The following is a 56,661-nucleotide window of genomic DNA, read 5'->3' as shown; positions in this document are numbered from 1 at the left end:
CTGGCCGGATGCCACGCCTTTGGGCTGGGGGATGGCCCGTGCCCGGAAGGCTTCGCGCAGCATTTCATCCAGATCCACGAGGTCGGCGTCCTCGAAGCCCTCCCACGGCGGAAGCGGCACGTCGTCGCCGTCGGCCGGCAGTTCATCGTTGATGACGCCCCCTTCGCCAAGGGGGCCGCTGTCCACGTAGATGGCGCGTTCCACGCGGTTCGGACGGGCATCCAGGGCGCCGTGGATGATGGCCCCGCCGCCGGAGTGCCCCACGAGGACAACCTTGCCCTCCAGGGCATCTAGGGTGGCCACCACCGCGTTGATATGGTCGTGCAAACCTATCCCGGCGCGGCTCGCATCGACGGATTCCATGCCGGGAAGCGTGAGCGGATGCGTCCGGTGGCCCGCGGCGTCCAGGGCAGGCGTCACCTCCTCCCAGGATGAGGCGTCCAACCAGAAACCGGGTACGAGGATGATGTCCATGACGGAACCCTACTACCCGGGCAGGACGCAAGTCCCGCAGCCGCCCCTTCCGGGGCGGGACTTGCACGGGGACTTCCCGGAGGGGAGGCATCCGCAGTAAAGTCCCCGAATAGCCACTGCACCGGACATTCACCTCTACGTGAGAGAGAGCTTCACATGAACCGGCCAGAATACCGCCGCAGCGCGCGCGGCGTCGTTAAAGCCCCGGCAAACGTCGAGGGCGGGGCGGCATGAGCAACGCCGCCGCCGCCGGCTCGCCCGGAGCCGCACCAGCGAAGCGCGAAACCTTCTCCTCGCGCAAGCTCTTCATCCTCTCCGCCATCGGCTCCGCGGTGGGACTTGGTAACATCTGGCGATTTCCCTACATCGCCTATGACAACGGCGGCGGGGCCTTCCTTATCCCCTACCTCGTGGCATTGCTGACGGCGGGCATCCCGCTGCTGTTCCTCGACTACGCCGTGGGCCATAAGTTCCGTGGCTCCGCTCCGCTGGCCTACCGCAGGCTCCACCGCGTTGCCGAGCCGCTTGGGTGGTGGCAGGTTCTGATCTGCTTTGTTATCGCGACCTATTACGCGGTGATCATCGCGTGGTCCCTGATGTACACCATTTTTTCCTTCACGGAAGCATGGGGCGACGACGCCGAGGGCTACTTTTTCGGGAGCTTTCTCAAGGTAGCCGAGGCACCGGGCATCGGTTTCAACTATGTGCCGTCGGTTTTCTTCCCGCTGCTGCTGATCTGGATCGCAGTCATCATCATCATGGTGGCCGGAATCCGTAAGGGCATCTCGCGCGCAAACTCGATCCTGCTCCCGCTGCTGGTGGTGATGTTTGTCCTTCTGGTGGTCCAATCGTTGTTCCTCCCGGGTGCCGCAGAAGGGTTGAACGCGTTCTTCACCCCCGATTGGTCCGCCCTGGCCGATCCGTCCGTCTGGGCTGCGGCCTACGGCCACATCTTCTTCTCACTTTCCGTGGGCTACGGCATCATGGTCACCTACTCCTCCTACCTGAAGCGCAGGACAGACCTCACCGGTTCCGGCATGGTGGTTGCCTTCGCGAATTCGGGCTTCGAGATCCTGGCTGGCATCGGCGTGTTCGCCGCCCTGGGGTTTATGGCACAGGCCGCCGGCGCAGGGGTCAACGACGTGGTGACCCAGGGCATCGGCCTCGCATTCGTTGCGTTCCCCACCATCGTTTCGCAGGCGCCGTTCGGAGCCCTCATGGGGGTGCTGTTCTTTGGATCCCTGGTGTTCGCCGGAGTCACATCGCTGATCTCAGTGCTGGAGGTTATCGTCGCCGCTGTGCAGGACAAGCTCGGCTGGGGGCGCATCAAGGCTTCCCTGGTGGTCAGCGTGCTGGTTGGGGCAGTGTCGCTGGCACTGTTCCCCACAGCAACGGGCCTGTACCTCCTGGACACCTCTGATGCGTTCGTCAACAGCTTCGGCATCACGCTCGGCGCGCTGGTGACCGTGGTGGTGCTGGCCTGGTTCCTGCGCAAGCTGCCGCTCTTGTCAGCCCACCTTAACGGCATATCAACCATCAAGATGCGCCGGACATGGATGGTACTGGTGGCTGGCGTGGTGCCGCTTGCGTTGATCTACATGGTGTCCAACGAATTCATCAGCAAGATCTCCACCACCTATGAGGGCTATCCCGAGTGGTTTGTGGGCTTGTTCGGCTGGGGCATGGCCGGTGGGCTGGTGGTCCTGGCCCTGGTCTTGACCTTCATTCCCTGGAGCCGCACATCCAAAGCTCACCTTGACCCGGAGTACCAATCCATAATGGACGAGGAAGAGGCGGAGACGGCACGATGACTCCGATAGCGATCACTATGATGATCATCGCCATCCTCACGGTCTGGGGCGGCTTGGCGCTGGCGTTGCTCAACCTGCAGCGGCACCCGGAGGACGAGGGCGCGCTACCCGAAGAGCACGCCCCGGAACTATAACCGCCGGGTTTCCGGGCGACCGGGAGTTTGGGACAAAACATTGGTGCAGGCCCGCATTCAGGAGGACAATTCAAAGCGCTGAACAAACGCAGTGACCTCCAGGGATCGGGTCAGGAGCATGGCTGAAGCAAGCGCCAATGAAAACGTGGTCAACCGGCTGATCGCATGCATCAATGACCGCCGGATCGAGGTCATGGACGAGTTGTTCCATGACGACGCGGTGATGCACTGGCCGCAGTCCGGGGAGGTCGTGCGCGGGGCCGCCAACCGCAGGGGAATTTACAACGCCTTCCCGCAACTGCCCACCATCACTCCCCGCCGGTTGCTGAGTGCCGGGAACCTGGTGGTCGCCGAGGCCAAGCTGGATTACGGCGGACCACAGTACGAAACGGTGTTCATCTTCGAATTCCGGGACGGCAGGATCGCCCAGGAAACGGCTTACTGGAGCGAGGCCTTCCCGGCTCCGGAATGGCGCGCCAAGTGGGTTGAAAAAGCCTAGGTCCTTCTCCCGTCAGCGCCGCTTGCGGCCCGCCCGGTCCTTCCGCTCAGCTGTCTCACGCTCGGCCCACCGCTGGGACTTCCCCGCCGTCACCACCTTCTGGTGCCACTCCCTTTGGTAGGCGCGCTGCGCCGCGGCGTCGCTTCGGCGGGCCAGGGCGGCCAGTTCGCGCTGCAGCTTCAGGTAGTTGTGCCAGCGGCGTTCCTCCAGCCCGCCGTCGGCAATGGCCTCCTGCACGGCGCAGCCGGGCTCGCTCTGGTGGGCACAGTCCGCAAACCTGCACTGACCGGCCAGCGCCTCAACGTCACCGAACATCTCGGCGATGCCGTCCTCTGCGTCGAACAATCCGAAGCCCCGCACGCCGGGCGTGTCCATCAGGACCGTCCCGTTCGGCAGGGGCACGAGTTCCCGCGATGTGGTGGTGTGCTTCCCCTTGAAGTCGCCGGTCCGAACCTCCCCGGTGTGCTGGACTTCGCGGCCCACCATGGCGTTGATCAGCGTGGACTTCCCGGCGCCGGACGGGCCAAGGAGGACAATGGTGCCGCCCGCCGGAATGTGTGCCAGCATCTCGTCGATGCCGTCGCCGTTCTCCGCCGATGTGGTCACCACGTCCACGCCTGCCGCCTGCAGTATGACTTTGCCGACGACGTCGTCCGCCACCTCTGCGAGGTCCGCCTTGGTGATGATCACCAGGGGAGTGGCGCCGGAGTCCCACGCCGCGACGAGCGTGCGTTCCAGGCGGTTGTGCGTGAGCGGCCGGTCCACAGGCACCACCACGCCCACCATGTCCATGTTCGCGGCCAGGACCTGCGCGGCGGAGGAGTCCTCGAATGCGCGTTTGCGGCGGAGTTCCGAGCGGCGCGGGAGGACGCCCAGGATCTGGCGGTCACCGGCCCGGTTGGGGCCGATCCAGACCCAGTCGCCGGTGACTGCCGTTTTCCCTGTCAGCGGGTAGGGCAGGTGCAGCAGGTCTGGACCGGCCACCACCAGTAAAAGGTTGCGGTCCACCCGGACCACCCTGCCCGGTTCGGTTGCGTCAGGGAGGGGATGGTTTTGAAAGTGGCGGGCGACGGCGGGGGTGTAGCCGTAGAGGAGCGGGCCGCTGCTTGATGCGTTGGTGCTTGAGATGTTGGTGCTGTCCAGGGCGCTGCCTGAAGTTGTGTTCACTGTGATACCTCGGGGGAATGCCCTTGCGCACCGGCCGTTTTCGGCCTTGTGTTCGGCGCTCCGCGGAGAGGTCAGGCGGGGCCGGTGCGGTACAGGGGAAGGGTCTGGATGATGGTTGCGGAGCGCTGTGGGCGCACGGCTGTAACAGTCATCAGAAACACCTCCCTTCCTGCACAGGGACCGGTATCAGGTCCCTCCGTTTCGGAGCCCTATGGCTTCCGGCTGGCCGGCACCGCCGTTTAGGGGTGCCAATCCGGTCCTACTGTAGCTGCGGGCGGCAGTTTGCACCAGAGTCTGTACGAACTCAGTAGGACAAACGGGAACCACGGCCGACGTTCACCACGGCGCACCACCCCGAGGCAGGTGCAGGCCCCTCCTAGCGCTGCAGTTCCAGCGCCCGCTTCTCACGCGCGGAAATTTTCGAAACGTAGCCGCAGTTCGTACACGTGATCTGGTAGGACCGCGATGTTGTGAACACCGGGATGAAGAAGAGCGTGAACTTGGTGGCCCGCTCCTCAAGGTGGTGGTGGACAAACGAGCGGCAGTACTGGCAGGTGGCCGCCTTGCCGGGGAGGGCCTTAAGCACTGTCTTGAAACCAAAAAGAAGGAGCATGGGTTTTGCCTTTCGGGGTGGTCCTGCGGGCTGTCTCGCAACCTTAGGCCCTGCACCGGCCGAAGCGGATGTCCTGACAGGCTCCCGCCCCGGTGCAATACTTGGGGTCGGCATGACTTCGGCATCGAGGGGACTACGGTTACATGGTTCTGGATACCGCGACCCTGAGAATCGCGTTTGGCCTGATGGCCCTGGTTCTTGTCCTCCTTTTCTACTTTTCCGCCTACCGGACCACGCGCTCGCCGTACAGCGGCTGGTGGTGCCTGGCGTTGGTATTCTTCCTCTCCGGGTCCGCGTGTTTCCTGCTGGACCGTACCCCGCATCAGGTATGGGCAAACCCGCTTGGCAACGTGCTGCTCGTCCACGGCGGCATCGCGGTGTGGGCAGGTGCGCGTTCGCTGCGGACGGTCCCGCCCCCAAAGTGGGCCTTCACCGGCATTCCGCTGGCCACCCTGGTTGCCTCGGTCCTCGACAACCCGGCAACCAATACCTGGTCCGGGGGGCCGGTGTTCCTGGGATCCATGAGCCTGACCATCGGCCTGGCATCCCGCGAGCTGTGGCGCCTGGAACCAGGATATTCACGCGTGCGGATCCCGATGGCCATGGCCGCCGGCGGTCTAGCGGTCTTCTACCTGCTGCGCTGGGCTGCCTTCCTGGTGGAGGGCCAGAGCGGCCCCACCTTCGTCACCATCTTCGGCTCCGCCGTTACGACGTTGGTGACAATGGTGCTGCTGGTGGTGGTTTCGTTCAGCATGGCCGCCCTCAGCAGCGAACAGCAGACAAGGGCCCTGCGGGTTGTGGCTTCCCGCGACGACCTCACAGGGCTCCTCAACCGGAAGGCCTTCCTGGACCTGGCGGCCGAGCAGCTGGCAGACCGGGCCATCACCCGCGGCTCCGGCACGCTCATCCTTGCCGACCTGGACCACTTCAAGTCCGTCAACGACACCTACGGCCACGCCGCCGGTGACCTCGCCCTGCAGTCCTTCGCTGAGGCCTGCACCGACACGGTCCGGTCCACCGACCTGGTGGGACGGTACGGCGGGGAGGAGTTTGTCCTCCTGCTGCCCGGCACCAGTGCGGAGCGGGCGGAAATGATCGCCGAGGAAATCAGCAAGCGCCTGGCGGCGGCACCCACCGCGGAGGAGATGGAGATGCCGACGGTCAGTTACGGAATTTCCACGTACGACGCCGGCACAACCGACGTGGACGAGCTCATCGCCGCCGCTGACGGCGCTTTGTACGCGGCAAAGTCACTGGGCCGGAACCGCGTTGCCCGCAGCGACCGAATGCTCTAGCACGGTCAGCGGAACCGGCGCAGGCCTGGACGCTGTGCTCCGCACTGGAACACAAACGCCTGCGCGGGCCGATTCCAGCAGTGATTCCATAACATCCAGAACGTGGAAGGCCAGCTCGCCACCGGCGCGCGGCTCGCTTCCGGCCGGCGTACCTGCCAGGTCGGCGATGCCGACGCCGCGTCCCGCGTCGACGTAGCCGGCCGACATGGGAAGCACTTCCCATCCGGCAGCGCCAAGGGCGTAAAGCTCGACATCGCCGTCGAACCTGTTGGGATCCGGCACCACCAGTGAGCCGAGCTCGCCGTGAACCTCCAGGTTGGGGCTCTTGGTGCGGACGGCGTCGAAGCTCATCACCAGGGTGGAAATGGCACCCTCCGTGTGCGTCAGCGTCCCGGTCACGTGCGAATCCACGTCCACGGGGATCATCTCACCTGCCCGCGGTCCGGAGCCGATGGTGCGCCCGGTCCGGGTATGGCTGGCGGCGCCCGTCACGGAAACCACCGGCCCCAGCAGGGTCACCAGAGCGCTGATGTAATACGGGCCCATGTCCAGCAAGGGACCGCCGCCGGGTTGGTAGTAGAAGTCGGGGTTGGGGTGCCAGAGTTCGTGGCCGGGAGTGGCCATGACGGCGGTGGCTGACACCGGTTTGCCAATCAGTCCGTCATCGATCGCCTTGCGCGCTGTTTGGATTCCGGTGCCCAGGACAGTGTCCGGGGCGCAGCCCACCACAACGCCCGCTTTCCGCGCAGCGTCCAGCACCTGGTGCGCCTGCTGCCTGGTGGCCGCCAGCGGCTTCTCGCCGTACACATTCTTGCCCGCTGCTATGGCTGCGAGGGCAACCTCGGCGTGGGCTGCGGGAATGGTCAGGTTCAGGACAAGGTTGACGGCGGGGTCCCCCAAGAGTTCGTCCACGCTTAGGTGCCGCACGCCGTCGTGAGCCGCGGCTACTGCCTGCGCGCGGGCCGGGTCGAGGTCCGCTACCGCAATAAGCCGGATGGTGCTGAGCCGCTCGAAGCTGGCCAGGTACTGGCCGCTGATGGCACCACACCCTATGACTCCTACGTTCAAAGTACTGGTTCCGTCTAGCGGCTGGCCCACAACAGACCCCTTTCGATGATGGTGCGGACATTGCTGTCCCGCAGGATTTCCAGGCTGTGTCCGGGGGTGCAGACGAAGATTCTGCCCCCGCCCCACTGCCGGGTCCAGATGGCGGGCGAGGCGACTTCCCGGTGCCAGGGATCCCACGGCCGGGCCTTCTGCGTGGTGGCGGCGAGGACGTCGACGTAGCTGTCGGTCAGCACCCAGTACTGCTCGGTGACGAGGTGGAAGTCCTCCAGGCCGGTGGTGATGGGGTGGTCGGCCGCGGCGGGGAGCAGGTTGACGGTGTACGGGACGTAGTTGTCCGCCGGACCGCCCGCCCGCTCGTCCGGATGTTTGCCGGGGTGGCAGGCGAACTGGCCGCCAATCAGGTGCAGGTAATCGGAAGTATTCCTGTACGAGTCCGCAATCCCGCCGTGCCAGCCCGCCAGCCCGGTGCCGTTCTCAACGGCGGTGCGGAGGCCTTGGAACTCATCCTTTTCGATGGTGGACATCGTCACGCACTGGACGATGAGGTCCACCGTGGTCATATATTCCGCATCTGCATATATCTTTGGTGACCCCTCAACCCGGACGCCGTAGCCGTTGTCCTTCAGGAAGGGGATAAAAAGCTCTGTGGCTTCGATGGGCTGGTGGCCCTCCCAGCCGCCCCGGACCACGAGGGCAGTCTTCGCGCCGGTCATGCGGCATTCTTTAGGCGTGCACCTGCGGTGGGGTTGGGCATAAGGTTCCTCTGCTTCGTTGCTCGAAATATTTCGAAAAGGTGTAGCGGCTGTCTAGAATGTAATTGCCGAACTTCGGCGCCGTCAAGGATTTCATCAGCGACCGCGCTTACCGGGTAGCCTTCGAAACTTTTCGAATAGGAACGGAGTCCTCGTGCTCGAAGATCAAAGCAAGGTAACACTCGCTGTTTTGGCGCGGGAGGCTGGAGTTTCACCTGCAACGATTTCCAAGGTCATCAACGGCCGCCCGGATGTGTCCGCGCAAACCAGAAGCAAGGTCCTCGCCGTTCTCGACCGCACAGGCTACAGATCGCGCCAGCAGCAGCGCCGGGAGCTTGCCGGAACCCCGACAGTAGACGTGGTAGTGGGCGCACTCGATTCCGCGTACACTGCCGAGGTCCTCAACGGCCTGCTGGACTGCGCTGCTGACTCCGGCGTCGAGGTCTTGCTCAGTGCCACGGGCGCCAGGAGGGGCTCGTCGCTGACCCCCGAGCAGCGTGCCCAGCGGATCGTGGACCACGGCCGGTACGGAATGGTGGTGGTCACCTCCGCCTTTCGTGATGCACCCCTGGATGCTTTTCACCGCCGCGGCATTCCGGTGGTGGTGATCGATCCGCTCGACAAGCCATCGGATCAGGTGGTGAGCATCGGGTCCACCGACTGGGCAGGAGCGAAGGAGGCCACAACTCATCTGCTGGAGCTGGGCCACCGGCGTATCGCGTTCCTTGGCGGGCCGGACGCTGTGGAGTGCAACCAGGCAAGGTTGCACGGCTACCTTGCTGCGCTGAGGGCGCATGATGTTCCGGCGCAGGACAAATATGTCCTGTCCGGAATGTTTCGGTCCGACGACGGCGCCCGCCGGCTGGGGGAGCTTCTGCAGTTGGACCCGCGTCCTACGGCAATATTCGCCTCCAGCGATGCCATCGCCCTGGGAGTGATGGCAGAAGCGCTCCGGCAGCAAATCCGGATACCGGAAGACCTCAGCGTGGTGGGCTTCGACGGCATCCGCCAGGCCGAGGAGTCCGTCCCTGCCCTGACAACAGTTGCGCAGCCCCTGCGCGAGATCGGCCGTGCGGCGCTCCGAACTATCCTGCGGCAGGCGAAGGGTGAAGTTCCCGATTCCAGCCGGGTGGAACTCGCCACCCGGCTGGTGGTGCGGGAATCAACGGCACCGCCGGGCGCAGGTGCGTAAAGCCCTTAGTTGCCGGCGTTGAGCTTTCCGGCCAGCCGTTCGCGCATCTGCACGCTGGCCGAGTTCAGGCCGAGCAGTTGCACCTCCCGGCCGTGGCGGCGGTACTTCTCGGTCACGGCGTCCAGCACGGCGATGGTGGAGGCGTCCCACAGGTGCGAGGCGTGCAGGTCCACCACCACCCGGCTGATCTCCGGCTCCGCGTCCAGGGCGTACTCGAACTGCATGTAGAGATCATTGGACGAGGCGAAGAACAACTCACCGTCCACTGTGTAGGTGGCAACGTTTTCGCCGTTGACCTCGAGCACCGTCCGCTCAACCGTGACAAAGTGGGCCACCCGCCGGGCGAACATGGCCATGGCGGCCAGCACCCCGACGCCCACGCCGATGGCCAGGTTGTGCGTCGCCACCACCACACCCACCGTGATCAGCATGACTGCGGTTTCGGACTTTGGCATCCTCCGAAGAGTCCGCGGAGCGATGGAGTGCCATTCGAACGTGATGGCGGAGACGAAGATCATCACGGCCACAAGCGCGGCCATGGGGATGAGGCCCACCACGTCGCCGAGGACCACCACGAGCACCAGCAGGAAGACTCCGGCCAGGAAGGTAGACACGCGGCTGCGCGCCCCGGAGCCCTTGACGTTGATCATCGTCTGGCCGATCACTGCGCAGCCGCCCATACCGCCGAGGAAACCTGTGACGATGTTTGCAACACCCTGCCCCCACGATTCCCGCGTCTTGTTGGAGCGCGTGTCCGTGATGTCGTCCACCAGTTTTGCCGTCATCAGGGATTCGAGCAGTCCCACCAGCGCCATGGACAGCGAAAACGGCGCCAGGACCTGAAAAGTCTCCCAGGTCAGCGGGACGTTCGGAAGGAAGAAGCCGGGCAGGCTTTCCGGCAGCTGGCCCTTGTCGTTGACGGTGGGCACGTCCAGCCCTGCCAGCACGGCGACGACGGTGAGCACCACAATCGCAACCAGAGGCGAGGGCACCACCGTCGTAATCCTTGGCAGGCCCACCACGATCACCAGGCCCGCGGCGACGAGGGGGTAGACCAGCCAGGGGACGCCGATCAGCTCCGGGAGCTGGGCCATAAAGACCAGGATGGCCAGGGCGTTGACGAAGCCCACCATGACGGACCGGGGGATAAAACGCATCAGCCGGGTGACGCCGGCCGCAGCGAGGAGGATCTGGAAGACGCCGGCCAGGATGACGGCCGCAATCAGGTGGTCCAGTCCGTGGCTGCGCATCAGGGGAGCGATCACCAGCGCCACGGCTCCGGTGGCCGCTGAGATCATGGCGGGCCGGCCGCCAACGAAGGAGATGGTCACCGCCATGGTGAAGGAGGCGAACAGGCCAATCCGCGGATCCACGCCCGCAATGACCGAGAAGGCTATGGCCTCGGGAATGAGGGCCAGCGCTACCACCAGCCCGGCCAGGGCTTCCGTCTTCAGCCGCCGCGGCGAGCGCAGGGTGGCGCGCACGGACTGCAGTTGCCGGGGGGACGGTGCCTTGTTCTCGGCGGTGGAAACAACCATGGTCCGGCTCCAATCGGGGCATCGGAAGCGCGGCACCAGAGGAAAGGCGCGCCTTCGCAAGGATGTGGGTGGTCAGGAAGGAAGGCGCTTCCTTGCGCCGGAGTGAAAGAGTCGATCCGGGCACAGGCGGCTCGCCGCGGGCCGGACTCTCCAACTTTACGCGGACCCTCGGAGGAACCTGCATCCGGGCCTGTTGCCAAACTGTGGCTTGCGACGGGTCGTCATCCAGGAGCAGCGGGAAGCCCGGCTGGTAAAATGGCCGGGTTGCAGGGCGGCCTTTTTGCTGGTGCAACCAGCGCCGTAACGAAGTAGGGGACCAACAAACATGACGGCAGGCGGTGCACCCATCGGGACGTCGGAAAGCCAGTCTGGCCAACCGGCCACTGCCACGGCCGAGCCCGTCAAACGCCGCGCCTACGTGGCAACCGTCGAGGGTCTCCTCGGTTCCCTTATGATGTTCGTTGGCTCCATCGGCACCGGCTGGATCGCCAACGGCTCGCCCATGATCCGCCAGCCCGTGGTCATCGCCCTCCGCACCGAAGGCTGGGGAGTAACGGTTTCCACAGTGCTGCTGACGGTGGGTGCCATGGTGCTGATGCGATCGTGGCTGCGGCTGGGGCAGCGGCTGGCTGACTGGGGCAAATCCTCCCTTCGGTCCGTTGTCATCGCCATTTCTGCATGGTCTTTGCCGCTGCTTTTCTGCGTGCCGGTCTTTTCCCGCGACGTTTATGCCTACACCGGCCAGGGCAGGCTGGTGATGGAGGGCCAAGACCCGTATGAGGTGGGCATCTCCACGCTCAACAACTGGTTCGCGCTCGGGGCGGACCCTGCCTGGGCTGAGAACAGGACCCCGTACGGCCCGTACTTCCTATGGCTGGCGCGCGCCGTGGTCGGGCTTACTGGGGCCCAGCCCGACGTCTCGGTGCTGCTCTTCAGGCTCCTGGCCGGCGCCGGCGTCCTGCTCTGCGTCATCTACGTGCCAAAACTGGCGGAACTGCACGGCATCAACGGGGCCCGTGCGCTCTGGATCTCCGTGGCCAACCCCCTGTTCCTGATCAGCTTCATCGCCAGCGCCCACAACGACGCACTCATGGTGGGGCTCGCCGTCGCCGGCGTTTACTTCGCGGCAACGCGCCGCTACGTGCTGGGCATTCTCTTGGTCACCGCGTCCATTGGGATCAAGCCAATCACCGTGCTCCTGCTTCCGTTCATCGGCCTCATGTGGGCGGGCGCCTCGGCCACTTGGCCGCGCAAGTTCCTGATGTGGGGCGCGACGGCGGGAATCAGCCTCGCCACGCTGGCCCTCAGTGGCATCCCTTACAACCTGGGGCTGGGCTGGACCTGGGCCATCATGGACCCCACCCCGGGCTACACGGGCTATTCACCGTCGGGCTTCCTGGGCCAACAGGTGGAGTTCCTTGGCAACGTGCTGGGGCTGCCCGGCGGGACATTCGCCGATGTGCTGAGGACCGGCATGAAATATGCCGCCATCGGACTGGTCCTGCTGCTGATGTTCCGCGGTGACTACTCGAGGGTGGTGCGCCGGATGGCCCTTGCGTTCACCGCCGTCGTGATGCTCTCACCCATCATCCAGCCCTGGTACATCCTCTGGTTCGTGCCGTTCCTGGCCGTTACCGGGATCCGCGATGACTGGCAGATCAAGTCGTTTTACGTGGGCGTGACGTTCTTTGTGGTGTTCGGGGCGCAGGACCAACTCTCAGTGTGGTCCTTTGTGGAACTGCCCATCGACGCATCGTCGCTGGCGTTCGTGACGGCGCTGGCATTCACGTTCTACCTTTTATTCCTCGACGTGCATACACGGAAGCTGCTCTTCGAAGGCAGGCCCGTGGACCTGGCAAAGCGGGGCTGGAACTGGGTCCTTGCCAAGCGTGAAGCCCGTCGCATCCGGGCCGAAGAGCCCGGCCAGCAGCAGCTGGGAAGCCGCTGAGCCAGCCGCGGACTAGGCGCCGGCAGGCACCGCAGCAGGGGATTTGCGGCCCAGCTCGGCAGTCCGCTTCACCGACCACCAGAGCAGCACCACCAGGAGCACGTTACGGGTGGTGAGGATCGCCGCCATTACCGGATGGGCATGAATCAGCGGCGTGTAGAACAGGGGATAGATCACGAACGTGGTCATGGCGATCCCCATCAGCAGCGCGGCCGGGACCTTCCACCTGTTCCAGTCGTGCGTGAGTCCGGCGATAATCACCGGGGCGAGCCAGATGATGAACTGCGGGGAGCCCACCTTGTTGAACACGATGAACGCGGTGGTCATCATCAGGGCGCCTTCAAGGAAGAGCTCCTCGCGTTCGGCGCCGCGGTGCAGTGCGCGGACCAGCAGGACGGCCGCTCCTACCGCTGCCAGGATCAGCAGCGGCTGCATCAGGAATGCCGCCACACTGGCACCCGGACCGTAGACCTCGGTGGAGTTGATGGCCGTGTTGTCCGCCATCTTGGAGCCCGCGATGTTGAAGACGCTCAGCCATACCCACGGCGTGGAGAAGGTGGCTTCGAGCTGCATACCGCGCTCGCCCTGGTTGGTGAGGAAGTCCATGATGTGCGGCAGCCCGCCGGAAAGCCACGTTCCCAGGGCCACCACCGCCGTCACCGCAACGCCGGAGAGGACCACCTGAATGCGTTTCCGGCTGGCAATCACGATGGGCGCCAGCACGGCGGCCGGCCACACCTTGATCCAGGTGGCGATGCTCAGCAGGACACCCGCCACCACGGGCCGACGCGCCGCGTACAGCAGTGCGATCAGCACGACGGGGGCGGTGATGCCCTCCACCCGCGCGAAGCTGAGGTAGCCCATAAAGAGCGTGAAAATCAGCCACCACCAGGCCGGGGCGATGCCGCTGACCTTCCGTGGACCGCGGGTGAGGAAGGCAAGCCCGACGGCGTTGAGGGCTGTGATGATCAGGAACCAGACCAGCAGGTACAGGCCTGGCCCGGCGATGTTGGCGAGGAAGATCGGGATCTGGGCCAGCACGGGGTACACCCAGGGGCTGATTTTCCCGTCGAGGTCCGCCGGGTTGTAACCGTCCTGGGCCCACTGGCGGTACTGCTCTGTGTCGCTGAAGGTGTCGCCGTGCAGGAAGAAGGACGCCATCCAGCCCAGGAAGTAGAGATGCACGACGGCGAAACCCCACCACACGCTGGAAGGGCGGGCGAACCAGTCCACCACCTTCGCCGGAAGGACTTTGGTGCGGACGCTGACCAGCCGGTCGAAGAACGTCGTGGAAATCTTAGGACTCCTTCAGCGCGGGAGTGGCGGCAGGCACCTTTTTGCCCAGCGAGTAGAGGCGCCGGACGCTCCATAGGAAGAGGACCACCAGGAGGACGTTGCGGATGGTCAGCACCAGCGCCATCCAGGGGTTGTTGTGGCTGAGGGCGTCGTAGAACAGGGGGTAAATGAAGAACGTGGCCACGGCGATGACGATCAGCATGGTGGCCGGGACGCGCCATTCGCGCCAGCTGTGGGCCAGTCCGACGGCGACGGCCGGGGCCAGCCACACCATGAACTGCGGGGAGCCCACCTTGTTAAACACCACGAACGCGGTGGCGAGGGTGAGGGCGCCGGCCAGGAGCAGTTCGGTGCGGTCAACGCCGCCGCTGCGCTGGTTGCCATTGTGCAGGGCCCAGAACGTCAGGCCTGCGACCAGCAGTGCGGCCAGGATCAGGAGGGGCTGCATCAGCACGGACATCAGCGCCGTGCCGGGGCCGTCCACCTGCATGGAGTTGATGTCCGTGTTCATGTACATCCTGGAATCACCGATGTTCAGTACGGACAGCCAGAGCCACGGCGTGGTGAACGTCGCTTCGAGCTGCATGCCGCGGTCGCCCTGCTGGGTGAGGAAGTTCAGGAGCTTCGGGACACTGCCCACCGCAGCGGCCAGCGCAACCACAACGGCCGACGTCGCAATTCCGGCAAGCACCACCAGGATCCGGTTCTTCACGACGGCGAACAGGGCCAGCATGATGGCGGCCGGCCAAACCTTGACCCAGGTGCCGATGGCCAGCAGGATCGAGGCGATGAACGGGCGGCCAACGCCGTAGGCGAGGGCTACGAGAACGAGTGGGGCGGTGAGGCCGTCCACCCGCGCGAATCCGAGCCACCCCATGAGGAAGGTGAAGACGAGCCACCACCAGCCGGCGGGAATGGCCTGGTGATTGCGGCCGCGGTCGGTGAGCTTCAGCAGGGCCCACGCGTTGAGGAGGGTGGTCATCAGGACCCAGAGGAAGAAGAACGGCCCCGGCCCGGCGGCACCTGCGATGGCCATCGGGATCAGCGCGAGGATGGGGTACACCCAGGGGCTGGGGCCGCCGGTAAGGTTGGCGTCGTTGAACCCGGCCATAGCCCAGTCGCGGTAGATGAAGGTGTCGCTGAACGCCTCACCGCGGAGTGAGAGCGAAGCGGCGAAGACTAGGAAGACCAGGTGCACCACGACGAACCCGCCCAGCAGTCCACGCCCGGTGTTCAGCCGGGTTCGGGCTGTCGCGGGAAGGATGACGTTGCGGATCCGGGTGAGATTGCCGAAGATAGCGTCCGTGGAAATGGCGGGATCCTTGTCGGGTCGTGGCACACGCGTGTTGTTGCGCTGGTGGCTTGGGTTTGCCGCATGGCTGTTGCTTAGGTGCGTATGAGGCGTCGGGAAGACGGCCTCCACCCCCATCAACTCTAATTGACGGTGCCTTGGCCCCCGCAATTGCCGCGCATCGCAACAGCGTCCCCGCTTCTGACCTGCGGTTATCCTTTACTTGATTTTTCAAGTTGTTTGCGGTCCCCTCCTGCGGGACCATGGACGGCGAGGTACTAAGCTGCCTTACTTCGTCTGCGGCCTTGGGAGCGCAGGTGTTTAACCCGTCCCACCCTTCGATCCATTAAGGTTTGCCCCATGAACTTCCCACTGACCCTCACCGTCGCTGACCGCGAGAGCATGGACAGCCAGCTCGAGGCCGCTGTCACGGCCGCGAAGGCGCACGCGTTCGCCGAGAAGCGCCACGGCATCCTGGTCACCCGTCACGGCATGGATAAGTTCACGGTTGCGCTCAGCGACGCCGTTCCCTTCGGCCTGACGCGCGAACACCAGGCCTGGTAACCGAAAAGCGCCCGTCCCACCGGACGGGCGCTTTCGTTACAGCGGTGAGGCAGGTCAGGTTAGCGGTACCATCCCACCGAGCGATCGTAACTGGATACGAGGGCTCCGGTTCCTGGAGCGCCGTCCCCACCGGCCGGAAAATAGATTGCCCCAAACTCGGCGCCCTGGGCTTCGATCCGTTCCCGCGCCCAGATCTTAGCCTCCTCGATGTCCTTCTCCGGGATGCTTTCCCGTGTACTGTGGCCTGCGCTGAGATGGATGTCCAGTTGGTATTCCCCCGCCTGGGAAGTGCCGCCGTGGTGGGCCGGGTCTTGTTCATCCCGCCTGCTGACCATCACCTCGGCTGAGGCATGGAGGATAGACGGCCCCCTGACGACGCTGCCATGTTGCTGCTGTTCCATCCGCAGGCCTGAAACCACGCTCTCCACCGTGTCCTCATCGCTGACCACGTAGGCAGCTTCGTTGACGTCAGATTCCGACCCCCCGACGCTTTTCAGGTTCTGCATAAATTGCTCGGAGCTTGACTGTGTGGAGTTCATGCACCCTCCCTGAGGGCTATTCGCGGCAAGTGCCGACCCCACTCACCCTAGACCCATACGGACCATTCAAACCGGTGCTGGCGGGAAATGATTAAAGGGCGAGGACTTGCAGTAAGGCAGCACCGCCGGCCGGAGCAGCTTTGGCACCGCTCCCGCCCGGAATTTAGTGGCAGTGGGCCTACAGCAGGGTGGTGCCGATGTCCTGCCCGATCTGCTTCAACAGCGCCGCCGAGAGCTCGGGGTCCTTGGACGAGTCCCGGTCCGTGTACTCGGCCAGCGTGTAGACCCGTGTCAGCGCCATCTCGGACCAGCGCTCCCTGGGAAGCAACGAGCGGCCGGCGACGGCGATCATCGGCCGTGATCCGGAGCGACGGGCGACGGCGGCGGGCAGCTTCCCCGCAAGTGTCTGTTCGTCGATGCTTCCCTCGCCCGTAATAACGATGACGCAGCTGTCCTTGCGGGTGTTGAAATCCAGCAGGTCCAGGAAGTATTCCGCACCTGAAACCTGCCGCGCCCCGAGCAGGAAGCAAGCGTAGCCAATGCCGCCGGCGCTGCCGGCGCCTTCGTGTTCTGCCAGCGCCGCAGCGTCGACAAACCCAGATTCGGACAACTTGGAGACGAAGTACCCCAGTCCATCGTCGAGGGCGGCAACCTCATCAGCGTTCGCGCCCTTCTGCGGTCCGAACGAACACTGCCGGGGTGCCGTGCGGGCCGCGCAGGGGGTTGTGAACGTCGCTTGCCACGATGAGCTCGGTGTCACCCAGTTCCGGAAACGCTGTCCGCTCGATGGTGTGGATGTGTGCCAGGGCGCGGCCGCTGCCGGACAGCTTGAGTTTGCGGGTGTCCACGCCTGCTCCTTCTGCCGTTTGGACCTGACCGGCTAAGAACGGCAGACGGAAGAGGAGGCTGACTCACTCCTTCCATTTCCAATGTATCCCCCGGGGTGGGGCTTGCGGCAAGGCCCGGGGCCGGCCGCATAATCGCAGAGGCTCAACCGGGAGAACTGGAGCAAGAGTGATGACTGATCATGCGGTGGTAATCGTGGGCGGCGGCCCTACTGGGCTGATGCTGGCAGGAGAGTTGGCACTCGCCGGAATGGACGTTGCCATTGTGGAGCGCCGCCCCAGCCAGGACCTTGCGGGTGCACGGGCCGGCGGCCTTCATGCGCGGACCATTGAAGTCCTGGATCAGCGCGGCATCGCGGGCCGGTTCCTTGCGGAGGGGCAGGTGGCCCAGGTGGCGGGGTTCTCGGGGACCCGTCTTGATATCAGTGACTTTCCCACCCGTCATCCCTACGGGCTGGGGCTGTGGCAGAACCACATTGAACGCATCCTGGCAGGCTGGGTCGAGGAGCTGGCCGTGACCTTCTACCGCGGGCGGGAGGTGACGGCGCTCGCCCAGGACGGTGCCGGCGTCGACATCCAGCTCGCTCGCGGCGGGCAGCTGCGGGCGGAGTATGTTGTGGGGTGCGACGGCGGCCGGAGCCTCGTCCGCAAAGCGGCGGGCATCGACTTCCCCGGTTGGGATCCCACCACCAGCGCGCTGATTGCCGAAGTGGAGATGACCGGTCAACCGGAGTTCGGCGTCCACCAGAATGCGTTTGGCATCCACTCCTTCGGCCGCCGGGAGTACGAAATCCGGGACGGCCAGGTGGTTTACGCGGACAGTGGCCCGGTGGGGGTCATGGTGACTGAGGAGCACGTCGGGACCGGCAGCGAACCCACCCTCCTCGACCTGAGTGATGCGCTCATCGCCGTATGCGGGACTGACTACGGCGCCCACAGCCCCATCTGGATTTCCAGGTTCACGGACATGACGCGGCAGGCCGCTATCTACCGTTCCGCCCGCGTGCTGCTGGCCGGCGACGCCGCCCACGTCCACGCACCCGACGGCGGGCAGGGGCTGAACACGGGGGTGCAGGACGCGGTGAACCTGGGGTGGAAGCTGGGGCAGGTGGTGAACGGAACGTCGCCGGAAAGGCTTCTTGATAGCTACCACGCGGAGCGCCACCCCGTGGCCGCCCGGGTGCTGCGCAACACGATGGCGCAGTCGGCGCTCCGCCGGCCCGACCCGCGAATCAAGGCCGCGGGCGAGGTGGTTGCCGAGCTCCTCGGCATGGAAGAACCGCGCAAGCGGTTCGCCGCGATGCAGTCCGGCCTGGACATCCGATACGACCTTGGCGAGGGTCACCCACTGCTCGGACGCCGGATGCCCGACGTCGACCTTGTCACCACGGGCGGAACGGAACCGGTCTATTCGTTGCTGCACGAGGGGCACCCGGTCCTGCTGAACCTCGGGACGCCCGGTACCTTCGACTCCGTCCCCCGGGTGGAGCGGGTTCGGCTGGTGGAAGCGAGATACGACGGGTCGTGGGAGCTGCCGGTACTTGGCGAGGTCACCGCTCCCGTTGCGGTCCTGATCCGCCCGGACGGGCATGTGGCTTGGGTGGGTGACGGAACGGATTCTGGCCTCAGGGAAGCACTGGCCAAGTGGTTTGGATCCCCGGACGGAGTAGGGCAGGGGGGAAGCAGCAACCCCGAGGGCTAGGAAAGGCGCTCGCCGGTCACACGGGCGAGGAGGTCCAGGAGCTCGTTCTGGAACCGCTCGTCGTGAACGGCATGATGCGCCTTGTGCCGCTGCTGGTGGAACCAGTAGCCACCGCTTGTGAGCGCCTGCGGGTCATTGCTGGTGGCAAGCCACTCCTGGGTGAGGTGGCCGAGGCGGAGGTCATCCGGGGCGCCCGGGCCGCCCATTTTGGTGGGCACCCAGCCGGGATCGACGGCGTTGCTGAGGGCATCGGGCCACAAACGGGCGACGGCGGCTGCCAGGGCGCTGACGTGGAGTTTGCTGTCCGAGTAGGTCACCTGTGCGGTGCCCCCGTCCAAGCCGTCGAGGCGGGCGTGGCCGCCGCGGTGCATGCCGCTGCTGAGGTAGATCAACCGGCGCGGGCGGTGAATCAGTGCGGTCAGAAGGAACGGTGCCACCACGTTGACCTGAAAGATGTGCGGGCCATGGAGCACGCCTGCGTTATGGACCACCGCGTCCACAGGACCAACCCGGTTTACCTTGTCAGCCAGATCGCGGGTCTGACCGGCGTCGGACAGGTCACCCACCACGCCTTCCGCGCCGTGATCCAGCAGATCCTGCACGGCAGTCAGGCGGGCGTCACTGCGCGCGTGCACAACCACCTGGTGGCCGTCACCTAGGAGGGACTGCGCGATGGAACGTCCCAAACCGTCGGTGGAACCGGTGATGAAGATGCGTGCCACTAATCCTCCGAAGCTATTCGGGCTGTCAGTCCAAATGCGCACGCTGGACGTCAGGAGGCGTTGAGCCCTGAAGAACCCAACGGTTGCCATCGGGGTCCGCGAAGTAGGCAAACTTCACGCCGCCCATGTCCTGGACGTCGCTGATATCGGCGCCGCGGCCCACCAGCTCGTCCTGGGTAGCGTCGATGTCCGGCACCACGAGCTGCAGTCCCTCGAGGCTGCCGGGCGTCATGCTCGTCATTCCCGTACCGATGACAATTGAAGTTGCCGAACCCGGCGGCGTCAGCTGTACCACCCTCATGCCCGGGATGTGCTCCACGTCGTGGTCAAGCACGAATCCGAGCTTCTCTGTGTAAAAGGACTTCGCCCGGTCCACATCGGACACGGGTACCTGCACAACCTCGAGGCGCATCTCCATTCGCCCACAGTACACTTCGACGTCCCTGGCGAGGCTGGAAAGGCGGGGTTTCAGGTGCGGCAGTTCAAGGGTGAAAACCGCCAGCGGGACCCACTCAGCGGCTATATAGGCCCCTTCCTCGAGGAGCGCCGCGCCGAGGCCTTGCTTGCGGGCTGCCGGAGGAACAGCGAGCAGCCGCAACTCCGCTTCACCCTCCCGGGCCTGTCGGGCGTCAGGGGCACTGAGCGGGAAGATGCTGGCCGTCCCAAGGAGCCCGCCGTCGGTCCCCGCGGCAACCAGCACGCCCTGTTCGTCGCGGCCCTGGGAGTCCAGAAGCGGTGTTTCCCACGGTTGCGCTGTGTGTTGATGCAGGTCGAATTCTTACGCATCGGCCGGGGCCGACCACGCTTGCATCCCGCTGATCTCAGCGGAAGGCCAACGCCAGGCCGAGCATGGCCAGGGCAAGGATGGGAAACAGCCAGTTAGTCACTTGAACCATTGCCCTCGCGCCAGCTCCGGTGCTTTCCGTTGGCCCGGAGAGCGGACTGGTGATGTCGTCGTCGTCCTCGGAGTGGAATGACCTGACAGTGTTCCTGAGTGAAAGAACAACCATGACGAGCGCGCCGCCGATGAGCCAGGGCAACGGGTCAAGCGCGAGCCATGCTTCGGCCCGGTTTGTGGGGGTTGCAAAGGCTGAGAAGAGGCCTGACAGCATGCAGATCGCCGTGATCCCTACACAGACCCAGATTCGCCGGATAACGGCGTCGAGGTAGAACGGCAGGAAGGCTATCAGGACGACTGGGGTGGCGAGGAGGATCAGCTGTGCAGGTGAAACCAGCAGCAGTTCCTGCCGCGTCCAGGACACCACGGCCTGATTGAAGAGCAGGAACGCCAGGAGCCCGAGCAGGGCCGGCCAGAGTGCTTTTCGAACCCACTCGTGTTTCGGCGCGGACGGGAGTTCAAGGGCGGCAGCGTAGTCCCGGGCTGACCCGAACGCTTCCTCAGCCTGTTGGCCGGTATCGTTGAGGAGCTCCTTGGCGCTTGCAATGGTGTCGCCGATGGCACTCCCGTGCACTTGGCGGAGGCGAAGCTCCATAACGAGCTGGTCGAACCATTGCTTATCGCTGGTCTGCTGCATCATGCGGAGATCTCCTTCGTGAGGCGCTAGGGGTTGAGGTAATCGGTGCTGATGGTGGCGAAACGGCGCCAGTCGGCGCTCAGGCGGGTGAGTTCGGCGCGCCCCTGATCGGTCAGAGCGAAGTATTTGCGGCCGGGACCACCGGCGCCGGCCCGCCATTCCGTGGTTACGAGGCCGGCGGTCTCATAGCGGGTGAGGAGCGGGTAAAGCGTTCCGCCCTTGATGGTGCCGAACCCATGGCGCTCGAGTTCGCTGATGATCGCGTATCCGTACGAGGGGCCGGCCGACAAAGCGCGGAGGGCAAGAAAGCCCAGCGTGGCGCGGAGCCAATCACTCGGCCAGTCCTCGCTTCCTGTGGTCTGCGGACCAGAGTTCGATACATCCACGACTAGATTGTCTCCCTAAGTAGTTAGCCTGTAAAGGCGCGCCACTTTCAGGGGCCGTGGGGACACAGCTCAGCGCCCGCCAGCTCAGGCCTTCCCTGTCCGTATGAGGGGTCGTCGTCGCTTCCTGCTCAGATGACCCCGCCTCCGGGGCAGGGCATCACATCAAACGCCCGGCCATCACGGTGAGCCCGCAGGTGGCGCCCGTCATCTTCCACCACTTCCCAGCCCGCCGCTGGCAGCGCGGCACGATAGTGCTCCAACACATCGACGTCGCCTGAGAGCACAAACCCGCGGGTACAGCCGCCGACACCACTCATGCCGCCACCGCTGAAATTGCCGATGTGACTAATGGAATCGAATGCCTGCTGGGACTCACGATCTGCGCTGGCCATGGGCTCATCCGTGCCTTCGGTCACGCATTGCGGAGTCGAATTGAACTGCACCTGAAGCCGCTGCCCCGGGGCCGAGGGGGTGACAGCGAACATCCCGATAAGCATGAGGACCGGGATGGCCACCGCCGTCAGCCGCATCCACCGTCGTGTCGAGATCATGAAGCCGATGATGGCAACCACCGCGACCAGACCGAGCCCCAAGCCGGAGGGTCCGGCCGTGAGCCCCCAAGTGAGCCCCTCGAACGCGGTTCCGCTCACATCGCCGTAAATTCTCATGAATTCGTAGTGGACCATCACAGCCAGCAGCGCCAGTCCTGCCCCAATGGCGAGCAGCACCGTGGCAGAGACGGCTCGGCCGGTCACGGGCATGGCTCATAATATTTGGCTGGCCTTAGGCCGCGCGGATCCGGGTCGGGCACTCAGCGCCGGGTCTCGTACCTGGTCAGGACCACACCGTCGGGAAACGTCCTGGTCTCCACCAGGTTCAGGTTCACCCAGTTGTCCAGGGCCGTGAAGAACGGCGTGCCACCGCCCACCAGGACCGGATGGGTGACGATCACGTATTCGTCGATCAGCCCGGCCCGCATGGGCGCAGCGGCGAGTGTGGCACCGCCGATGTCCATGGAGCCGCCGTCGTCGGCCTTGAGCCGGGTGATCTCGGTGACCGCGTCGCCGGTGACCAGTCGGGTGTTCCAGTCGACCGTGCCGGTCGTCGAGGAGAACACCACTTTCGGCATGTCCCGCCAGCGGCGGGCGAACTCGATCTGCGCCGGTGTGGCGCCAGGCTGCTGGTCGGCGGTCGGCCAGTGGGAGCTCATCGTCTCCCAGAGTTTGCGCCCATACAGCGCCAGGCCCGTCGCCCCCACCCGGTCGGACCACCATTGGAACAACTCGTCGCTCGGTATGCTCCAGCCGAGGTCACCACCAGGCGCGGCGATGTAGCCGTCCACGCTCAGGTTCATGGCAAATGTCAGGGTGCGCATGGCGTCAGTCTCCCTTGAGCCGGCATTCGTTGTACAGGCCCCTCTCGTCGTTCAGCGCGAGTCAGCGACAGAGTAACCAGGCCGAATACGACGCGCGATTCGCCGACGGTCGCGAGGAAAACGGCGTCGACTTGAACACCATTCTCCAGGGAGCCCGCTTCCCCGCCGACTACTGGTCCACGCTAAAAGGGGCAAACGATGCGTGCCCAAAGAAGGCACCGGAACGTGAGTGGACTACCCCTACGGCCGACCGCTCTAGCCGTCTAAAGTACCCGCGGGAAGCCTGTGACCCAGCCTGGCACGCGACCTCCCAGGCTGCCGGCTCGGTTCCACTGGACAACGCGCTGGCAGAGGATCACCCTTGGGTTAACCGCACCGACTGCGCATCGCGCTGACTTCGGGCGGTCGCGTGCCGCCGGTGTCGGGCACCCATGAGATGTCGAATCCGTCGGGTTCGCTTGAACATGGCTCCGTGACGACTGAAGGACCGACGAGATGACGAACAGCAACGCTTATGACAATCGCAGGCGACCATCGCGGACTTCGAGGAACGGTACGCGCCGACGGTGGGCGCTCTGCTTGATCCCGGCACTGACCGCCGCACTCGTTTTACCGGGAGTGTCGAGCGCCGGCGCCTCGAACGCTCGGAACGCGGCGCCGGCGAACACGGACGTCCTCATCGAGTGGAGCACCATCGCCCAGGACCACGTCATTCCACTGCGTCCCACGGCCCACGGCCAGCTCCGCGGCATGGCGATGGTTCAAGGCGCGGTGTACGACGCAGTGAACGCCATCGACCGCGGGTACCAGCCGTATCTGCTCGACGGCGACTCGGTCGGCATCGGGCCGGAGGCATCGCTTGATGCGGCGATCTCGACCGCCGCACACCACGTGCTCGTCACTCTGGTCCCGTCGGACAAAGTAGCTGGCCTCGACGCTGCGTACGAAGCAACGCTCGCGGGCGTCACCGACGGCCCGAACAAGGACGAAGGCATCGCCTCCGGTGAGGCCGCCGCGGCGGCGATGATCCTCGCGCGCACTGATGACGGGTTCATGGCCCCGTTCGAGTTCGACATCGGACCCAATCCTGGCGATTGGCGGCCCGTCGCGCCCGGTGCGCTCGATCCGGACGCCTGGGTGGCCAATCTCCAACCGTTCATCATCGAGAGTCCCGACCAATTCCGCTCGGAGGGTCCCAACCCGCTGAGGAGTGCCGAGTACACAGCGGAATTCAACGAGGTCAAGGAGATCGGTGCGCTCGTGAGTACCACTCGAACCCAAGACCAGACCACTGCTGCCATCTTCTGGCAAGCCGCGCCGGTGGCACTCTGGAACGGCGTGTTCCGCAGCCTCGCCGTGGCGCACGGACTCAGCCTGGCCAACGCGGCTCGGCTCTTCGCGATGACCAACCTCGCCGCCGCTGATGGCGCGGTCGCGTGCTGGAACGACAAGTACCACTGGAACTTCTGGCGTCCGATGGCGGCGATCCGCGAAGCCGACACCGACGACAATCCGGAGACGGAAGCCGACCCGACATGGAAACCGCTCTTCGACCCATCGACAGCGACCGTCCCGCCGCTCGGCACACCGCCGTTCCCGGACCACCCGGCCGGTCACGGCTGCGTCAGCGGCGCCACTCTCTATGCGGCGCAGGAGTTCTTCGGCACGGACGAGGTCGCCTTCGACGTGAACTCCGGTCGCTTCCCGGGCGATCCACGGCACTTCGACGGATTCTCAGCGGCGATACAGGAGATCGTTGATGCCCGCGTCTGGGGCGGCATCCACTTCCGCACCGCCACCGTACAGGGCGCAGAGATCGGCAACAAGGTGGCGTTGTGGCTCAGCGGTCACTACTTCCAGCCCGCGCCATGTCAGTCGACGGCTCCTGCGACTGACCCGACACCTCTACGTTGATCAAGGGCCTGACCAAAACCGCTGGTCAAGCACCCTTTTCGTTACTCCGTGCTTCGGGCTGTGACCCCATATTGCCTAGGGCGCCAGTGCGTTTCACCACCGATTGAACAGCACGCTTACGGGTGGTTGGTTTGAAGCACTGGTCTCGAAAGGAAAGAACATGACGGAACATTTTGATCTCACCCCGCAGCGCCTGCGCCACGTCCTGGGCCACTTTGCCTCCGGGCTGACGGTCATCACCGCCGTCACCGACAACGGTCCCGCCGGCTTCACCTGCCAATCCTTTTCTTCCCTTTCCCTGGACCCGGCGCTGGTCACGTTCAGCCCGGCCCGCAGCTCCAGCACGTGGCCGCTGCTGCGCCAGGCCGGCCGGTTCACGGTGAACATCCTTCCCGGCGAGCACCAGCACCTGGCAGGCCAGTTCGCCCGTTCCGGCACGGACAAGTTCGCCGGCGTCGACTACTCCGCTTCACCACTGGGCAACCCCGTTTTGGACCAGGCGCTCGCCTGGGTGGACTGCGAGCTGCATGAAGAATACGACGGCGGCGACCACACCATCGTGGTGGGTGCTGTCCGGGCCCTGGGGGCGCGGGACGGCGCCGAGCCGCTGATCTTCTTCAAGGGCAGCTATTTCGAAGGGGTAGAGTCCCGCATCAGTCGGCTGGAGAGCGTCGCATGACACCGGCCAAGTCCGGCACGCGCAGGCGAATCCTGCGCGGACCCAGGCTGAGGGCGTTCGCATGCGCCCGGCAGGAGGCTGACGGCGTGATCGGCACACTCACCCGCAGAATCCAGGCGACCTGTGGGGACGAGCTTTCCCTGCTCCGCCGCCAGATGTACTCGCTCGCGTGGCAGGACATCCGGGAGGGCGGGGTAGAGGGCGCCGCCACCGCCATGGCCCGCAAACCTTCCTGCGTCAACCACTGGGTCAGCGTTGACGTGGTCTGTTTCGCCCAGCCTGCTTCAATCGGGGAGATGCCGTTCATGATTTCAGTGGCCATGCACGGGCACCCGGACCGCCGGTCCGGGGAGGTGTACTGGGAGGAGGCGGATGCCTGGGCGCAGGCCGTCGCCGGCCACGAATGGTTCAGGGTTGAACCGCGCGGCGGTCTGGAAACCCTAAACGGTAGGGTTTTCCACTACGCGCTGACCGAGAAGGCGCCTGCAGCTCAAATCATTCCGGTGCAGATGGCCGACAACCCATAATTCGAACTATGGCAGCCGGCTCGGCCGCAGCAACGACGGCACCCCAGCCTGCCTGGGATCCAGCGGAACCGGGCTGACCAGAACGGCCGGGCCGCGGTGCAGGATCCCGCTGGAGAGTGCCCGGCAGCGGATGCCGCCCCGGCCACGCATCGCGGCATGGCCGCCGGGCGCGAGCACCTCATTCATCCACCCACAGGGGTGTGCTGGGCGCCCGCCGTGGAACTGAACCGCAGAGCCGCCGGCTTCCAGCACAAAATCCTGGCCAAGCAGCGGCGCCAGGTGCGCGCCCCGCAGAATGACGTTCCGCCGCGTGGCCAGGGGATCAAAGGGCGCGGCACCGAGTTCCGTAGCCATCGCCTCCAAGGCCTCGACGGCGAACAGGGTCACCGCCGCGTCCATGTGCGCCGCTTTCCCGAAGAAGCGGTCGCCCACAATGCCCTTGCCAGCCACCACCTCGGCGGCCTCGGCGTCCACAGTGGGCACGTCTGCCGCGCCTTCGCGGGCCCTGCCGAAGTACGCATGCGCCGGCGACACGAGCAGGTGCAGGATCTCGACGTCGTACCTATAGGTCGCCGTCATGCCGCCCGCGGGTTTCAGGCTCAACTACCAACATAGGCAGCAAGGTGCTTGCCGGTGAGCGTCGAAGCGTCAGCCACAAGATCAGTGGGCGCGCCCTCGAAAACGATCCGCCCGCCGTCGTGGCCTGCTCCCGGACCCAGGTCGATGATCCAGTCAGCGTGCGCCATCACTGCCTGGTGGTGCTCGATGACAATCACCGACTTTCCGGACTCAACCAGCCGGTCCAGCAGGCCCAACAGGTTCTCCACGTCGGCGAGGTGCAGGCCGGTGGTCGGTTCGTCAAGGACGTAAACGTCGCCCTTCTCGGCCATCTGCGTGGCGAGCTTGAGCCGCTGGCGCTCGCCGCCGGAGAGCGTGGTGAGCGGCTGGCCGAGGCTGAGGTAGCCCAGGCCCACGTCCTCCAGCCGGTCGAGGACAGTCCGCGCGGCTGGTGTCTTGGCCTCGCCCTCGGCGAAGAACGCGGCGGCCTCCGTTACGGACATCGCCAGCACCTCCGCGATGTTCTTGCCCCCGAGCGTGTACTCCAGCACCGACGCCTGGAAGCGGCGGCCCTCACAGTCCTCACACGGGGACTCAACCGTGGCCATCACGCCCAGCTCCGTGAAGATCACGCCGGCGCCGTTGCAGGTGGGGCAGGCGCCCTCGGAGTTTGAGCTGAACAGCGCCGGCTTCACCCCGTTGGCCTTAGCGAACGCCTTGCGGATGGGCTCCAGCATGCCGGTGTAGGTGGCCGGGTTGCTGCGCCGGGAACCCTTGATGGCGCCCTGGTCAATCACCACCACGCCCTCTCGCTTGGCCACCGAGCCGTGAATCAGCGAACTCTTGCCCGAGCCGGCCACGCCGGTAACCACCGTGAGGACACCCAGGGGGATGTCGACGTCGACACCCTGCAGGTTGTGCGTCGAAGCCCCCCGCACCTCCAGCGCCCCGGACGCCTTCCGGACGGCGTCCTTCAGCGACGCGCGGTCGCCGAGATGGCGGCCGGTGATGGTGTCGCTCTTCCTGAGGCCCTCGACGGTGCCTTCAAAACAGACCGTGCCACCCGCGCTGCCGGCGCCCGGCCCGAGGTCAACGATGTGGTCGGCGATGGCGATGGTTTCCGGCTTGTGCTCCACCACCAGCACGGTGTTGCCCTTGTCCCGCAGCTGCAGCAGGAGCTGGTTCATCCGCTCGATGTCGTGCGGGTGCAGCCCGATGGTGGGCTCATCAAAGACATATGTGACGTCGGTGAGTGAGGAGCCGAGGTGCCGGATCATTTTGGTGCGCTGTGCCTCGCCGCCGGAGAGCGTGCCGGCGGGGCGGTCCAGGCTGAGGTAGCCGAGGCCGATGTCGGAAAACGAGTCGAGCAGGTGCTGGAGCCCCCTGAGCAGGGGAGCCACCGAGGGGTCCTTGAGGCCGCGGACCCATTTGGCGAGGTCGCTGATCTGCATCTGGCACAGCTCGGCGATGTTCTTTCCGTTGATCTTCGAGGACAGGGCCTGCTGGGTCAGCCGGGTACCCTCGCACTCGGGACAGGTCTGGAAGGTCACCGCCCGCTCCACGAACCGGCGCACATGCGGCTGCATCGCCTCGGGGTCCTTGGACAGCATCGACTTCTGGATCTTCGGGATGATGCCCTCGAAGGTCAGGTTCACGCCCTCCACCTTGATCTTGGTGGGCTCCGCGAACAGCATCGTGTCCAGCTGCTTCGTCGTGAACTTCGAAATGGGCTTGTCCATCGGCAGGCCCATGCCCTCGAACAGCCGCCCGTACCAGCCGTCCATTGAGTAGCCCGGGACAATCAGCGCGCCCTCACTGAGGGACTTGCCGTCGTCGTAAAGGGCCGTGCGGTCGATGTCGCTGACGGCGCCCATCCCTTCGCACCGCGGGCACATGCCGCCCAGGTAAACGGCCTGCTGGACCACGGCCTTCTCCACCCGGCCGCCCTTCTCCGTTGACATCACGCCGCTCGCCTTGCGGGTGGGAACGTTGAAGGAGTACGCCGTGGGCGGGCCGACATAGGGAGAGCCGAGCCGGCTGAAGAGGATGCGCAGCATCGCATTCGCGTCAGTTGCGGTGCCCACAGTCGACCGCGGGTTCGCGCCCATGCGCTCCTGGTCCACGATGATCGCCGTCGTCAGGCCCTCGAGGAAGTCCACCTCGGGGCGGGCCAGCGAGGGCATAAATCCCTGCACGAACGCGCTGTAGGTCTCATTGATCATGCGCTGCGACTCTGCAGCTATGGTTGCGAACACCAGGGAGCTCTTACCCGAGCCGGACACACCCGTGAACACCGTCAGACGGCGCTTGGGCAGCTCGACGCTGACGTCCTTGAGGTTGTTTTCCCGCGCGCCCTGCACACGGATGAGGTCGTGGGTGTCGGCAGCGTGCAGCCCGTTGGTCCGCGGATCGGTGCTCGTCTCGGTACTGGTGTCCGTGCTCATCGGGTCTCCATCTGTTGGGCTGGTGCTTGGGGGAGGCCGCGCTGGCAGCCTCCCCCGGGCGTCGCTGGTTTCAATCCTCCCAGCTCAGGGCTGCTGGTTGATGCGGACGGTGTTGCCTGCCGGGTCCCGGAAGGCGCAGTCGCGAATCCCGTAGGGCTGGTCAACCGGTTCCTGGACGACGTCGGCCCCGCTCGCCTCCACTTTGGCGAACGCCGCGTCCACGTCCGGGGCGGACAGGATGACGGTGGCGTACGTGCCCTTGGCCATCATCTCGGCGATGGTGCGGCGTTCGTCGTCGGTGATGCCGGGGTCCACGGCGGGCGGGTACAGGACGATCGAGACGTCCGGCTGCCCGGCGGGGCCCACGGTGATCCACCGCATGGTGCCGCGGCCAACATCGTTGCGGATTTCGAAGCCGAGGGCGTCGCGGTAGAACGCCAGGGAAGCGTCCGGATCGGTGTGCGGAAGGAAACTGGAGCTGATGTTGATGTTCATGGCAGTCATGCTAGTTGCGGCTCCGGAGCGGGCGCTTCTCGATTCCTGACCGGTCTGGTGACCTGTTTCGCCACGCACGCGGGGATGCCCGCCGTCGAGCTTTCCGCTTCCTGTTTGTAGACGCTCGGCGGCATGCCCACCAGCTCAGTGAAGCGGGTACTGAAGGTGCCCAGGGAGGAGCAGCCGACGGCGAAGCACACCTCTGTGACGGAAAGGTCACCCCGGCGAAGCAGCGCCATGGCTCGCTCAATGCGCCGCGTCATCAGGTAGCTGTAGGGCGATTCCTGGTAGGCGAGCTTGAACCTGCGGCTCAGGTGGCCGGCGGACATGTGGACCCCACGGGCCAGCGATTCAACGTCCAGCGGTTGCGCATACTCCCGGTCGATCCGGTCCTTGACGCGCCGGAGCTCACGAAGCTCACGCAGGCGGACATCGGAGACGGGGGTGGTGGTCACAACTCAGATCGTGCTACGCCGCGGGGGAGTTGTCCAGAGCTTCGGGCAGCCGGATCCCGCGGTAAGAAGAGGACTGCCCCTTGCAAAGTGGTGAGGCGGACGGGCGCCGCCTCACCACTGAATGCGCGAATCCGGTCAGGCCGCCGGCTGAGGTGCCTTGCTGGCCTCGGCGTTGTCTGCCTTCGCCGCGTGCACCTGCGCCTGCCGGCCCAGCCAGCGGGCGCTTTCCTTCGGCGTCCGTTCCTGGGTTTCCCGGTCCACGGCGATGAGCCCGAACTTCGGCCCATAGCCAAACACCCACTCGTAGTTGTCGAATGCCGTCCACGCGATGTAGCCGCGGACGTCCACGCCGTCCGCCAGGCACGAGGCAACGCCGTCCACGGCGACCCTAAGGTAGTCCACCCGCTGGGAATCATCTTCAGTGGCCAAACCGTTTTCCGTGACGATTACGGGAATGCCGGCAATACGGTGGGCTTCCCGGATCGTGGCCTCGAGGGCCTGCGGGTAGATCTCCTCGCCCATCTGGTTGGTGTCCACGCCCTTCGGGACGGGCACGTGGCCGTTCGGGCCATAGACGGTGCGGCCATAGGTCTGGATGCCCACGAAGTCGTCACCACGGGAGGCCTCGAGGAAACGTTCGTTCACGTCGCGTCGCACCTGGTCAGCAAGCCCCTCGCCGCCGGGGATCGACTGGATGTCCGAGTTGGCGAGCGTCCATCCCACCAGCAGTTCGGGCCGGCGGGCTTTGATTGCGGTGGTGGCAGCCCGGTGTGCTGCCAGCTTCACGTCGAACGCGGCCTCGGTGGAGCAGAACTGGAACGGGGCCACGGTGCTGGCGTCGACGCCCAGGCGTTCCGCTGCTGCTGCCCAGACAGGCACGGAGCCGCGGTTTTCCGGTGCCACGCCGCCGATGCCAAAGGATTCCAGCAGCCACGGCAGGTTGGGTTCGTTCAGAGTGCAGGCGACGCCGATGAGGTCGCCCATGTGTTCCATCACCCGGTCGCAGTAGCGGGCAAAGAGTTCCGCAGTGCGGGCTCCTTCCCAGCCGCCGAGGGCCAGGAGCCAGCGCGGGGACGCGAAGTGGTGGAACGTAACCACGGGGGTGATGCCGTGGTCGTGGCAGGCCTCCAGCATGCGGCGGTAGTGGCCCAGTTCGGCGGTTGAGAAAAGTCCTTCTTCCGGCTCGATGCGCGCCCACTCGAGGGAGAACCGGTAGGTGGTGAACCCGAGGCTTGCGATCAGGGCGATGTCCTCGCGGTACCGGTGGTAGTGGTCCACGGCGTCACCTGACGGCTCGGAGAACATGCTGCCGGGCAGGTGCTCAAGGAACCAGGTATCGCTGTTGACGTTGTTCCCCTCCACCTGGTGGCCTGCGCTCGCGACGCCCCAGAGGAAGTCCTGCGGGAATGTTGTAGGGACGGTCATGTAGTTCCTTTCAGTCCAGCGCCAAAGTACGGCGCCCGGGGCCTCTCTGCCCTGGCTTTCAATCCTGTCCCGGCGCGTGACCGGGGCCACAATACTTTTTCAATCAATGACATTCTCATGTGAGCCCCCAACGCCAGCATCTGATGCTTGGAGGGAGCCGGCCAGCTGCCAGCCCCACAACACTTCTCCTCCGTTGTCACATCAGAATGCAAAGGCGCACTACATGAAACTTCTGAACGCCACCGCCCGTGCGAGCTCCGCCGTCCTGGCTGGAGCGCTCCTGCTGGGATCGCTGACCGCCTGTGGCGGCGGCTCCAGCCAGGCCACCGCCAAAGCGGACACCAGCTCCCTGACCCTCGCGATCGACAGCGATTCCGCATCGTTCGGCTTTGACCCGCTGCGCGTCTCAGCTGCCCAGCGGCAGTTCTTCGAGGGCCTCTACGAGAGCCTGATGACGCTTCAGCCGGACGGCTCGGCAGGTCCGGGCCTGGCCAAGGAGTTCAGCTACAACGCAGACAACACGGTCCTGACTCTGACGCTCAAGGACGACGTGACCTTCACGGATGGGTCCAAGCTCGACGCAGAACTGGTCAAGGCAAACCTCGACCGCCGGTCCGATCCCGCGCTGAGCGCTTACTCGGCCGTGGCTAAGGGCGGCGCGCAGGAAATCGCCTCAGTGGACGTAGTCAGCCCCACCCAGGTGGCCCTGACCTTCACCAAGCCGCAGCCCGGCTTCGAGAAGAACCTGGCCTCCACCACCGGCATGATCGTGGGCAAGAACGGCGTCACCGACACCGCTACCCTCGCAGCCACCCCGGACGGGTCCGGCCCCTACACCCTGGATCCCAGCACAGTAAAGGGCAACAAGTACGTCCTGGTGAAGAACAGCAAGAGCCCGGAAGCCGCGAAATACTCGTTCGACAAGGTCATCTTCAGCGTGGTTCAGGACCCGCAGGCCCGCGCGAACGCCGTGGTTTCCGGCCAGGCGGACGTAGCCATGCTGACCTCCAACACCGTGGACTTCGTCAAGTCCAAGGGCGTTGGTGTGTCCCAGATCGGCGGCACCGTCAACACCATGATCTCTTTCGACAAGATCGGCAAGACCGCCCCGGCGTTCGCCGAGGAGAAGGTCCGGCAGGCCATCCAGTATGCGATCAACCGCCAGGCCCTGGTGGACGCGCTGCACAAGGGTGACATCCCCGCCTGGAACGTCTTGCCCAAGGACTCCGCAGGCTTCACCAAGGACATCGAAACCAAGTTCGCCTACAACCCGGACAAGGCCAAGAGCCTGCGGGCCGAAGCCGGCTACCCGAACGGCTTTGAGTTCACCATCATCGCCAGCGCCCAGACCCAGACGGACCTGCAGGCAGTTCAAAAGGACCTCGCCGCCGTCGGAATCACCATGAACGTGAAGATGTCCTCCTCCACTGACGAAGCCTTCGCCGCCGTCGCCACCACGCCGCTCGGCTACGCGCCCCTGAACTGGGACAACCCCGTGGGCGTGATGTACGGAGCTGTCCTCAGTGGCTTCACCAACGTGCAGAAGGCCACCGATGAGCAGCTCAGCGCAGCCACCGGCGAGCTGGCTGCCGCCAAGGACGACGCCGCGGTCAAGGCAGCAGCCACCAAGTTGAACACCCGCCTGGTGGAGTCCGGTTGGATGATCCCGCTGTACGAGGCGCTCACCAACCAGGGCTACAACACCAAGAAGGTGGCGCCGGTGGAGTTCGCCGGCACCAACGCCTACCCGCTCCTCTCGTCCTACAAGCCGGCCAGCTAATACCCGCACCTGCCGGGCGGTCTTTGCGAAGAGGCCGCCCGGCAGGGCCTGACCGATGGAGGTCACCATGGCACTATTCATCACCAAGCGCCTGCTGATGGCGCTGGCCACCGTGCTGGTGGTTGCAGTGCTGGCATTCCTGCTGGTGCACGCAATGCCCGGCAGCCCCGGAGCCGTGTCCCTCGGCGCCGGGGCCACCCAGGAAGCAATCGATGAGGTCAACCAGCGGTTGGGCTGGAACGATCCCCTCCTGGTCCAGTTCTTCAGCTGGCTCGGCGCCGCAGCCCAAGGTGACCTGGGCATTTCGCTGATCGACGGCCGATCCGTCAGCACAGACCTCGCCAGCAGGCTTCCCGTCACGGCGTCGCTCGCCGCCGGAGCCACCCTGCTCAGCGCCGTCCTCGGCATAGCACTCGGCGTCACGGCTGCGGTCCGCGGCGGCACGGTGGACCGGATCATCGGCGGCGCCGCCGGTATGGCAGTGGCCCTTCCGGCCTTCTGGATCGGCATTATTTTCGTCTACCTTCTGGCCGTCCAGTCCTCCGTCTTTCCGGCCACCGGCTACGTCCCGTTCGAGGACTCCCCGCAGGACTGGGCGCTGTCCCTGGCCCTCCCGGTGATCACCCTGGCCGTGGGCGGTGCGGCATTTATCGCCCGCCAGACCCGGGCCTCCATGCTTGAGGCGCTCCAGCAGGAACACATCCGTACCCTTCGGGCCACCGCCACCCCCACCTGGAAAATCCTCTACGTCCACGCCCTGCGGTATGCCAGCCTCCCCATCGTGGCAGGCATCGCGCTGCAGTTCATCCAGCTTTTCGGAGGTTCCGTCATCGCCGAGCAACTGTTCGCCATGCCGGGCCTCGGCCAGGCCGTCCAGAACTCCGTCAGCACCCATGACGCCCCGTCCGTGCAGGGCGTGGTGGTGATCGCCACCGTCGTGGTGGTTGCCGTGAACCTGGTGCTGGAACTCGCCACCAAGTTCCTCGACCCGAAGTTGCGTGCCTCATGATCCCCAACGTTGCCCCCGCACCTGCAGACTCAGCGGAGCCGACGGCGGCTGCCGTCCTTCCCCAGGCACCCCGCCAAAGTGCCGCTAAGAGATACTCCGGCAGCAAGCTGCTCGGCTCGCCGGCCAGCATCGCCGGGGTCATCTGGCTGGCCGCGCTGGTGGCCGCCTCCCTTACCGCGCCGTTGTGGCTGCCCTTCAAAACGGAGGACCAGGACTTCACCGCCGTCCTGTCTGGGCCGACCGCCGCGCACTGGCTCGGCACTGATGAACTGGGCAGGGACCTCCTGAGCCGGATCTTTGCTTCAGCGGCCAGCACGCTGGGGACGTCCATGATCACGGTGATCGTCGCCGTCGGACTCGGAACACTCCTGGCGATGCTCGCCGCAGCCGCAGGTGAGCGCGCGGAGAACGCCATCAGCCGCGTCACCGAAATCATGATGTCCCTGCCCGGCACGGTCATCATCCTGGCCGTCATCGGCGCCGTGGGAACCAACATCCCGCTCATCATGGCAATCCTCGGCGTGCTCATTTCAGCGGGTATGTACCGGGTGATACTGGGCCAGGCCAAGTCCCTGCAGTCCCAGCTTTACGTGGACGCGGCCAAGGTGGACGGCGTCAGCACGGTGGGCATCAGCCTCCGGCATGTGCTGCCCGGCCTCACGAACACCATCGTGGTGCAGTCAGCCCTGATCTTCGCCGTCGGCATGCTCATCCAGGCCGGCCTGGCGTTCATCGGCTTCGGCCCGCCGATTCCCCAACCGAGCTGGGGCGGCATGATCCAGGGCGCCTCGCAGCACGTCTACGACGCCCCTTGGCTAATGGTCCCCACCGGCGCCGTGCTGGCGCTGACAGTCCTGGCCGCCAACGCGATTGGCAACGCCCTTGGCAAGTCACCCAATGCCACCGCCTCTCACCTGCCCTCCGCCGCTGCCCGACGCCAGCGCGCCAAAGCTGTTGCGGCCATCGCGGCCGCTACTCCGGCTCCAGAGGATGCTCCGAAGGACACACTCAGCGTCCGCAACCTCTCCGTGGGTGTGGACAACGGAGTCCGCCTGGTCACGGACGTCTCCTTCGACGTCGAGCCCGGCACCGTCCTGGGCCTGGTGGGCGAATCAGGCTGTGGCAAGACCATGACGGCGCTGTCCCTCCTGGGACTGCTTCCCTCAGGTGTCTCCGTAACCGGCGGCCAGATCCTCTGGAACGGCAAGAACCTGGCCGCGGCCACGGATAAGGATATGGAAGGCATCCGCGGACGCGACATCGCCCTTATCTCGCAGGAACCCATGCGCGCCCTGGACCCCATGTTCACAGTGGGTTACCAGCTCACCGCCGCCATCCGCCGGCTCCGCGGGATGGGCCGCGCCGACTCGAAGGCGGAGGCCTTGAGCCTGCTGGAAAAGGTAGGCATCGTGGACGCCGCGCGCATCCTCAAGACTTACCCGCACCAGATCAGCGGCGGCATGGCCCAGCGCGTGGCCATTGCCCTGGCGCTCTCCGGCCGGCCCCGCCTGCTGGTCGCCGACGAACCCACCACCGCACTGGACGTCACCGTGCAGGCGGAGATCCTTTCCTTGCTGCGCAGCCTGGTGAAGGACACCGGGATGTCCGTTGTGATGGTCACGCACGACCTTGGTGTGGTGGCCGACCTCTGCGACCAGGTGGCGGTGATGTACGCGGGCGAGGTGGTGGAAAACGGCAGGACGGACAACATCCTGGACAACCCGCGCCACCCCTACACCCTGGCCTTGCTGGCCGCTGACCCGCACGCGAACCATGCCGCGGACATGCCGGAACGGCTGGCCACCATCAACGGCCAGGTTCCGCAGCCCAAGGACTGGCCCGGCACGTGCCGCTTCGCCGCTCGCTGCCAGTTCGCCGGCTCCGCCTGCCTGGTCCCGATTCCGCTGCTTCCTTCCGGAACGGGCGACGGCGTGGTGCGCTGCGTCACGGCGGATGAACTGGCCGTCGATGGCCTGGACTGGGTGGCAACCGACGTACCCAGCCACCACGTTCTGAACCTGGTTGAACACAGGACTGCCGAAAAGGATCACGCATGAGCACCGCAACCTCAGTCCGCCCGGAAGCACCGTTGCCCGCTGCCGCCCAGCCCCTGTTGGAAGTCAAGGACCTGGTGGTCCGCTACGGACGCGGACGCAAGGCAGCGGCGACCCCCGCCGCCGTCGACAACGTCAGCTTCAGCATCAACCCAGGCGAAACCGTAGGACTCGTGGGGGAGTCCGGCTCCGGCAAGTCGACCATCGGCAAGGCGATCCTGGGACTGCAAAAGGTCTCCGGCGGGTCCATCACCTACCAAGGCAAGGACATCACCTCCGCCGGCGCCTCCCAGCGCCGGGCACTGGGCGGAGAACTGCGGGCCGTCTTCCAGGACCCCAATTCCTCGCTGAACCCCCGGAATACGGTGGGCTCCTCACTGGCTGAACCGCTCCGGCTCCGCGGCGTCAATGCTTCAGGGGCGCGGCAGCGCGCCGAGGACATGCTGGAACGCGTGGGCCTGCCCCGCGAGGCCGTGGACCGGTACCCCAGCCAGTTCTCGGGCGGACAGCGCCAGCGGATCTCCGTGGCCCGCGCCCTCATTTGCGACCCCAAACTGGTGGTCTGCGACGAAGCCGTGAGCGCCCTGGACCTTTCCACCCAGGCCCAAGTACTGAACCTCTTGGCCGACCTGCGCGATGAGCGCGGCCTGGGCTATCTCTTCATCGCCCACGACATCGCCGTGGTCCAGTTCCTGGCCCAGCGCGTGGTGGTCCTCTACCGCGGGCAGGTGATGGAAAGCGGACCTGCCACCGCCGTCACCGAGAACCCCAAGCACCCGTTCACGCAAGCCCTCGTGACAGCGTCCCCCGTACCGCGGCCCGCCGAGCAGGCCGCGCGGCGGCAGGCCCGCGTGTCCCTTGGCGTGCGGACAGGAGCAGCTGCCACCCCCGGTCCCGGAGGATGCCCCTTCCGGCTCCGTTGCCCGCTGGCCACGGACCTCTGCCGCGACGAACGCCCCGCACTCCGGCTGGTGGGCGGCTCCGCCGTCGCCTGCCACTACGCTTCGTAACCAGCCAGACCCTTTGAACCCCTGACCTTCCGTCACCTACCGGCGACCAGCAGAACGGAACACCACCCCATGCCCCTGGCACCCTGGCAAGCAGCCATGATCACCCCCGACGAAGACTTCGACGGCGCCCCGCTCCTGCGCAAGGAATTCCGGCTGGCGGAGGGCCACGGCGCCGTGGCCAAGGCGACGCTGCGGGCTACGGCCTTCGGCGTGTACGAGGCTGTCATCAACGGCGTTCCGGTGGGGGAGGACGTGCTGAGCCCCGGCTGGAGCTCCTACGAATGGCGGCTCCGCTACCGCAGCTATGACGTGACCGGGCTGGTGCAGCCGGCAACCGTCATCGGTGTGTCCCTGGGCAACGGCTGGTACCGCGGGCGCCTCGCCTGGCATGGCATGTCCAACCTCTACGGGGACCAGTTGGGGTTCTTCGGGCAGCTGGAGGTCGAGTACGAGGACGGATTCGTCCAGTGCGTCGCTTCCGATTCCTCCTGGCAGTCAGGCCCCTCGGCCACCACCGAGAACGACCTCTACGACGGGCAGACCATCGATGCCCGCCGGAACCAGCCCGGCTGGGCGGAGCCAAACTTCGACGCCGGGACCTGGGCGGGGGTGCGCGCGCTGGAGTTCGACGTCGACCGGCTGGCTGAGCCGGTCAGCCCGCCGGTGGTGCGCGCGGATGTTCTCAAGCCGGTGCAGATTTTCACGTCGCCCAGCGGCAAAACACTGCTGGACTTTGGACAGAACCTGGTGGGCTGGCTCCGGTTCACCGTCGAGGGCGAGGCGGGGGAGGCCATCACCGTGCGGCATGCCGAAGTGCTGGAAGACGGCGAGCTGGGTGTCCGCCCCCTCCGGTCCGCCAAGGCCGCGGACACGTTCATCCTGTCCGGCGGTGAGGACTTCTTCGAGCCCACCAAGACGTTCCATGGTTTCCGCTATGCAGAGGTGTCCGGCTGGCCCGGCACGCTCACCGAAGACTCGCTGGAGGCGGTGGTGGTCCATTCGGAGCTTGAGCGCACCGGCACCTTCGAGTGCTCCAACGAACTGGTCAACCAGCTGCACCGCAACATCGTCTGGGGACTCCGGGGCAACTTCCTGGACCTCCCCACCGACTGCCCGCAGCGCGATGAGCGGCTCGGCTGGACCGGGGACATCGCAGTGTTCGCCCCCACCGCGGCGTTCCTCTACGACGTCAAGGGCTTCCTGCAGGACTGGCTCCTGGACCTCGCGGCCGAGCAGAAGGCAGCCGACGGCCTGGTGCCCATCACGGTCCCCGACGCGCTGAAATACTGCCCGCAGCCACCAGAGTTCCCTGCGCCGGAATCATCCGCTCTGTGGAGCGAAGCCTCCGTCTGGGTGCCGTGGGCCCTGTGGGAGGCCTACGGCGATGACACAGTCTTGAAGAACCAGTACGAATCGATGGCCTCGCACACCCGCCGCGTCGAGGGGCTGCTTTCGCCCACCGGGCTCTGGGACCAGGGCTTCCAGTTCGGTGACTGGCTGGACCCGGACGCCGATCCGGACAAGCCGTGGGACGCGAAGGCGGACACCGGCGTCGTCGCCACCACCTGCATGTTCCGCACCGCCTCTATCACCGCGAAGACCGCACGGCTGCTGGGGCACCAGGACGACGCCGAGTACTTTGAGCAGCTCGCGGCACGGGTCCAGGCCTCGTTCCTGGAGCACTACGTGGCGGCCGACGGCACCATCCACAGCGACTGCACCACGGTCTACGCGCTTGCCATCACGTTTGGGATCCTTCCCAGCCCGGAGCACGTTGATTTCGCGGGAGAGCGCCTCGCTGAGCTGGTCCGAAAGAACAACTACCGCGTATCCACGGGTTTCGCCGGTACCCCATTCATCACCGGGGCCCTCACGGATACGGGCCACAGTGAGGAGGCCTACCGCCTGCTGCTGGAACAGGGCTGCCCGTCCTGGCTCTACCCGGTGACCATGGGGGCCACCACCGTGTGGGAGCGATGGGATTCCATGCTTCCGGACGGCACCATCAACCCCGGCGAGATGACCAGCTTCAACCACTACGCCCTCGGCGCGGTGGCCGACTGGATGCACAAAACGGTTGGCGGGATCAGCCCGCTGGCGCCGGGGTACAGCAAGGTCCGGATCGCGCCCGTGCCCGGGCAGGGAATCGACTGGGCAAAGACCGCACTGAAGACGCCACACGGAACCGTCCGTGTGGAATGGAAGCTCGACGACGGCGTTCTCCACCTCGAGGCGACGGTACCTGAGGGAGTGGAGGCCGACGTCGTACTTCCGGGCGGTGAGCACCGCAGCGTCGGCGGCGGGACGCACCAGTTCACCTCGCCCGCCGCGCTGGCCGTCCCGACAGCGACGTAAAGGCTTTGGCAGCTATGGCTGAGGGACCGGGGGAGCTGACTTTAGTGGCGGGTTGCCTTGGCGGTGGCGTCACTCGCGCGTAGGTTGGCAGGAGTTCTTTGTCTACCAGCCGACACCGAGGAGGAGCCATGAGCGACGGCGCCATGGACAGCACCGGCCCAACGAACAGTCCGGCCAACCCGCCGCAGCAGCTTGCGTCAAAGGCCGGCCATGCCGACCGCATTGATGACGACGGCGGCCGTCCCGCCAAATGGCGCATCGTCGGGCCCGGCCTGGTGGTCGCAGCCACCGGGGTGGGCGCTGCTGACATGGTGGCCACTTTGGTGGCGGGCTCCCGGTACGGTTACGGCCTCTTCTGGGCTGTCATCGTTGGCGTGGTCCTGAAGATCATCCTCGTTGAAGGCGCGGGACGCTACACGCTGGCAACGGGAAAGACGATCTTCGAGGGATGGCGTTCCCTCGGCAAGTGGACCACCTGGTACTTCGGGCCTTACATCATGATCTGGGGCTTCGTCTACGGAGCCACGGCCATGTCCTCCGCGGCCCTGCCGCTCGCGGCCGTGTTCCCGATCCTGCCGTTGTGGGCATGGGCCATCCTGATGGGTCTGGCCGGTTTCGCGATGGTGTGGTGGGGCAAGTACGCCACCTTCGAGAAGATCACTGCCGTGCTGGTGGGCATGATGTTTGTGACCGTGGTGGGCCTGGCCATCATTGCCGCGCCAAACATCCCGGAAATGCTCACCGGCCTGATCCCGATGATCCCCTCAACCGACGACGGCGTTTTCTACACCCTGGCCCTGGCAGGCGGCGTGGGCGGAACCATCACGCTTGCGGCCTACGGGTACTGGCTCCGCGAAAAGGGCTGGTACACGCCGAAGTGGATGAAGGTCATGCGGATCGACAACTCGATGGCTTACGTGATGACCGGGATCTTCGTGATCGCCATGCTCATCGTGGGCGCGGAGGTTGTCCGCTCCGCGGGTGTCTCCCTCAGTGCGAGCGATGAAGGGCTCCTGGATCTCTACGACGTCCTGAAGGCGGAGTACGGCGACGTGGTGGGAACCGGCTTCCTCGTCGGGTTCTGGGCTGCTTCCTTCTCCTCCATCATCGGCGTCTGGAATGGTGTTTCCCTGATGTTCGCCGACTTCTGGGGGAACATGCGGGGTAAGGAATCCGGGCACCCTGATACCCGGGTGGGCGGGAAATACTTCAAGTTCTACATTCTGTGGCTCACCTTCCCGCCCATGGTCCTCTTCGCCCTTGGCCAGCCCATCGGCCTGATCCTGCTTTACGGTGCTTTGGGTTCGCTGTTTATGCCGTTCCTGGCACTGACTCTGCTCGGTCTGCTCAACGGCAGGCGGATACCCAAGGCCTGGGCCAACAAACTGCACTCCAACATTGCGCTGGGAGTTTGCGCCCTGCTGTTTGTCGTCCTGGGCATCCGCCAATTCTGGACTTCTCTTTCGCCGCTCTTCGGCGGGTAGCGAAGGCGGAGCAGTGAGAGAGCGTCACCCCTCGGAGTGCGTCCGCACGTCGGGGCTGACCTCGGCGAGGTGGCCCAGGTTCCTCGAGACCGCGCGCGCCGTGGCGCGGACCGCCGGTGCCAGCACGTTGGGCGGGGTTGAACCGTCCGGCACCACGATGGACAGCGCTGCCACCACCGAACCCTGCGCGTCGAAGACCGGCGAGGCCACGGACACGGTCTTTGACGGGTGGGAGCGGCGAATCATCGCAATTCCTGTGCGCCGCACATCGGACAAAGTGCGGCGCAGCTGGCCCTCCGGCATACTCTCCACGCCGGGTTCGTTCTCCGGCGGCTTGCGCAGCGTGGCCTCCTGGAACTGCTGGTCGGCCCCAGCCAGCAGCACCAGCCCGACGGCGGTGCTCCGCAGCGGCGCCCGCCCGCCCACCCGGTACGCCACCTCGGTGGCGTCTTTCGAGGACAGCCTTTCGATCAGCACGGCCTCCTCGTTGTCCCGGACGGCCAGCAGGACGTGGTGCCTCGTCACCTCGAAGAGGTCCTCAAGATAGGGCAGCGCGATCTCGCGCACCCCATGACCGCGCGGCGACAGTGACGCCACCTCCCACAGGCGGACGCCGACGACGTACCGGCCGTCGTCGAGCCGTTCCAGCGCACCCCAGGCCACCAGCCGGGCGATCAGTCGCAGCGCCGTAGGTGCGGGCATCCCCGCGTGGCGCGCCAGCTCCGAGAGGGTCAGCGCACGACGTCGGTCGGAGAAGACTGCGAGCAGGCTCAGCGCCCGGTCGATCACCGGTTCGCCCTGCTTGGGCCGCTTCCCGCGGGTGGGAGTGGGTTCAGTGTCCAAAGGGACAGTCATGCGTGGGGTCCTTGCGCCGTTGGAAGTTGGACTCCGAAGTCCGTGAGCTAGACCACAATACTATTCCAACCAATGAAAGAACGCTGTGGGGAGTAGTTGCTGGAAACGAAGCTGGAACCCCAGCTACTCCACGTTCAGGAGCTTCCTGCATGACCTCCACCAGTCTCGACGCCGGCGTCGAGGAAACACACCTGGCCCAGCACGCGCCCACCCGACTTCGCGCGGAGCACCTCCTCGAGGCAATGGGCACAGCCAACACCCGGCCGCGCCTTAGCTGGTGCCCGCCCGAGGGAACACTCTTGCAGGCCGCCTACCAGATCACAACAAGCAACGGCTGGGACACCGGCCGCATGGAGTCCGCGCAGCACCTCCTGGTTCCGTACTCCGGCCCGGCGCTGGAATCGCGCAGCCGGTTCGAGTGGCAGGTGCGAACCTGGAACACCAATGCCGACGGCACGGAAACCGAAAGCGCCTGGTCCAAACCGATGCCCGTGGAGCTGGGACTCCTGCACGCCTCGGACTGGGCCGCGCGGTGGATCGGCCCGGAGGAACCCGTTGTTCCGGCTCCCCGCGAACGCCCGGGCTACGCCCTGCACAAGACCTTCACCGTGGCCGCCGCGCCGGAGGTTGGCCGCGCCTACGCCACAGCCCACGGCATCTACGAGCTGTTCCTCAACGGGCAGCGGGTGGGCGACCAACAACTCACCCCCGGCTCCACCAGCTACAACACCACCCTCCAGGTCCAGGCCTACGACATCACCGCGTTGTTGCGCCCCGGCACCAACACGATCAGGGCGGTCCTCACGGACGGCTGGTACCGCGGAACCTTCGGATACACGCGCGACGCCGGCATGTACGGCACGCACACCGCACTCCTTGCTCAGCTGGAGCTGCGGTCCGGGGACAGCAGGACGGTCATCGGCACCGATGAGTCCTGGCTGGTTTCGCGATCGGAGATCCTAAGCGCGGACCTGATGGGCGGGCAGCGGGTGGACTTCCGCCGGCTGGATGAGCCGGAAGGGAAGGAGAGCGCGGCACCCAAGGAACTCCAAGCACCCAAGGGGAGTGCCGCCGTCGTACGGAATGGCAGCTACGAAACCCTGACTGGCCCTGTAGCGCCGCCCACCCGGCTCGTGGAGGAACTCGTGCCGGTGTCCATCACCCGCCTTGCCAGCGGCCACCAGGTGGTGGACTTCGGCCAGAACATCCACGGCTGGGTGCGGTTGACCAGGCTCGGAGCGCCGGGGGAGACAGTAACCCTCGTCTACGGCGAGGCGCTGGGCGCGGATGGCGACGTGACCCTGGACCACCTGCGCCCGCATGACTTCCGCCGCCCGGGCCAGTTCCTGTCCGCGGGGCAGGTCGATGAGGTGACGGCGTCGGGCGCTCCGGGGGAAGTGTTTGAGCCCCGGCACACCACCCACGGCTTCCAGTACGTGTCCGTGCAGGGCCTTCCCGCGGACCTGGCGCCGGGGGACATCACCGCATGCCTGGTCCAGACGGACCTGGAGTCTCTGGGCACGTTCACCTGCAGTGACGAGCGGCTGAACAAGCTCCACGAGATTGTGCAGTGGAGCTTCCGGGACAACGCCTGCGAGGTCCCCACCGACTGCCCGCAGCGGGAAAAGGCCGGCTGGACGGGGGACTGGCAGCTGTTCGTGCCCACGGCTGCGTACCTCTACGACGTGGCAGGCTTCTCGCGGAAGTGGCTCAACGACGTCCGCGCCGATCAGTGGGAAAACGGGGTGATTGCCAACATCTCGCCGTCGCCCGGCCCGGACACCACGTCGGCCGACTTCATGGCGTTCGTGAACGGCTCGGCGGGTTGGGGTGACGCCATCGTGATGGTGCCGTGGGAGCTCTATCTGGCAACCCGCGATACCCACATTCTTGAGGAGAACTGGGAGGCCATGAAGCGCTGGCTCGGCTTCGTCCGGACCACCGCCGAATCCAACCGGCACCCTGACCGTGCGGCCGCCAACCCAGCACCGGCGCCGCACGAGCAGTACCTCTGGGACACCGGCTTCCACTGGGGCGAATGGATGGAACCTGACGGCCCTGAACCGGACCTTTTCGCCGCCCGCTCCGCCGATCACGGCATCGTGGCCACCGCCTACTACCGGAACACCACCACGCTGATGGCACTAATTGCCGGTGCCCTCGGCCGCAGGGAGGAGGCCGTTGTGCTCGCCGAGCTCTCAGAGAACGTCCGGCAGGCCTGGTCGACGGAATACCTGGACTCCGCCGGGCACGTCACCCAGCCCAGCCAAGCCAACTGCGTCCGCGCGCTCGCATTCGATCTTGTCCGCGAAGAGCAGCGCGCCGCTGTCACCGCCCAATTGGTTTCGCTGATCAGGGCCGCGGGCACCCACGTGGGGACCGGCTTCCTGGCCACGCCCTACCTGCTGCCCGTCCTCGCCGAGAACGGTGAACTGGACCTGGCCTACGAACTCCTCATGCAGGACTCTGAACCTTCGTGGCTGGTGATGGTGGACCGCGGCGCCACCACCATGTGGGAGCTGTGGAACGGCCTCGACGCCGACGGGCACCCGCGCCAGTCGCTGAACCACTACAGCAAGGGCGCCGTGGTGTCCTTCCTCCACCGCTACACGGCAGGACTGCGGCAGGCACCCGGCAGTGCCGGCTACGAGCGGATCATCATCGAGCCGCGCCCGGGCGCCGGCCTGACCTCTGCGGCCACGTCGCACATAAGCCCGCAGGGCCTGATTGAGGTGCAGTGGGTAACGGACGACGGCGGGCTGCAGCTGAGTGCGGCTGTCCCGCCCGGGACCATCGCCGAAGTCCGCCTCCCCGGCCAGCCTCCCGCCGTCGCCGGGCCCGGAAAGCACCACTTTCCAGCCCCCGCCAGCGGCGGAACCACCCCCGAACCCCAGCTCGTAAGGAGCGCACCATGAGTGTCGATGAAGCCACCGAGGCCTACGAAACCAAACGAATGAATACTGTGCGGCCGGGCGGTGTGGAGGTTCCGCCGTTTCCCGTCTTCGACGCTCCGGGCTTTCCCGGGAACGTCTCGGACATCTCCGCGGTCCACCGCGAAGTTACCTACGCCCGTGCCATCGGCTTCCGGCCGCTCAAGATGGACATCTGGCTACCGCGCCAGGCCAACGGACCCGTCCCGCTGGTGGTGTGGGTCCACGGCGGCGCCTTCCAACTCGGTGACCGCCGGGAGCTGCCGCCCACATTCGCGCCGGACTCGGTGTTCCGCCTGCTGAACGAGGCCGGGATTGCCTGCGCCACGGTTGACTACCGGCATTGCCTCGAGGCGCCGTTCCCGGCGCAGCTGCATGATTTGAAGGCCGCTGTCCGTTATCTGCGGGAATTCGCAGCGGACCTCAGCGTGGATCCGGGACGGTTCGGCGCCTGGGGCGAGTCCGCCGGCGGCCACCTCGTGGCCTTGCTGGGGCTGACCGGGAACCGCGGGGACCTGCACGGCGGCCTCGGGGCACAGGGGCACTCAAGCTGCATCAGCGCCGTCGTCGACTTCTACGGTGTGTCCTCGCTGGTGGACATCCCGCCCATGGAAACTCCGGCTGGCTTGTTCCCGCCGGCCTTGACCGCCGCCGTTCCGGCCGGGATGCCGCTGCAGCCCGAGTACATGCTGGTGGGCGGGTCGGACGATCCCGCGCTCCTGGCTGCGGCAAGCCCGGTCAGCTACGTCACTGCTGATGCGCCGCCATTCCTGCTGATCCACGGCGACAGCGACGGCTTGGTGCCGCATTCACAGACCGACCTCCTGGCCGCCGCGCTCGCGGACGCCGGAGTGGAGCACGAAGTGGTCACCATCGAAGGCGGAGATCACTGCTTCTTCGGCGCGGAGGAGCAGATGGATGCCATCCTTGCTGCAGCCGTCAACTTCCTCAGCGAGACGCTGGCCAGGCCATGACCTCGCGACAACGGGAGTCCTCTGCTCCTGCCGACGGCGGGACGTTGGCGCCGGACGCGGGCTTTGCCGGGTATCTGGCGGCCGCTGAGGGCCCGGTAACCATAGCGGCACAAGTCGGCCCCGATGTTCCCATCCGCACAGTCACCGCTGATGGCAGGCACGGGCCGGTAGCCATCAGGATTTACGGCGAAACGGTAGGGGCGGCCGGGCCTGCGCTGGTGTGGCTGCACGGTGGCGGCTTCGTCAGCGGCGGGCTGGACATGCCTGAATCGGACTACCTGGCCAGGGTGCTGGCCGCTTCCGGGACGCCGGTGCTGTCGGTGGACTACCGCCTTGCCCGCGACGGGGTGCACTTTCCCGTGCCCCACGAGGACGCCTTGGCCGGCTGGTTCTGGGTTCGAAGCAACGCCGCAGGGCTGGGGCTGGATCCGGAGCTCTTGTGCCTGGGCGGAGCGGGTGCGGGCGGAAACCTCGCGGTGGGTGCTGCGCTGTACCTCACCGACGCCGGAAAGCCTCTCCCGGCGAAGCTTCTGCTGGCTTATCCCTTCCTCCACGCCGAGTTGCCGCCGCCTGCCGGCGGGCTGGACGAGGAGGTGATGGCCACCCTGCCCCGGTACCTTCGCTTCACCCTCGAGGACTGCGTGCGGAACGCGGAAAACTACATCGGCGGTCCGGTCAGCATGGCGTCCTCGTATGCCATGCCTGGCTACGCCGACCCTTCCGGACTGCCGCCCACGGCCATCGTCGCCTGCGAGTACGACGACGTCCGCGGCTCTTCCGAGCTCTTCGCGGCGGGTTTGGAGCAGGCGGGCGTTCCGGTGTCATTTTTCCTGGCCCGCGGCGCCGTCCACGGCCACCTCAACCATGCGGCTGGCAGCCCGGAGGCGCAGCCCGTTCTGGATTTCCTGGCAAGGGAGCTGGCGTCGGCGAAGGCGGTGTGAGGTCATCCGGGCGGCCATGAGGGCAGCAGGCCCGGATTAGCCCAAAGCTTTGTCCGCGCCGGTGGCCAGCGGAACGCTGGCTGTGTCATGGGTGCTCGACCAGATCTGGCTCATCTCCTCGGAGGACTGTTCCACGATCCTGCTCATGGCTGCATGGGCTGCGCCCGCCTCCCGGCGCTGGATGGCGCTCGCCACGTCCACGTGCAGCTGCAGTGCTTCATGGTGCGGTAGGTGGGGCATCAGGCCATGCTGGGAACGTCCGGTAAGGACTTCAGCCACGAGATCCTGAAGCTGGGAAAACATGGCATTGCCGGAGGCTTTGAGCACAGCCGCGTGGAACTCCACGTCCAGCCGGAGGAACTCCTCCTGTTCGCCGCGCTGGCCGGCGGCCCATAGCCGTGCTGCAAGGGAGACAAGTTCGCTGCCGGCGTCCCAGGACCCGCGTTCGGCGGCAAGACGGGCGGCCTGCGGTTCTACCGCTCCCCGCAGTTCGTTAAGCGACTGCAGTTGCTCCAGCCGGCGGGAGGACGCCAGCCGCCAGCGGATCACCTCGGGGTCGTAGAGGTTCCAGGATTCTTCAGGCTGCACCACAGTGCCGAAGCGCCGACGGGACTCGAGCATTCCTTTTGACGAGAGCACCCGCGCTGCCTCCCGGACCACCGAACGGGATACCTTATGCTGCTCCTCCAACTCGTCCAGCCTCAGGATGGAAAGTGGCGCGAGCCGCCCGTCCGCGATTGCCAGGCCGAGGCTCTGTACCAACGCCGCGTGCCGGTCCGTAGGGGACGCCACCCTTGGAAGTCTCATGCCTAAATCATACTGGTCGGCAAAAAGGGGTTGTCTAAGTCTGACTTATCGGCTTATGCTCGCGTCCAGAGCAGACGTAAAGAAGCGTCAGCGCCCGGCTGGGCAGTGACGCCAGCCAAGGAAAAAGGGAGTCGTAATGAAGCGACGTGCAGTAATGAAGTACGCGGCAGTCGCCGCCGCACTTTCGTTCGGGCTCACGGCCTGCAGCGGGAGCGGCAGTGACGATGCCAAGGAATCAGGTGTCGTCCGGGTGACGCTCGCCAACCATGTGTGGACTGAAGGCATCAAGGCCGCCATCCCCGAGTTTGAGCAGTCCAGCGGCCTGAAAGTGGAGCTGACCCAGCTCGGCGAAGACCAGCTCTCTGACCAGTACAACGTCAAGCTCAACGCCGGCAGCGATGAAATCGACGTGATGATGTACCGCCCGCTCCAGGAAGGCAAGGCATTCGCAAAGAATGGCTACCTTGCCGACCTCACCGAAAAGGTGTCCTCTGATTCCGGCTGGGACTGGAAGGACTACCAGGAGGGCCCGGTCAAGGCCACCACCGCCGACGGCAAGGTTGTAGGCGTCCCGATCATCACCGAGCGCGAGGTCCTTTACTACCGCAAGGACCTCCTGAAGGCCGCGGGCCTGGAGGTCCCCAAGACCATGGAGGAGCTTGAAGCGGCTGCCAAGGCCATCAAGGAATCCACCCCGGATACCGCAGGCTTCGTGGCCCGCACCGGCAAATCCACGGCCGTCACCCAGTTCTCCAGCTTCCTGTACAGCTTCGGCGGTGACTTCACCGACTCCAGCGGCAAGTCCGCCGTCAACTCGGACGCTGCCAAGCAGGCCTACGCCTACTACGGCGGCCTGATCAAGAACTACGGCCCCGCCAACGTCAGCACCGATATGAGCTGGCCCGAGGCCATGGCCATCTTCACCCAGGGCAAGGCCGCCTTCTACACCGAGGCTGACTCGCTCTACAAGAACGCCACCGATCCGGCCAAGTCGAAAGTGGCGGACGAGGTTGGGTTCGCACCCCTGCCGGCAGGTCCAGCTGGTTCCAAGCCGTACAACATCCCCTCCTGGGGCCTGGCAGTGAACGAGGCTTCCAGCAACCAGGACAATGCCTGGAAGTTCATCCAGTGGGCCACGAGCAAGGAACGTACCCTGGCTGCACAGAAGGCCGGTGTTCCCGGGCCCCGCGCCTCCGTCTGGGCCAACCCTGAGGGAACCTCCACCTACCCCAAGGACCTCGCCGATGCAATCGCCGTCAGTGCAAAAAACGGTGTGGGCCATGACCGCCCCGAGGTTGTCACCGTGGGCAAGGCCAGGGAAATCGTGGGTGAGCCGATTGTAGCCAGCATCACCGGCGCCGACGCCTCCGCTGCAGCCGACTCGGCCCATGACGCCTTCCAGAAGTTCCTGGACAGCGAAGAAAAGTAGTAATGCCACAGGCGCCTGCGCGCCTTTGCATCACAGCCAGCACCACAGTCCGGCGGGACGGCAGCCCCGTTGCCGTCCCGCCGCGCACCGCTTCCCCCCAAAACTCCTTAGGTGAACCATGTCCGTAACGAACGCTCCCCGCAGCGCTCCCGCCCGCAGCGCCGGCCGCCCTCCCAGCTTCGGTGGGAACGTCTCCGCCTGGTCCAACCGGCACCGCAAATGGCTTTTTGCGGCCCCCGCCATGATTTTCGTCGGCATCCTGATCGTCTTCCCGCTGGTGTGGACCCTTTACCTGAGCCTTACCGATTCGCAGGGCTCCGTCCGCGCCGCCACAGAGTTCATCGGCTTCCAGAACTACCTCACTGTTCTTACTGACACCGAGCGGTTCTGGCCTGCGGTGGGCCGCACGCTGACCTTCACCGGTGTTGCCCTGGTCTGCGAGGTGGTGCTCGGCATGGGCATCGCACTGCTCCTCTGGCGTCCTTTCCGCGGTGAAAAGTGGGTCCGGGTGGCAATCCTGCTTCCCCTGGTGGCCACCCCCGTTGCCGTCGGCATGATGTGGCGCCTGATTTTCGACCCGAACATCGGCTTCGCCAACCAGCTGCTGGGCATGATCGGCATCCCGCCGCAGCCTTGGCTTTCCGGCCAGGACACCGCGCTCGGGACCACCATCTTTATGGACGTGTGGCAGTGGACCCCCATGGTGGTGCTGATCCTTCTTGCCGGCCTGACGTCCCTCTCCGATGAGCCGGACGAGGCTGCCCGGGTGGACGGCGCCAACGCCTTCCAGCGCTTCTTCTACATCACCCTGCCGCTCATGATGCCCACCGTGATCGTCGCCATCCTGCTCCGCGGCATCGATGCCCTGAAGACCTTCGACATCCTGTACGCCACCAAGGGCAAGGGCGGTGGATCCTTCAACGAAGTGGAAACCCTCAATGTCTACGCCTACGGCCTGAGCTTCGACTACAACCAGTACGGGCTGTCCTCCGCCGTCCTGATCCTGTTCTTCATGATCATCATCGGCTCGATGTGGCTGCTGACCATGCGCAAGAAAGCGGTAAGCAAATGACCGTCCTGACCCCCAGCCAAACGTCCGCCGGAAAGCCCCAGGTGCTTCGCCGCCGTCGGAAGCCCCTGGGCACCCGCGCGTACAAGGCCTTCCGCGTTGTGGCCCTCATTGCCGTGGTGCTGTTCCTCATCGCCCCGCTGTTCTGGATGTTCCTTGCCTCCCTCAAGACCAACGTGGACATCTACGACACCGGCAAGGCCCTGTTCTTCACGCCCACAGGCGAAAACTACGCCAACGTGCTCCAACGGAACAACTACTTTGTCTTCATCTTCAACAGCTTCTGGGTGGCCTTCGTTTCCACCGTGCTGTCAATCGTGCTTGGAGTTCCCGCAGCCTATGCGATGAGCCGCTTCACCATGCACCGCTCGGCGCTCGTGGTCCTGATGGCCCGCGTGATCCCCGGCGTTTCGCTGCTGGTGCCGTGGTACTACGTGTTCTCCAACCTGCGGATGGTGGGCCGGTTCGAGGTGCTGATCCTCAGCCACATGTTCGTTGCGCTGCCGCTGATTGTCTACATCATGATGAGCTACTTTGATTCCCTGCCGCTGGAGCTGGAGGAGTCCGCCCAGGTGGACGGCCTCACGCCGATCGGGGCCTTCCGCCGCATCACGCTGCCGCTTTCCGTCGCCGGAATTGCCACCGCCGGGATCCTCTCCTTCATCTTTTCCTGGAACAACTTCATGTTTGCCCTGGTGCTCTCCGGCTCCAGCACCAAGACGCTGCCCGTGGCCATCTTCGACTTTGTGTCCTACGCCAGCATCGACTGGGGCGGGCTGATGGCCGCGGCTACCGTCGTCACCATCCCGATCATGATCATTGCGCTTTTCACGCAGAAGTACATCGTCTCCGGCCTCACCGCCGGTGCGACCAAGGGCTAGGCACCAGATGACCTTCATCAGCAGGATTGAAACCTTCCTCGTCGCGCCGCGCTGGCTCTTCGTCCGGATCGAGACCGACAGCGGAATCGTCGGCTGGGGCGAAGCGACGTGCGAAGGCCGCAGCGAAACGGTGCGCACCGCCGTCGAGCAGCTCGCCGAGTTCCTGATCGGCAATGACGCGCTGCGGATCGAGGACCACTGGCAGGTGATGACCAAGGGGTCCTTCTACCGCGGCGGACCAATCCTTGCCAGCGCCGTGTCGGGCCTGGACCAGGCCCTCTGGGACATCGCCGGCAAGCACTTCAACGCGCCCGTGCACCAGCTCCTCGGCGGCCACGTCCGGGACCGGATTCGGATGTACGGCTGGGTAGGCGGCGACGAACCCAACGAGGTGGCCGACCAGATCAGCGCGCAGTTGGAGGTTGGCCTCACCGCGGTGAAGATGAACGCCAGCGGCCGGATGAGCCCGATCGCCTCCGTGGCCGAGATCGACGGCGTGGTCCGCCGGGTCGCAGCCGCCCGCGAAGTCCTCGGCGAACACCGCGACGTGGCGGTGGACTTCCACGGCCGCTTCAGCCTGGCCAATGCCCGCCGTGTGGCACCCCTGCTGGAACCCTACCGGCCCTTCTTCCTCGAAGAACCCGTGGTCCCGGAAAACACGCACCTTCTGCGCGAGTTCACCTCGTCCACCACAACGCCGGTCTCCACCGGTGAGCGGCTCTACAGCCGCCAGGAATTCCTGCCGGCGCTGCAGGCCGGCATCGCCGTCGCCCAGCCGGATCTCTCCCATGCGGGCGGCATCACCGAGGTTCGCAAGATCGCCTCGCTGGCCGAGGTCTACGAGGTCCAGCTGGCGCCGCACTGCCCGCTGGGTCCGCTGGCGCTCGCCGCGTGCCTTCAGGTGGGCTTCGCGACGCCCAACTTCCTGATCCAGGAACAGAGCATCGGCATCCACTACAACCAGGGCGCAGAGGTCCTGGACTATGTGGTGGACAAAACGCCGCTGAAGTTTGTGGACGGGCACATCGAACGGCTCACTGGCCCCGGCCTGGGCATCGAGATCGATGAAGCTGTGGTCCGCGCCGCGGATAAACGCGGACACGCCTGGCGGGGCCCGGTGTGGCGCCAGCCGGACGGCGCTTTCGCGGAATGGTGACGGCGCGGACCGCTGGCTCGGAAATGGACACCCCTTCAAAGGAGAAGCCCAGTATGGAGAACACCCTGACCCCCGAAGCCCTGCTGGCCGGGGTACGCGAGAGCCGGCTGGTGGCGATCGTCCGTGGCAACGACGGACCGGCCGCCGGAAGGGCAGCGCTTGCCGCGATGGAGGAGGGCTTCCAGTACGTTGAAATCGCCCTCACGACTCCCGGAGCGCTCGAGGCTATCAGCGAGGTGCGCGCAGCCGCTCCCGCCGGGTGCTTCGTAGGCGCCGGAACAGTGCTGACAAAGCAGGACGTGGATGACGTCGCCGCGGCCGGCGGCCAGTTCGTGGTCACGCCGTCACTGGCACCCTCCATCGAGGAAGCGGCTGGCCGGGGCGTCCCCGTCCTTGCCGGAGCCCTCACCCCGAGCGAGGCCTTAGAGGCCATGAACCGGGGCGCCACCGCGGTCAAGCTTTTTCCCGCCTCCATCGGCGGACCGGGTTACCTGAAGGCACTGCGCGACCCGTTCCCGGACATCCCGTTCATCGCGGTGGGCGGCGTGGGACTCGATGAAGCCGCGGGATACTGGGGAGCCGGCGCAATAGCGGTAGGGCTGGGAGGCCCGCTGTTCGGCGATGCCGGATCCGGCGGCGACCTTGCCCCCATGCGCGAGCGTGCACGCCGCTTCGTGGCCCTGGCCGCAGACTTTGACCACCGGACCGCCGCGGAGAGCCAGCGGTGACTGCCGCCGTCGCGCGCCCTACCGTGGACCTTCTGACCTTCGGCGAGTCCATGGTCTCGCTGCGCTCCGCCGGGCCGCTGTCCGCCGGCGGCGCCCTGACTATGCACGTTGCCGGCGCCGAGTCGAACGTGGCCGTCGGCGTCGCGCGGCTCGGGCACAGTGTCAGCTGGGCCGGCGTGGTGGGTGCCGATCCGCATGGCGAGTTCATCCTCCGCCAGCTCCGCGCTGAGGGAGTCGGGCTGCAGCACCGTGAGGACCCTGCCCGCCGGACCGGAGTGATGTTCCTCGAGCAGCGCACGGCTGATGTTACCCGCGCCTTCTATTACCGCTCCGGCTCGGCAGGGTCAACGCTGTGCCCGGAGGACGTGGACCGCGCGCTCCAGGCGGGGCCGCGTGTCCTCCACCTGACCGGCATCACGGCGGCCCTCAGCCACGAGTCTCGGAAGGCCGTGGAGTACGCTGCCGAACAAGCCGCGGGTGACCGCGTGGTGGTGTCCCTGGACGTCAACTACCGCAGCAAGCTCTGGTCCCGAGAAGAGGCGCGGAAGGTGCTCACGCCGCTGGTGCGGCATGCCAGCATCGTGATCGCTTCCGACGACGAGCTCGGCCTGGTGGCCACCGCGCCGGCGGGCGCGGATGACACGGACGACACGGACACAAGTGAATTGGCGATGGTTACCGAGCTCCTGGGCCTCGGAGTGCGCGAAGTGGTGGTCAAGCGCGGTGCTGCCGGCGCCAGCGTCCACACCCCGGATGGCCGGTGGGATGCCCCGGCGGTGCCCGTCACCAGCATCGACACGGTGGGAGCCGGCGACGCGTTCACCGCCGGCTACTTGTCCGGCGTGCTCGACGGCGCCGACGTACCCGGCCGCCTGCAGCGCGGCGCCCTCACCGGAGCCTTCGCTGTCAGCACGGCGGGGGACTGGGAAGGCCTGCCCGCCCGTGCGGAGCTGGCCCTGCTCGGAACCACCCCCGGCGGGACCACGCAGCGCTGATTTTTTCCGGGCCGGAACTCGGCCTGTCTTTACTTTTCCCCTACCAAGAAAGCCGGATCTGCAGTGAAAATCGTTGCCGCCGAAGTCTTCGTGACCAGTCCCTCCCGGAACTTTGTGACCCTCCGGATCACCACCGAGGATGGTGTGACGGGTATTGGTGACGCCACGCTGAACGGGCGCGAGCTTGCCGTCGCCGCGTATTTGAAGGAGCATGTGGCGCAGCTGTTGATCGGGAAGGATCCGCACCGGATCGAGGACACCTGGCAGTTCCTGTACCGATCCTCGTACTGGCGCCGGGGCCCGGTGACGATGGCCGCGATCGCCGCGGTGGACATGGCGTTGTGGGACATCAAGGGCAAGATGGCGGGCATGCCGGTGTACCAGCTCCTGGGCGGGGCGTCCCGGAACGGGCTGCGCGCGTACGGGCACGCCTCCGGCGCGGACCTGCCGGCCTTGTTTGATTCGGTCCGGGAGCACCTGGAGCTCGGGTACAAGTCGATCCGGATCCAGACCGCCGTGCCGGGCATCAAGGCCGTGTACGGTGTGGCCGCGCAGGCGCAGGCCTCCGGTGAACGGTACGACTACGAACCCGCCGGCCGCGGTGCGTTCCCGGTGGAGGAGGACTGGGACACCCGCGCGTACCTGCGGCACCTGCCCACCGTGTTTGAGGCGGTGCGGAACGAGTTCGGCCCGGAGATCCCGCTGCTGCACGACGGGCACCACCGGATGACTCCGATCCAGGCCGCCAAGCTGGGCAAGGCATTGGAACCGTATGACCTGTTCTGGCTCGAGGACTGCACCCCGGCGGAGAACCAGGAAGGCCTGCGCCTGGTCCGGCAGCACACCACCACCCCGCTGGCCATCGGCGAGATCTTCAACACCGTCTGGGACTACCAGACCATCATCAAGGAACAGCTGATCGATTACGTCCGGGCCGCGTCCACGCACTTCGGTGGGATTTCCCCGTTGAAGAAGGTGATGGACTTCGCGGCGCAGTACCAGATCAAGTCCGGCTTCCACGGCCCCACCGACATTTCCCCGGTGGGTTTCGCCGCGCAGCTGCACGTGGGCCTGGCCATCCACAACTACGGCATCCAGGAATACATGCAGCACTCCAACGCCACCAACGAGGTCTTCGAACAATCCATGACCTTCGTGGACGGCTACCTCCACCCGGGCGACAAGCCCGGCATCGGCGTCGAATTCAACGAAGAAGCCGCAGCCGCCTACCCCTACCAGCAGGCCTACCTGCCCTACAACCGCCTCATCGACGGAACAGTCCACGACTGGTGAACACCTCCAAGACCGGACGGGCTGATGGTGTGTTCAAGCCAATGGCCACAACGTGCCCTACCTGCGGGGGACCCATCTTATGACCTTCAGCCGGTGACTCGGTCTAGTTGCTGGCGTGGCCGAGAATGCCGGCCGCGGTGCTGGCGGCCCCGCCGTGCTGGACGATGTGTGGTTTTCCAGGTATTTCCAGGAAGCGCCCGTTCGGTGCTGTCGCGGCCAGTTTTTCGCACCAGCGCTGGGGTGCTACGGGATCTCGTGAGCCGCGGATGACCAGGACGGGTTGGGTCACGAGGGCCATTTGCGCTTGAAGGTCGTAGGTCATCATCACGGGGAGTTCGGTGAGGTACCAGCGCAGCCCGGAACGTGCGTAGTCGGTGAAGACGATGGCATTACCTATCGGACTTTCCCTTAGCCCATCAAGTCCCAACGCCATGGTTTGCTGGCGAACGGTCCGGCGTTCGGGGTCCACCACCGGGCCCAGAAGCACGACGTGGGAGACCATGTCCGGGTACTGGACCGCGAGTTCGGTGGCGAATTGTGTCCCCATCGAGTGCCCGATCAGCACAACGCGGGAGGCGCCCATTTTTTCCAGTGTCGCAGCGATGTGGTGCGCGTAGTCTGCAATGGAAAACTGCCGGTCCGGGGTGGGCGTTCCTCCAAAACCGGGCAGGTCGATGGCGTGGGTGTCCCCGTGCCGGGCCAGGACTGCTTGAAGTCTCCGGTAGTAGCGGTGGGACATACCGATCCCGTGCAGCAGCACAAAAACTGGGCCCGATGAGTTTGGAGGCCCGGCCAGGCTGTGCACGTGCGAGGTCAAGGATGCCGTGGTGACGATCCTGGGCGTCGGTCGCGGGCTCCTGCCGGGCAGGATCCCCTGGGGCTGTAGTGATTCAGAGTCATGCTGTTGGGCGGTTGCGGCGTGCACCGGTGTTCCTTTTCAATGTCGGTGGTTCGGGCGTTCATCGGCGGTGGTTCGGTGGTTCGTTAGCTTAATATGGCCAGGGCGGCCGGGGCAGATTCAATGGTGACCCGCGTATGCGCCTTCACGGATTTCACTTCTCCGTCGATTTGGTACGGGATGGGCTTGAGCGTAGTGAAGGCATAGCTGCTGACGCTGGGCTGGTCTCCCAGCCCTTGGGTGGCGGCCCGCAGTGCCGTGAGCAGTACCCGCAGCTTTGACCTGTGGGGGAATGTGACCACTTCAAATTTGCCGTCTGACAGCTTGTCGTCGGCTTCGCTGAGGGTGGCGTACTTGGCCATCTGGGCGATGTTGGCGAAGACGAGACTGTCGAACTTCCGGCGTTTGCCCTCGCTGGGCCTGATTTCGAATGGCTTAAATTTCGAGAAGGTCCGCATCACCGAGAACATCTCCTTTAAGGCGCCTTTGCTGCCCTTTTCCAGATCGATGGCCATGACCGGGGTCAGGCCGAAGCCGATGTAGGAGTGCGCGTACTCATCGGATGCACCGGCTTCTTGGCCTTTCGTGATGCGCAGGAGGTCGATGTGCCTGACGGCGCCGTCGGCAATGGCGTGCTCGAGCGGCCCGGTGCTGGTAGTGCGCCGGTGGTCATTGGCGTTGCCGGCGGCCATAACGGCGCACACGGCGTTCGGGTTGCCGCTGTGCATCACACCGTTGACCACTTCGTTATAGCCGCCGTCCCCGCTGAC

At 65.8% G+C, this 56,661-nt stretch carries 53 protein-coding genes and 1 pseudogene (1 of these 54 only partly in view); 27 read left to right on the top strand and 27 right to left on the bottom strand.

The genetic code is table 11. The features are described 5' to 3' along the window. Positions 1-474, bottom strand: partial view of an alpha/beta fold hydrolase gene (locus CXQ88_RS18555; protein ID WP_104045603.1) — the 5' portion only. Its footprint begins 231 nt before the window's first position; the window shows 474 of its 705 coding nt (coding positions 1-474); the start codon lies at positions 472-474; its stop codon lies beyond the left edge, outside the window. A gap of 230 nt (positions 475-704) precedes the next feature. On the opposite strand from CXQ88_RS18555, the gene CXQ88_RS18550 reads away from it, so the two are divergent. The 3 genes from CXQ88_RS18550 to CXQ88_RS18540 all read left to right on the top strand — a co-directional run bounded on the left by CXQ88_RS18550 (position 705) and on the right by CXQ88_RS18540 (position 2,918). Continuing rightward, positions 705-2,285, top strand: a complete 1,581-nt coding sequence (locus CXQ88_RS18550) for a sodium-dependent transporter (RefSeq protein WP_104045602.1) — start codon at positions 705-707, stop codon at positions 2,283-2,285. After that, on the top strand, positions 2,282-2,419 hold the full coding sequence (locus tag CXQ88_RS18545; protein WP_104045601.1) for a methionine/alanine import family NSS transporter small subunit: 138 nt from the start codon (positions 2,282-2,284) through the stop codon (positions 2,417-2,419). The genes CXQ88_RS18550 and CXQ88_RS18545 overlap by 4 nt, the downstream gene beginning before the upstream one ends. 118 nt (positions 2,420-2,537) lie before the next feature. Beyond that, positions 2,538-2,918: a nuclear transport factor 2 family protein gene (locus CXQ88_RS18540; protein WP_104045600.1), complete on the top strand. Its 381-nt coding sequence runs from the start codon at positions 2,538-2,540 to the stop codon at positions 2,916-2,918. A gap of 12 nt (positions 2,919-2,930) precedes the next feature. Here CXQ88_RS18540 and rsgA read toward each other — a convergent pair whose 3' ends face one another. Both rsgA and CXQ88_RS18530 read right to left on the bottom strand, forming a co-directional pair. Then, entirely contained in the window at positions 2,931-4,085 is a 1,155-nt protein-coding gene (rsgA, locus tag CXQ88_RS18535) for a ribosome small subunit-dependent GTPase A (RefSeq protein WP_104045599.1), read from the bottom strand. A 376-nt stretch (positions 4,086-4,461) separates the two neighbouring features. After that, on the bottom strand, positions 4,462-4,698 hold the full coding sequence (locus tag CXQ88_RS18530) for a zinc-ribbon domain-containing protein (RefSeq protein ID WP_104045598.1): 237 nt from the start codon (positions 4,696-4,698) through the stop codon (positions 4,462-4,464). Between the two features lie 143 nt (positions 4,699-4,841). Between CXQ88_RS18530 and CXQ88_RS18525 the strand changes: the two genes are divergently transcribed. Then, positions 4,842-5,993: a GGDEF domain-containing protein gene (locus tag CXQ88_RS18525; protein ID WP_104045597.1), complete on the top strand. Its 1,152-nt coding sequence runs from the start codon at positions 4,842-4,844 to the stop codon at positions 5,991-5,993. Here CXQ88_RS18525 and CXQ88_RS18520 read toward each other — a convergent pair. Next, positions 5,949-7,091, bottom strand: coding sequence for a Gfo/Idh/MocA family protein (locus tag CXQ88_RS18520; protein ID WP_104045596.1), 1,143 nt, complete (start codon positions 7,089-7,091; stop codon positions 5,949-5,951). The genes CXQ88_RS18525 and CXQ88_RS18520 overlap by 45 nt on opposite strands. Beyond that, positions 7,076-7,774 carry a ThuA domain-containing protein gene (locus CXQ88_RS18515; protein WP_104045595.1) on the bottom strand — a complete coding sequence of 233 codons (699 nt, stop codon included), beginning with the start codon at positions 7,772-7,774 and terminating at the stop codon, positions 7,076-7,078. Before CXQ88_RS18515 ends, CXQ88_RS18520 begins: the two co-directional genes overlap by 16 nt. 193 nt (positions 7,775-7,967) lie before the next feature. Between CXQ88_RS18515 and CXQ88_RS18510 the strand changes: the two genes are divergently transcribed. After that, positions 7,968-9,005 carry a LacI family DNA-binding transcriptional regulator gene (locus tag CXQ88_RS18510; RefSeq protein ID WP_104045594.1) on the top strand — a complete coding sequence of 346 codons (1,038 nt, stop codon included), beginning with the start codon at positions 7,968-7,970 and terminating at the stop codon, positions 9,003-9,005. A gap of 5 nt (positions 9,006-9,010) precedes the next feature. Here CXQ88_RS18510 and CXQ88_RS18505 read toward each other — a convergent pair whose 3' ends face one another. Then, entirely contained in the window at positions 9,011-10,543 is a 1,533-nt protein-coding gene (locus CXQ88_RS18505; protein ID WP_104045593.1) for a SulP family inorganic anion transporter, read from the bottom strand. 325 nt (positions 10,544-10,868) lie between these two features. On the opposite strand from CXQ88_RS18505, the gene mptB reads away from it, so the two are divergent. Next, positions 10,869-12,491 carry a polyprenol phosphomannose-dependent alpha 1,6 mannosyltransferase MptB gene (mptB, locus tag CXQ88_RS18500; protein WP_104045592.1) on the top strand — a complete coding sequence of 541 codons (1,623 nt, stop codon included), beginning with the start codon at positions 10,869-10,871 and terminating at the stop codon, positions 12,489-12,491. A gap of 12 nt (positions 12,492-12,503) precedes the next feature. Here mptB and CXQ88_RS18495 read toward each other — a convergent pair whose 3' ends face one another. Beyond that, a complete protein-coding gene (locus CXQ88_RS18495) occupies positions 12,504-13,727 on the bottom strand; it encodes a glycosyltransferase 87 family protein (RefSeq protein ID WP_181037601.1) in 1,224 nt (407 codons plus the stop codon). A gap of 61 nt (positions 13,728-13,788) precedes the next feature. Beyond that, positions 13,789-15,126: a glycosyltransferase 87 family protein gene (locus CXQ88_RS18490; protein WP_373637782.1), complete on the bottom strand. Its 1,338-nt coding sequence runs from the start codon at positions 15,124-15,126 to the stop codon at positions 13,789-13,791. 312 nt (positions 15,127-15,438) lie between these two features. Between CXQ88_RS18490 and CXQ88_RS18485 the strand changes: the two genes are divergently transcribed. After that, positions 15,439-15,642, top strand: a complete 204-nt coding sequence (locus CXQ88_RS18485; protein ID WP_104045590.1) for a hypothetical protein — start codon at positions 15,439-15,441, stop codon at positions 15,640-15,642. A gap of 59 nt (positions 15,643-15,701) precedes the next feature. On the opposite strand, the gene CXQ88_RS18480 is transcribed toward CXQ88_RS18485, so the two are convergent. The 3 genes from CXQ88_RS18480 to CXQ88_RS22460 all read right to left on the bottom strand — a co-directional run bounded on the left by CXQ88_RS18480 (position 15,702) and on the right by CXQ88_RS22460 (position 17,029). After that, positions 15,702-16,181, bottom strand: a complete 480-nt coding sequence (locus tag CXQ88_RS18480) for a hypothetical protein (protein ID WP_104045589.1) — start codon at positions 16,179-16,181, stop codon at positions 15,702-15,704. Between the two features lie 178 nt (positions 16,182-16,359). Beyond that, the gene (locus CXQ88_RS22465; RefSeq protein ID WP_258062001.1) at positions 16,360-16,812 is read right to left on the bottom strand and encodes a glycerate kinase; all 453 of its coding nucleotides are present in this window, start codon (positions 16,810-16,812) and stop codon (positions 16,360-16,362) included. Positions 16,813-16,837: 25 nt separating this feature from the next. Then, on the bottom strand, positions 16,838-17,029 hold the full coding sequence (locus tag CXQ88_RS22460) for a glycerate kinase (RefSeq protein ID WP_258061999.1): 192 nt from the start codon (positions 17,027-17,029) through the stop codon (positions 16,838-16,840). A gap of 169 nt (positions 17,030-17,198) precedes the next feature. On the opposite strand from CXQ88_RS22460, the gene CXQ88_RS18470 reads away from it, so the two are divergent. Continuing rightward, positions 17,199-18,728, top strand: a complete 1,530-nt coding sequence (locus tag CXQ88_RS18470; protein ID WP_104045588.1) for an FAD-dependent monooxygenase — start codon at positions 17,199-17,201, stop codon at positions 18,726-18,728. Here CXQ88_RS18470 and CXQ88_RS18465 read toward each other — a convergent pair. The 7 genes and pseudogenes from CXQ88_RS18465 to CXQ88_RS18440 form a co-directional block, all read right to left on the bottom strand. After that, complete coding sequence (locus CXQ88_RS18465; RefSeq protein ID WP_104045587.1) at positions 18,725-19,450, bottom strand: SDR family NAD(P)-dependent oxidoreductase; 726 nt, start codon at positions 19,448-19,450, stop codon at positions 18,725-18,727. The genes CXQ88_RS18470 and CXQ88_RS18465 overlap by 4 nt on opposite strands. Before the next feature lie 25 nt (positions 19,451-19,475). Further along, the gene (locus CXQ88_RS21975; RefSeq protein ID WP_181037602.1) at positions 19,476-19,868 is read right to left on the bottom strand and encodes a VOC family protein; all 393 of its coding nucleotides are present in this window, start codon (positions 19,866-19,868) and stop codon (positions 19,476-19,478) included. Between the two features lie 102 nt (positions 19,869-19,970). Beyond that, positions 19,971-20,180 (bottom strand): annotated as a pseudogene (locus tag CXQ88_RS21970) (GNAT family N-acetyltransferase); the annotation flags it as partial. Between the two features lie 91 nt (positions 20,181-20,271). Beyond that, on the bottom strand, positions 20,272-20,988 hold the full coding sequence (locus CXQ88_RS18455; protein ID WP_104045585.1) for a hypothetical protein: 717 nt from the start codon (positions 20,986-20,988) through the stop codon (positions 20,272-20,274). 23 nt (positions 20,989-21,011) lie between these two features. Further along, positions 21,012-21,371, bottom strand: a complete 360-nt coding sequence (locus tag CXQ88_RS18450; protein WP_104045584.1) for a PadR family transcriptional regulator — start codon at positions 21,369-21,371, stop codon at positions 21,012-21,014. A 128-nt stretch (positions 21,372-21,499) separates the two neighbouring features. Continuing rightward, the gene (locus CXQ88_RS18445; protein WP_146069243.1) at positions 21,500-22,126 is read right to left on the bottom strand and encodes a hypothetical protein; all 627 of its coding nucleotides are present in this window, start codon (positions 22,124-22,126) and stop codon (positions 21,500-21,502) included. Positions 22,127-22,182: 56 nt separating this feature from the next. After that, a complete protein-coding gene (locus tag CXQ88_RS18440) occupies positions 22,183-22,746 on the bottom strand; it encodes a dihydrofolate reductase family protein (RefSeq protein ID WP_104045582.1) in 564 nt (187 codons plus the stop codon). A 495-nt stretch (positions 22,747-23,241) separates the two neighbouring features. Here CXQ88_RS18440 and CXQ88_RS18435 point away from each other — a divergent pair, with 495 nt between their 5' ends. The 3 genes from CXQ88_RS18435 (at position 23,242) to CXQ88_RS18425 (ending at position 25,866) form a co-directional block, all read left to right on the top strand. Next, entirely contained in the window at positions 23,242-24,660 is a 1,419-nt protein-coding gene (locus CXQ88_RS18435) for a vanadium-dependent haloperoxidase (RefSeq protein ID WP_104045581.1), read from the top strand. Positions 24,661-24,820: 160 nt separating this feature from the next. Next, positions 24,821-25,339: a flavin reductase family protein gene (locus CXQ88_RS18430; RefSeq protein ID WP_104045580.1), complete on the top strand. Its 519-nt coding sequence runs from the start codon at positions 24,821-24,823 to the stop codon at positions 25,337-25,339. Continuing rightward, complete coding sequence (locus CXQ88_RS18425) at positions 25,336-25,866, top strand: hypothetical protein (RefSeq protein WP_104045579.1); 531 nt, start codon at positions 25,336-25,338, stop codon at positions 25,864-25,866. Before CXQ88_RS18430 ends, CXQ88_RS18425 begins: the two co-directional genes overlap by 4 nt. 6 nt (positions 25,867-25,872) lie before the next feature. Here the strand turns inward: CXQ88_RS18425 and CXQ88_RS18420 are convergent, their stop codons facing one another. The 5 genes from CXQ88_RS18420 to CXQ88_RS18400 form a co-directional block, all read right to left on the bottom strand. Next, entirely contained in the window at positions 25,873-26,445 is a 573-nt protein-coding gene (locus tag CXQ88_RS18420) for an MOSC domain-containing protein (protein ID WP_104045578.1), read from the bottom strand. Between the two features lie 20 nt (positions 26,446-26,465). After that, the gene (locus tag CXQ88_RS18415) at positions 26,466-28,868 is read right to left on the bottom strand and encodes an ATP-binding cassette domain-containing protein (protein WP_104045577.1); all 2,403 of its coding nucleotides are present in this window, start codon (positions 28,866-28,868) and stop codon (positions 26,466-26,468) included. An 84-nt stretch (positions 28,869-28,952) separates the two neighbouring features. Beyond that, positions 28,953-29,372 carry a VOC family protein gene (locus tag CXQ88_RS18410; RefSeq protein WP_104045576.1) on the bottom strand — a complete coding sequence of 140 codons (420 nt, stop codon included), beginning with the start codon at positions 29,370-29,372 and terminating at the stop codon, positions 28,953-28,955. After that, positions 29,369-29,818, bottom strand: a complete 450-nt coding sequence (locus CXQ88_RS18405) for a helix-turn-helix transcriptional regulator (protein ID WP_104045575.1) — start codon at positions 29,816-29,818, stop codon at positions 29,369-29,371. The genes CXQ88_RS18410 and CXQ88_RS18405 overlap by 4 nt, the downstream gene beginning before the upstream one ends. Before the next feature lie 135 nt (positions 29,819-29,953). Continuing rightward, positions 29,954-31,243: a glycoside hydrolase family 1 protein gene (locus tag CXQ88_RS18400; RefSeq protein ID WP_104045574.1), complete on the bottom strand. Its 1,290-nt coding sequence runs from the start codon at positions 31,241-31,243 to the stop codon at positions 29,954-29,956. A gap of 223 nt (positions 31,244-31,466) precedes the next feature. Between CXQ88_RS18400 and CXQ88_RS18395 the strand changes: the two genes are divergently transcribed. The 6 genes from CXQ88_RS18395 (at position 31,467) to CXQ88_RS18370 (ending at position 40,935) form a co-directional block, all read left to right on the top strand. Then, positions 31,467-33,023 carry an ABC transporter substrate-binding protein gene (locus tag CXQ88_RS18395; protein WP_104045573.1) on the top strand — a complete coding sequence of 519 codons (1,557 nt, stop codon included), beginning with the start codon at positions 31,467-31,469 and terminating at the stop codon, positions 33,021-33,023. Positions 33,024-33,078: 55 nt separating this feature from the next. Continuing rightward, a complete protein-coding gene (locus tag CXQ88_RS18390; RefSeq protein ID WP_104045572.1) occupies positions 33,079-34,032 on the top strand; it encodes an ABC transporter permease in 954 nt (317 codons plus the stop codon). Then, positions 34,029-36,089 (top strand): dipeptide/oligopeptide/nickel ABC transporter permease/ATP-binding protein, encoded by a 2,061-nt coding sequence (locus CXQ88_RS18385; RefSeq protein WP_104045571.1) that lies wholly within the window; start codon positions 34,029-34,031, stop codon positions 36,087-36,089. Before CXQ88_RS18390 ends, CXQ88_RS18385 begins: the two co-directional genes overlap by 4 nt. Then, the gene (locus tag CXQ88_RS18380) at positions 36,086-37,096 is read left to right on the top strand and encodes an oligopeptide/dipeptide ABC transporter ATP-binding protein (RefSeq protein ID WP_104045570.1); all 1,011 of its coding nucleotides are present in this window, start codon (positions 36,086-36,088) and stop codon (positions 37,094-37,096) included. Before CXQ88_RS18385 ends, CXQ88_RS18380 begins: the two co-directional genes overlap by 4 nt. 69 nt (positions 37,097-37,165) lie before the next feature. Then, the gene (locus CXQ88_RS18375; RefSeq protein ID WP_104045569.1) at positions 37,166-39,451 is read left to right on the top strand and encodes a glycoside hydrolase family 78 protein; all 2,286 of its coding nucleotides are present in this window, start codon (positions 37,166-37,168) and stop codon (positions 39,449-39,451) included. Between the two features lie 128 nt (positions 39,452-39,579). Next, complete coding sequence (locus CXQ88_RS18370) at positions 39,580-40,935, top strand: Nramp family divalent metal transporter (RefSeq protein WP_258061996.1); 1,356 nt, start codon at positions 39,580-39,582, stop codon at positions 40,933-40,935. A 24-nt stretch (positions 40,936-40,959) separates the two neighbouring features. Here CXQ88_RS18370 and CXQ88_RS18365 read toward each other — a convergent pair whose 3' ends face one another. Continuing rightward, complete coding sequence (locus CXQ88_RS18365) at positions 40,960-41,790, bottom strand: IclR family transcriptional regulator (RefSeq protein WP_104045568.1); 831 nt, start codon at positions 41,788-41,790, stop codon at positions 40,960-40,962. A 149-nt stretch (positions 41,791-41,939) separates the two neighbouring features. Here CXQ88_RS18365 and CXQ88_RS18360 point away from each other — a divergent pair, with 149 nt between their 5' ends. From CXQ88_RS18360 to CXQ88_RS18350, 3 genes are read left to right on the top strand one after another with little or no spacing between them, the layout of a single operon-like run. Beyond that, on the top strand, positions 41,940-44,705 hold the full coding sequence (locus CXQ88_RS18360) for an alpha-L-rhamnosidase (protein ID WP_104045567.1): 2,766 nt from the start codon (positions 41,940-41,942) through the stop codon (positions 44,703-44,705). After that, positions 44,702-45,694 (top strand): alpha/beta hydrolase, encoded by a 993-nt coding sequence (locus CXQ88_RS18355; protein ID WP_104045566.1) that lies wholly within the window; start codon positions 44,702-44,704, stop codon positions 45,692-45,694. Before CXQ88_RS18360 ends, CXQ88_RS18355 begins: the two co-directional genes overlap by 4 nt. Then, positions 45,691-46,635 (top strand): alpha/beta hydrolase, encoded by a 945-nt coding sequence (locus CXQ88_RS18350; RefSeq protein ID WP_104045565.1) that lies wholly within the window; start codon positions 45,691-45,693, stop codon positions 46,633-46,635. Before CXQ88_RS18355 ends, CXQ88_RS18350 begins: the two co-directional genes overlap by 4 nt. Before the next feature lie 36 nt (positions 46,636-46,671). Here the strand turns inward: CXQ88_RS18350 and CXQ88_RS18345 are convergent, their stop codons facing one another. Further along, positions 46,672-47,442, bottom strand: a complete 771-nt coding sequence (locus tag CXQ88_RS18345) for a FadR/GntR family transcriptional regulator (RefSeq protein ID WP_104045564.1) — start codon at positions 47,440-47,442, stop codon at positions 46,672-46,674. A 136-nt stretch (positions 47,443-47,578) separates the two neighbouring features. Here CXQ88_RS18345 and CXQ88_RS18340 point away from each other — a divergent pair, with 136 nt between their 5' ends. The 7 genes from CXQ88_RS18340 (at position 47,579) to manD (ending at position 54,993) form a co-directional block, all read left to right on the top strand. After that, a complete protein-coding gene (locus CXQ88_RS18340; RefSeq protein WP_104045563.1) occupies positions 47,579-48,871 on the top strand; it encodes an ABC transporter substrate-binding protein in 1,293 nt (430 codons plus the stop codon). Between the two features lie 118 nt (positions 48,872-48,989). Beyond that, entirely contained in the window at positions 48,990-49,943 is a 954-nt protein-coding gene (locus CXQ88_RS18335; protein WP_258061995.1) for a carbohydrate ABC transporter permease, read from the top strand. Further along, positions 49,940-50,821: a carbohydrate ABC transporter permease gene (locus CXQ88_RS18330; protein WP_104045562.1), complete on the top strand. Its 882-nt coding sequence runs from the start codon at positions 49,940-49,942 to the stop codon at positions 50,819-50,821. Before CXQ88_RS18335 ends, CXQ88_RS18330 begins: the two co-directional genes overlap by 4 nt. 7 nt (positions 50,822-50,828) lie before the next feature. Then, a complete protein-coding gene (dgoD, locus tag CXQ88_RS18325; protein ID WP_104045561.1) occupies positions 50,829-51,977 on the top strand; it encodes a galactonate dehydratase in 1,149 nt (382 codons plus the stop codon). A gap of 53 nt (positions 51,978-52,030) precedes the next feature. After that, positions 52,031-52,705, top strand: coding sequence for a bifunctional 4-hydroxy-2-oxoglutarate aldolase/2-dehydro-3-deoxy-phosphogluconate aldolase (locus CXQ88_RS18320; protein ID WP_104045560.1), 675 nt, complete (start codon positions 52,031-52,033; stop codon positions 52,703-52,705). Further along, entirely contained in the window at positions 52,702-53,700 is a 999-nt protein-coding gene (locus tag CXQ88_RS18315; protein ID WP_258061994.1) for a sugar kinase, read from the top strand. The genes CXQ88_RS18320 and CXQ88_RS18315 overlap by 4 nt, the downstream gene beginning before the upstream one ends. A gap of 63 nt (positions 53,701-53,763) precedes the next feature. Beyond that, complete coding sequence (manD, locus tag CXQ88_RS18310) at positions 53,764-54,993, top strand: D-mannonate dehydratase ManD (protein WP_104045559.1); 1,230 nt, start codon at positions 53,764-53,766, stop codon at positions 54,991-54,993. A 103-nt stretch (positions 54,994-55,096) separates the two neighbouring features. On the opposite strand, the gene CXQ88_RS18305 is transcribed toward manD, so the two are convergent. Together CXQ88_RS18305 and CXQ88_RS18300 are read right to left on the bottom strand one after the other, a co-directional pair. Beyond that, on the bottom strand, positions 55,097-55,918 hold the full coding sequence (locus CXQ88_RS18305) for an alpha/beta fold hydrolase (protein WP_104045558.1): 822 nt from the start codon (positions 55,916-55,918) through the stop codon (positions 55,097-55,099). Between the two features lie 59 nt (positions 55,919-55,977). Beyond that, a partial coding sequence (locus CXQ88_RS18300) for a diacylglycerol/lipid kinase family protein (protein WP_104045557.1) occupies positions 55,978-56,661 on the bottom strand: 684 nt, incomplete at its 5' end.

The organism is Arthrobacter sp. ZGTC412 (assembly GCF_002929215.1).
Taxonomy (GTDB): domain Bacteria; phylum Actinomycetota; class Actinomycetes; order Actinomycetales; family Micrococcaceae; genus Arthrobacter.
This window is presented reverse-complemented; position numbering and strand designations above follow the sequence as displayed.

Bases quoted from the DNA above. Each gene is read 5' to 3' on its own strand.
- CXQ88_RS18550 (WP_104045602.1), top strand. From the start codon at position 705: ATGAGCAACGCCGCCGCCGCCGGCTCGCCCGGAGCCGCACCAGCGAAG.
- CXQ88_RS18545 (WP_104045601.1), top strand. From the start codon at position 2,282: ATGACTCCGATAGCGATCACTATGATGATCATCGCCATCCTCACGGTC.
- CXQ88_RS18540 (WP_104045600.1), top strand. From the start codon at position 2,538: ATGGCTGAAGCAAGCGCCAATGAAAACGTGGTCAACCGGCTGATCGCA.
- CXQ88_RS18530 (WP_104045598.1), bottom strand. From the start codon at position 4,698: ATGCTCCTTCTTTTTGGTTTCAAGACAGTGCTTAAGGCCCTCCCCGGC.
- CXQ88_RS18525 (WP_104045597.1), top strand. From the start codon at position 4,842: ATGGTTCTGGATACCGCGACCCTGAGAATCGCGTTTGGCCTGATGGCC.
- CXQ88_RS18515 (WP_104045595.1), bottom strand. From the start codon at position 7,774: ATGACCGGCGCGAAGACTGCCCTCGTGGTCCGGGGCGGCTGGGAGGGC.
- CXQ88_RS18505 (WP_104045593.1), bottom strand. From the start codon at position 10,543: ATGGTTGTTTCCACCGCCGAGAACAAGGCACCGTCCCCCCGGCAACTG.
- mptB (WP_104045592.1), top strand. From the start codon at position 10,869: ATGACGGCAGGCGGTGCACCCATCGGGACGTCGGAAAGCCAGTCTGGC.
- CXQ88_RS18485 (WP_104045590.1), top strand. From the start codon at position 15,439: ATGAACTTCCCACTGACCCTCACCGTCGCTGACCGCGAGAGCATGGAC.
- CXQ88_RS18480 (WP_104045589.1), bottom strand. From the start codon at position 16,181: ATGAACTCCACACAGTCAAGCTCCGAGCAATTTATGCAGAACCTGAAA.
- CXQ88_RS18470 (WP_104045588.1), top strand. From the start codon at position 17,199: ATGACTGATCATGCGGTGGTAATCGTGGGCGGCGGCCCTACTGGGCTG.
- CXQ88_RS21975 (WP_181037602.1), bottom strand. From the start codon at position 19,868: ATGGAGATGCGCCTCGAGGTTGTGCAGGTACCCGTGTCCGATGTGGAC.
- CXQ88_RS18455 (WP_104045585.1), bottom strand. From the start codon at position 20,988: ATGATGCAGCAGACCAGCGATAAGCAATGGTTCGACCAGCTCGTTATG.
- CXQ88_RS18440 (WP_104045582.1), bottom strand. From the start codon at position 22,746: ATGCGCACCCTGACATTTGCCATGAACCTGAGCGTGGACGGCTACATC.
- CXQ88_RS18435 (WP_104045581.1), top strand. From the start codon at position 23,242: ATGACGAACAGCAACGCTTATGACAATCGCAGGCGACCATCGCGGACT.
- CXQ88_RS18430 (WP_104045580.1), top strand. From the start codon at position 24,821: ATGACGGAACATTTTGATCTCACCCCGCAGCGCCTGCGCCACGTCCTG.
- CXQ88_RS18425 (WP_104045579.1), top strand. From the start codon at position 25,336: ATGACACCGGCCAAGTCCGGCACGCGCAGGCGAATCCTGCGCGGACCC.
- CXQ88_RS18420 (WP_104045578.1), bottom strand. From the start codon at position 26,445: ATGACGGCGACCTATAGGTACGACGTCGAGATCCTGCACCTGCTCGTG.
- CXQ88_RS18415 (WP_104045577.1), bottom strand. From the start codon at position 28,868: ATGAGCACGGACACCAGTACCGAGACGAGCACCGATCCGCGGACCAAC.
- CXQ88_RS18410 (WP_104045576.1), bottom strand. From the start codon at position 29,372: ATGACTGCCATGAACATCAACATCAGCTCCAGTTTCCTTCCGCACACC.
- CXQ88_RS18400 (WP_104045574.1), bottom strand. From the start codon at position 31,243: ATGACCGTCCCTACAACATTCCCGCAGGACTTCCTCTGGGGCGTCGCG.
- CXQ88_RS18395 (WP_104045573.1), top strand. From the start codon at position 31,467: ATGAAACTTCTGAACGCCACCGCCCGTGCGAGCTCCGCCGTCCTGGCT.
- CXQ88_RS18390 (WP_104045572.1), top strand. From the start codon at position 33,079: ATGGAGGTCACCATGGCACTATTCATCACCAAGCGCCTGCTGATGGCG.
- CXQ88_RS18385 (WP_104045571.1), top strand. From the start codon at position 34,029: ATGATCCCCAACGTTGCCCCCGCACCTGCAGACTCAGCGGAGCCGACG.
- CXQ88_RS18380 (WP_104045570.1), top strand. From the start codon at position 36,086: ATGAGCACCGCAACCTCAGTCCGCCCGGAAGCACCGTTGCCCGCTGCC.
- CXQ88_RS18375 (WP_104045569.1), top strand. From the start codon at position 37,166: ATGCCCCTGGCACCCTGGCAAGCAGCCATGATCACCCCCGACGAAGAC.
- CXQ88_RS18370 (WP_258061996.1), top strand. From the start codon at position 39,580: ATGAGCGACGGCGCCATGGACAGCACCGGCCCAACGAACAGTCCGGCC.
- CXQ88_RS18365 (WP_104045568.1), bottom strand. From the start codon at position 41,790: ATGACTGTCCCTTTGGACACTGAACCCACTCCCACCCGCGGGAAGCGG.
- CXQ88_RS18360 (WP_104045567.1), top strand. From the start codon at position 41,940: ATGACCTCCACCAGTCTCGACGCCGGCGTCGAGGAAACACACCTGGCC.
- CXQ88_RS18355 (WP_104045566.1), top strand. From the start codon at position 44,702: ATGAGTGTCGATGAAGCCACCGAGGCCTACGAAACCAAACGAATGAAT.
- CXQ88_RS18350 (WP_104045565.1), top strand. From the start codon at position 45,691: ATGACCTCGCGACAACGGGAGTCCTCTGCTCCTGCCGACGGCGGGACG.
- CXQ88_RS18345 (WP_104045564.1), bottom strand. From the start codon at position 47,442: ATGAGACTTCCAAGGGTGGCGTCCCCTACGGACCGGCACGCGGCGTTG.
- CXQ88_RS18340 (WP_104045563.1), top strand. From the start codon at position 47,579: ATGAAGCGACGTGCAGTAATGAAGTACGCGGCAGTCGCCGCCGCACTT.
- CXQ88_RS18335 (WP_258061995.1), top strand. From the start codon at position 48,990: ATGTCCGTAACGAACGCTCCCCGCAGCGCTCCCGCCCGCAGCGCCGGC.
- CXQ88_RS18330 (WP_104045562.1), top strand. From the start codon at position 49,940: ATGACCGTCCTGACCCCCAGCCAAACGTCCGCCGGAAAGCCCCAGGTG.
- dgoD (WP_104045561.1), top strand. From the start codon at position 50,829: ATGACCTTCATCAGCAGGATTGAAACCTTCCTCGTCGCGCCGCGCTGG.
- CXQ88_RS18320 (WP_104045560.1), top strand. From the start codon at position 52,031: ATGGAGAACACCCTGACCCCCGAAGCCCTGCTGGCCGGGGTACGCGAG.